The 55,075-nt window shown below is 70.8% G+C and carries 54 protein-coding genes, 1 pseudogene and 1 riboswitch (1 of these 56 only partly in view); of the genes and pseudogenes, 27 read left to right on the top strand and 28 right to left on the bottom strand.

Annotated features, from left to right (window positions below):
* Positions 1–379: the start of a hypothetical protein gene (locus ACFV2S_RS12525; protein WP_385556949.1), read on the bottom strand. 464 nt of this gene lie to the left of the window's left edge; 379 of the gene's 843 nt are visible here — the first part of the coding sequence; the start codon lies at positions 377–379; its stop codon lies off the left edge, out of view.
* Positions 376–921 carry an RNA polymerase sigma factor gene (locus ACFV2S_RS12520; RefSeq protein ID WP_385556946.1) on the bottom strand — a complete coding sequence of 182 codons (546 nt, stop codon included), beginning with the start codon at positions 919–921 and terminating at the stop codon, positions 376–378. Before ACFV2S_RS12520 ends, ACFV2S_RS12525 begins: the two co-directional genes overlap by 4 nt.
* 86 nt (positions 922–1,007) lie before the next feature.
* Here ACFV2S_RS12520 and ACFV2S_RS12515 point away from each other — a divergent pair, with 86 nt between their 5' ends.
* Together ACFV2S_RS12515 and ACFV2S_RS12510 are read left to right on the top strand one after the other, a co-directional pair.
* Positions 1,008–1,919, top strand: coding sequence for a serine/threonine-protein kinase (locus tag ACFV2S_RS12515; protein ID WP_385556943.1), 912 nt, complete (start codon positions 1,008–1,010; stop codon positions 1,917–1,919).
* Between the two features lie 46 nt (positions 1,920–1,965).
* Positions 1,966–2,208, top strand: a pseudogene (locus tag ACFV2S_RS12510) (LLM class flavin-dependent oxidoreductase); the annotation flags it as partial.
* A 50-nt stretch (positions 2,209–2,258) separates the two neighbouring features.
* On the opposite strand, the gene ACFV2S_RS12505 reads toward ACFV2S_RS12510, so the two are convergent.
* From ACFV2S_RS12505 to ACFV2S_RS12490, 4 genes are read right to left on the bottom strand one after another with little or no spacing between them, the layout of a single operon-like run.
* Entirely contained in the window at positions 2,259–2,660 is a 402-nt protein-coding gene (locus ACFV2S_RS12505) for a DNA-binding protein (protein WP_385556940.1), read from the bottom strand.
* Positions 2,657–2,905 carry a hypothetical protein gene (locus ACFV2S_RS12500; protein WP_385556937.1) on the bottom strand — a complete coding sequence of 83 codons (249 nt, stop codon included), beginning with the start codon at positions 2,903–2,905 and terminating at the stop codon, positions 2,657–2,659. The genes ACFV2S_RS12505 and ACFV2S_RS12500 overlap by 4 nt, the downstream gene beginning before the upstream one ends.
* Before the next feature lie 55 nt (positions 2,906–2,960).
* Positions 2,961–4,169, bottom strand: coding sequence for a hypothetical protein (locus ACFV2S_RS12495; protein ID WP_385556934.1), 1,209 nt, complete (start codon positions 4,167–4,169; stop codon positions 2,961–2,963).
* 52 nt (positions 4,170–4,221) lie between these two features.
* Positions 4,222–4,533, bottom strand: coding sequence for a hypothetical protein (locus tag ACFV2S_RS12490; protein WP_385556932.1), 312 nt, complete (start codon positions 4,531–4,533; stop codon positions 4,222–4,224).
* Positions 4,534–4,634: 101 nt separating this feature from the next.
* On the opposite strand from ACFV2S_RS12490, the gene ACFV2S_RS12485 reads away from it, so the two are divergent.
* Positions 4,635–5,528 (top strand): LLM class flavin-dependent oxidoreductase, encoded by an 894-nt coding sequence (locus ACFV2S_RS12485; RefSeq protein WP_385556930.1) that lies wholly within the window; start codon positions 4,635–4,637, stop codon positions 5,526–5,528.
* A gap of 45 nt (positions 5,529–5,573) precedes the next feature.
* Here ACFV2S_RS12485 and ACFV2S_RS12480 read toward each other — a convergent pair whose 3' ends face one another.
* Both ACFV2S_RS12480 and ACFV2S_RS12475 read right to left on the bottom strand, forming a co-directional pair.
* Positions 5,574–5,828: a hypothetical protein gene (locus ACFV2S_RS12480; RefSeq protein ID WP_385556928.1), complete on the bottom strand. Its 255-nt coding sequence runs from the start codon at positions 5,826–5,828 to the stop codon at positions 5,574–5,576.
* A 366-nt stretch (positions 5,829–6,194) separates the two neighbouring features.
* Complete coding sequence (locus tag ACFV2S_RS12475; RefSeq protein WP_385556925.1) at positions 6,195–6,710, bottom strand: MarR family winged helix-turn-helix transcriptional regulator; 516 nt, start codon at positions 6,708–6,710, stop codon at positions 6,195–6,197.
* Positions 6,711–6,779: 69 nt separating this feature from the next.
* Between ACFV2S_RS12475 and ACFV2S_RS12470 the strand changes: the two genes are divergently transcribed.
* The 4 genes from ACFV2S_RS12470 (at position 6,780) to ACFV2S_RS12455 (ending at position 9,966) form a co-directional block, all read left to right on the top strand.
* Complete coding sequence (locus ACFV2S_RS12470; protein ID WP_385556922.1) at positions 6,780–7,502, top strand: hypothetical protein; 723 nt, start codon at positions 6,780–6,782, stop codon at positions 7,500–7,502.
* Between the two features lies 1 nt (position 7,503).
* The gene (locus tag ACFV2S_RS12465) at positions 7,504–8,364 is read left to right on the top strand and encodes an SGNH/GDSL hydrolase family protein (protein WP_385556919.1); all 861 of its coding nucleotides are present in this window, start codon (positions 7,504–7,506) and stop codon (positions 8,362–8,364) included.
* On the top strand, positions 8,361–9,011 hold the full coding sequence (locus ACFV2S_RS12460; RefSeq protein ID WP_385556916.1) for an NAD(P)-dependent oxidoreductase: 651 nt from the start codon (positions 8,361–8,363) through the stop codon (positions 9,009–9,011). Before ACFV2S_RS12465 ends, ACFV2S_RS12460 begins: the two co-directional genes overlap by 4 nt.
* Before the next feature lie 91 nt (positions 9,012–9,102).
* Positions 9,103–9,966, top strand: coding sequence for a Cof-type HAD-IIB family hydrolase (locus ACFV2S_RS12455; RefSeq protein ID WP_385556913.1), 864 nt, complete (start codon positions 9,103–9,105; stop codon positions 9,964–9,966).
* A 143-nt stretch (positions 9,967–10,109) separates the two neighbouring features.
* On the opposite strand, the gene ACFV2S_RS12450 is transcribed toward ACFV2S_RS12455, so the two are convergent.
* The 4 genes from ACFV2S_RS12450 to ACFV2S_RS12435 are packed head-to-tail and all read right to left on the bottom strand — an operon-like array spanning position 10,110 to position 17,952.
* On the bottom strand, positions 10,110–11,822 hold the full coding sequence (locus ACFV2S_RS12450) for a GAF domain-containing sensor histidine kinase (RefSeq protein WP_385556910.1): 1,713 nt from the start codon (positions 11,820–11,822) through the stop codon (positions 10,110–10,112).
* 55 nt (positions 11,823–11,877) lie between these two features.
* Positions 11,878–15,381 carry a thiol reductant ABC exporter subunit CydD gene (gene cydD, locus ACFV2S_RS12445; protein WP_385556907.1) on the bottom strand — a complete coding sequence of 1,168 codons (3,504 nt, stop codon included), beginning with the start codon at positions 15,379–15,381 and terminating at the stop codon, positions 11,878–11,880.
* 42 nt (positions 15,382–15,423) lie between these two features.
* The gene (gene cydB / locus ACFV2S_RS12440; protein WP_385556904.1) at positions 15,424–16,425 is read right to left on the bottom strand and encodes a cytochrome d ubiquinol oxidase subunit II; all 1,002 of its coding nucleotides are present in this window, start codon (positions 16,423–16,425) and stop codon (positions 15,424–15,426) included.
* A gap of 18 nt (positions 16,426–16,443) precedes the next feature.
* On the bottom strand, positions 16,444–17,952 hold the full coding sequence (locus ACFV2S_RS12435; RefSeq protein ID WP_385556901.1) for a cytochrome ubiquinol oxidase subunit I: 1,509 nt from the start codon (positions 17,950–17,952) through the stop codon (positions 16,444–16,446).
* A gap of 206 nt (positions 17,953–18,158) precedes the next feature.
* On the opposite strand from ACFV2S_RS12435, the gene ACFV2S_RS12430 reads away from it, so the two are divergent.
* Positions 18,159–18,539 (top strand): cyclophilin-like fold protein, encoded by a 381-nt coding sequence (locus ACFV2S_RS12430; protein WP_385556900.1) that lies wholly within the window; start codon positions 18,159–18,161, stop codon positions 18,537–18,539.
* 152 nt (positions 18,540–18,691) lie between these two features.
* Here ACFV2S_RS12430 and hisC read toward each other — a convergent pair whose 3' ends face one another.
* Positions 18,692–19,786 (bottom strand): histidinol-phosphate transaminase, encoded by a 1,095-nt coding sequence (hisC, locus tag ACFV2S_RS12425; protein WP_383785661.1) that lies wholly within the window; start codon positions 19,784–19,786, stop codon positions 18,692–18,694.
* Positions 19,787–20,177: 391 nt separating this feature from the next.
* Here hisC and ACFV2S_RS12420 point away from each other — a divergent pair, with 391 nt between their 5' ends.
* The 3 genes from ACFV2S_RS12420 (at position 20,178) to ACFV2S_RS12410 (ending at position 23,835) form a co-directional block, all read left to right on the top strand.
* Complete coding sequence (locus ACFV2S_RS12420) at positions 20,178–21,284, top strand: LacI family DNA-binding transcriptional regulator (RefSeq protein ID WP_383785659.1); 1,107 nt, start codon at positions 20,178–20,180, stop codon at positions 21,282–21,284.
* A gap of 286 nt (positions 21,285–21,570) precedes the next feature.
* The gene (locus ACFV2S_RS12415; protein WP_385556896.1) at positions 21,571–23,037 is read left to right on the top strand and encodes a metallophosphoesterase; all 1,467 of its coding nucleotides are present in this window, start codon (positions 21,571–21,573) and stop codon (positions 23,035–23,037) included.
* Positions 23,038–23,196: 159 nt separating this feature from the next.
* The gene (locus ACFV2S_RS12410; RefSeq protein ID WP_385556893.1) at positions 23,197–23,835 is read left to right on the top strand and encodes a hypothetical protein; all 639 of its coding nucleotides are present in this window, start codon (positions 23,197–23,199) and stop codon (positions 23,833–23,835) included.
* A gap of 21 nt (positions 23,836–23,856) precedes the next feature.
* On the opposite strand, the gene thiC is transcribed toward ACFV2S_RS12410, so the two are convergent.
* Positions 23,857–25,641 (bottom strand): phosphomethylpyrimidine synthase ThiC, encoded by a 1,785-nt coding sequence (gene thiC, locus ACFV2S_RS12405; protein WP_385556890.1) that lies wholly within the window; start codon positions 25,639–25,641, stop codon positions 23,857–23,859.
* Positions 25,635–25,769: riboswitch (TPP riboswitch) on the bottom strand. Its footprint overlaps the gene before it by 7 nt.
* A gap of 71 nt (positions 25,770–25,840) precedes the next feature.
* Between thiC and ACFV2S_RS12400 the strand changes: the two genes are divergently transcribed.
* Positions 25,841–27,232 (top strand): YibE/F family protein, encoded by a 1,392-nt coding sequence (locus tag ACFV2S_RS12400; protein WP_385556887.1) that lies wholly within the window; start codon positions 25,841–25,843, stop codon positions 27,230–27,232.
* Between the two features lie 118 nt (positions 27,233–27,350).
* Here ACFV2S_RS12400 and ACFV2S_RS12395 read toward each other — a convergent pair whose 3' ends face one another.
* The 4 genes from ACFV2S_RS12395 to ACFV2S_RS12380 all read right to left on the bottom strand — a co-directional run bounded on the left by ACFV2S_RS12395 (position 27,351) and on the right by ACFV2S_RS12380 (position 29,669).
* Positions 27,351–27,791, bottom strand: a complete 441-nt coding sequence (locus ACFV2S_RS12395) for an SsgA family sporulation/cell division regulator (RefSeq protein ID WP_329856313.1) — start codon at positions 27,789–27,791, stop codon at positions 27,351–27,353.
* A gap of 138 nt (positions 27,792–27,929) precedes the next feature.
* Positions 27,930–28,700 carry an IclR family transcriptional regulator gene (locus ACFV2S_RS12390; protein ID WP_385556885.1) on the bottom strand — a complete coding sequence of 257 codons (771 nt, stop codon included), beginning with the start codon at positions 28,698–28,700 and terminating at the stop codon, positions 27,930–27,932.
* A gap of 234 nt (positions 28,701–28,934) precedes the next feature.
* Positions 28,935–29,153, bottom strand: coding sequence for a DUF5326 family protein (locus tag ACFV2S_RS12385; protein ID WP_382857987.1), 219 nt, complete (start codon positions 29,151–29,153; stop codon positions 28,935–28,937).
* A 198-nt stretch (positions 29,154–29,351) separates the two neighbouring features.
* Complete coding sequence (locus ACFV2S_RS12380) at positions 29,352–29,669, bottom strand: cupin domain-containing protein (RefSeq protein WP_366037105.1); 318 nt, start codon at positions 29,667–29,669, stop codon at positions 29,352–29,354.
* Positions 29,670–29,720: 51 nt separating this feature from the next.
* Here ACFV2S_RS12380 and ACFV2S_RS12375 point away from each other — a divergent pair, with 51 nt between their 5' ends.
* From ACFV2S_RS12375 to ACFV2S_RS12355, 5 genes are all read left to right on the top strand, one after another.
* The gene (locus ACFV2S_RS12375) at positions 29,721–30,098 is read left to right on the top strand and encodes a phage holin family protein (RefSeq protein ID WP_385556881.1); all 378 of its coding nucleotides are present in this window, start codon (positions 29,721–29,723) and stop codon (positions 30,096–30,098) included.
* A 9-nt stretch (positions 30,099–30,107) separates the two neighbouring features.
* Entirely contained in the window at positions 30,108–30,599 is a 492-nt protein-coding gene (locus ACFV2S_RS12370; RefSeq protein WP_385556878.1) for a low molecular weight protein-tyrosine-phosphatase, read from the top strand.
* Positions 30,596–31,735: a cystathionine gamma-lyase gene (locus tag ACFV2S_RS12365; RefSeq protein WP_385556875.1), complete on the top strand. Its 1,140-nt coding sequence runs from the start codon at positions 30,596–30,598 to the stop codon at positions 31,733–31,735. The genes ACFV2S_RS12370 and ACFV2S_RS12365 overlap by 4 nt, the downstream gene beginning before the upstream one ends.
* A 227-nt stretch (positions 31,736–31,962) precedes the next feature.
* On the top strand, positions 31,963–32,859 hold the full coding sequence (locus tag ACFV2S_RS12360) for a LysR family transcriptional regulator (RefSeq protein WP_385556872.1): 897 nt from the start codon (positions 31,963–31,965) through the stop codon (positions 32,857–32,859).
* Between the two features lie 35 nt (positions 32,860–32,894).
* Complete coding sequence (locus tag ACFV2S_RS12355) at positions 32,895–33,374, top strand: NUDIX domain-containing protein (protein WP_385556869.1); 480 nt, start codon at positions 32,895–32,897, stop codon at positions 33,372–33,374.
* A 58-nt stretch (positions 33,375–33,432) separates the two neighbouring features.
* On the opposite strand, the gene ACFV2S_RS12350 is transcribed toward ACFV2S_RS12355, so the two are convergent.
* The gene (locus ACFV2S_RS12350; protein ID WP_385556866.1) at positions 33,433–34,626 is read right to left on the bottom strand and encodes a globin domain-containing protein; all 1,194 of its coding nucleotides are present in this window, start codon (positions 34,624–34,626) and stop codon (positions 33,433–33,435) included.
* 105 nt (positions 34,627–34,731) lie between these two features.
* The gene (locus tag ACFV2S_RS12345; RefSeq protein ID WP_385556863.1) at positions 34,732–35,385 is read right to left on the bottom strand and encodes an HAD family hydrolase; all 654 of its coding nucleotides are present in this window, start codon (positions 35,383–35,385) and stop codon (positions 34,732–34,734) included.
* A 148-nt stretch (positions 35,386–35,533) separates the two neighbouring features.
* Here ACFV2S_RS12345 and ACFV2S_RS12340 point away from each other — a divergent pair, with 148 nt between their 5' ends.
* The 3 genes from ACFV2S_RS12340 to ACFV2S_RS12330 all read left to right on the top strand — a co-directional run bounded on the left by ACFV2S_RS12340 (position 35,534) and on the right by ACFV2S_RS12330 (position 37,421).
* The gene (locus tag ACFV2S_RS12340) at positions 35,534–36,397 is read left to right on the top strand and encodes a GNAT family N-acetyltransferase (protein WP_385556860.1); all 864 of its coding nucleotides are present in this window, start codon (positions 35,534–35,536) and stop codon (positions 36,395–36,397) included.
* Between the two features lie 87 nt (positions 36,398–36,484).
* On the top strand, positions 36,485–36,943 hold the full coding sequence (locus tag ACFV2S_RS12335; RefSeq protein WP_383785617.1) for a MarR family winged helix-turn-helix transcriptional regulator: 459 nt from the start codon (positions 36,485–36,487) through the stop codon (positions 36,941–36,943).
* A 25-nt stretch (positions 36,944–36,968) separates the two neighbouring features.
* Positions 36,969–37,421, top strand: coding sequence for a GNAT family N-acetyltransferase (locus ACFV2S_RS12330; RefSeq protein WP_385556857.1), 453 nt, complete (start codon positions 36,969–36,971; stop codon positions 37,419–37,421).
* A gap of 80 nt (positions 37,422–37,501) precedes the next feature.
* Here the strand turns inward: ACFV2S_RS12330 and ACFV2S_RS12325 are convergent, their stop codons facing one another.
* Both ACFV2S_RS12325 and dnaB read right to left on the bottom strand, forming a co-directional pair.
* Entirely contained in the window at positions 37,502–38,884 is a 1,383-nt protein-coding gene (locus tag ACFV2S_RS12325) for a serine hydrolase domain-containing protein (RefSeq protein ID WP_385556854.1), read from the bottom strand.
* Between the two features lie 48 nt (positions 38,885–38,932).
* Positions 38,933–40,414 carry a replicative DNA helicase gene (gene dnaB, locus ACFV2S_RS12320; RefSeq protein ID WP_385556851.1) on the bottom strand — a complete coding sequence of 494 codons (1,482 nt, stop codon included), beginning with the start codon at positions 40,412–40,414 and terminating at the stop codon, positions 38,933–38,935.
* Between the two features lie 424 nt (positions 40,415–40,838).
* Between dnaB and ACFV2S_RS12315 the strand changes: the two genes are divergently transcribed.
* Positions 40,839–42,176 carry an MATE family efflux transporter gene (locus tag ACFV2S_RS12315; RefSeq protein WP_385556848.1) on the top strand — a complete coding sequence of 446 codons (1,338 nt, stop codon included), beginning with the start codon at positions 40,839–40,841 and terminating at the stop codon, positions 42,174–42,176.
* Between the two features lie 93 nt (positions 42,177–42,269).
* Here ACFV2S_RS12315 and rplI read toward each other — a convergent pair whose 3' ends face one another.
* The 4 genes from rplI to rpsF all read right to left on the bottom strand — a co-directional run bounded on the left by rplI (position 42,270) and on the right by rpsF (position 43,996).
* Entirely contained in the window at positions 42,270–42,716 is a 447-nt protein-coding gene (gene rplI / locus ACFV2S_RS12310; protein ID WP_053640001.1) for a 50S ribosomal protein L9, read from the bottom strand.
* An 18-nt stretch (positions 42,717–42,734) separates the two neighbouring features.
* A complete protein-coding gene (gene rpsR / locus ACFV2S_RS12305) occupies positions 42,735–42,971 on the bottom strand; it encodes a 30S ribosomal protein S18 (RefSeq protein WP_005315025.1) in 237 nt (78 codons plus the stop codon).
* Positions 42,972–43,028: 57 nt separating this feature from the next.
* The gene (locus ACFV2S_RS12300) at positions 43,029–43,631 is read right to left on the bottom strand and encodes a single-stranded DNA-binding protein (RefSeq protein ID WP_385556844.1); all 603 of its coding nucleotides are present in this window, start codon (positions 43,629–43,631) and stop codon (positions 43,029–43,031) included.
* A gap of 74 nt (positions 43,632–43,705) precedes the next feature.
* Positions 43,706–43,996, bottom strand: coding sequence for a 30S ribosomal protein S6 (gene rpsF, locus ACFV2S_RS12295; protein ID WP_007383258.1), 291 nt, complete (start codon positions 43,994–43,996; stop codon positions 43,706–43,708).
* Positions 43,997–44,281: 285 nt separating this feature from the next.
* On the opposite strand from rpsF, the gene ACFV2S_RS12290 reads away from it, so the two are divergent.
* The 3 genes from ACFV2S_RS12290 (at position 44,282) to ACFV2S_RS12280 (ending at position 46,937) form a co-directional block, all read left to right on the top strand.
* Positions 44,282–44,596: a hypothetical protein gene (locus ACFV2S_RS12290; RefSeq protein WP_383785600.1), complete on the top strand. Its 315-nt coding sequence runs from the start codon at positions 44,282–44,284 to the stop codon at positions 44,594–44,596.
* Positions 44,597–44,715: 119 nt separating this feature from the next.
* The gene (locus tag ACFV2S_RS12285) at positions 44,716–45,834 is read left to right on the top strand and encodes a lipid II:glycine glycyltransferase FemX (RefSeq protein WP_383785597.1); all 1,119 of its coding nucleotides are present in this window, start codon (positions 44,716–44,718) and stop codon (positions 45,832–45,834) included.
* A 71-nt stretch (positions 45,835–45,905) separates the two neighbouring features.
* Positions 45,906–46,937, top strand: a complete 1,032-nt coding sequence (locus ACFV2S_RS12280) for an alanine racemase (RefSeq protein WP_189804940.1) — start codon at positions 45,906–45,908, stop codon at positions 46,935–46,937.
* 68 nt (positions 46,938–47,005) lie between these two features.
* On the opposite strand, the gene ACFV2S_RS12275 is transcribed toward ACFV2S_RS12280, so the two are convergent.
* Both ACFV2S_RS12275 and ACFV2S_RS12270 read right to left on the bottom strand, forming a co-directional pair.
* The gene (locus tag ACFV2S_RS12275) at positions 47,006–48,520 is read right to left on the bottom strand and encodes a glycosyltransferase family 87 protein (protein WP_385556838.1); all 1,515 of its coding nucleotides are present in this window, start codon (positions 48,518–48,520) and stop codon (positions 47,006–47,008) included.
* A 141-nt stretch (positions 48,521–48,661) separates the two neighbouring features.
* Positions 48,662–51,412, bottom strand: coding sequence for a transglycosylase domain-containing protein (locus ACFV2S_RS12270; RefSeq protein ID WP_385556835.1), 2,751 nt, complete (start codon positions 51,410–51,412; stop codon positions 48,662–48,664).
* A 371-nt stretch (positions 51,413–51,783) separates the two neighbouring features.
* On the opposite strand from ACFV2S_RS12270, the gene ACFV2S_RS12265 reads away from it, so the two are divergent.
* The 3 genes from ACFV2S_RS12265 to ACFV2S_RS12255 all read left to right on the top strand — a co-directional run bounded on the left by ACFV2S_RS12265 (position 51,784) and on the right by ACFV2S_RS12255 (position 54,929).
* Entirely contained in the window at positions 51,784–52,464 is a 681-nt protein-coding gene (locus ACFV2S_RS12265) for a PadR family transcriptional regulator (protein WP_189804943.1), read from the top strand.
* A 47-nt stretch (positions 52,465–52,511) separates the two neighbouring features.
* A complete protein-coding gene (locus ACFV2S_RS12260; protein ID WP_383800482.1) occupies positions 52,512–53,594 on the top strand; it encodes an inositol-3-phosphate synthase in 1,083 nt (360 codons plus the stop codon).
* A gap of 75 nt (positions 53,595–53,669) precedes the next feature.
* Complete coding sequence (locus ACFV2S_RS12255; protein ID WP_385556831.1) at positions 53,670–54,929, top strand: MFS transporter; 1,260 nt, start codon at positions 53,670–53,672, stop codon at positions 54,927–54,929.
* Positions 54,930–55,075: the final 146 nt, after the last annotated feature.

Raw genomic sequence — 55,075 nt, 5'->3', positions numbered from 1 at the left:
AGGCCGAGTTGGCGTAATGCCCGTCGCCGTACCGGTCGGTGACGTGGATCCGCCCGGTACCGGCGTCCGGGGCGAACGCCGCCGGCTGCAGGAGGTTCGCCGCCGTCACGGGCCCGGTCGCGCCGCGCGGCGAGGCGGAGCCGGAGGCCGAGGGCGTCGGGACGGACCCGCCGGGCTTCGCGGGAGCGGTCCCGCCCCGGGACGCCCCGCCGACCGCGGGACCCGACCGCGCTGCCGGGTGCGCCTCGGCGCCGGAGGGCGGCGGCAGGACGTACCGGCCGGTCACAAGACCGAGCGCGGCGGCTGCGGCCAGGGCCGCGACGGCGGACCGGAACCGGACGACGGCGCGGCCGCCGCCGGTCACGGTTCCGCCGTTCACAGACCGGTGACCAGGCGCTCGCGCATGAAGCGGCGGGCCTGGTGGATCCGGTCCTTGACCGTGCCCAGCGGGGCGGCCAGCTCCTCGGCCACCTGGGCGTAGGTCAGGTCGCCCAGGTCGCGCAGCACGAAGGACTCCACCAGGGCGGGGTGCTGCTGCTCCAGCGCGGCCAGCGCCTCCATCAGGTCGAGCCGGGTCCCGGCGATGACACTGGTGGTGCGCGGGTCGACGGACTCGGGGAGGTCGGCGTGGCTCTCCTCGGCGCGGCGGCGCATCGAGCGGTAGGTCGACCGGGCGGCGTTCGAGGCGATCACCGTCACCCAGCCGAGGAAGGAGCCGTGGCCGCCGTACTCGCCCAGGTGCTTGCTGATGGACAGGAGCGCGTCCTGCGCGGCCTCCTCGGCGTCCGCGTGGTGGGGGAGGAAGCGCGAGCAGCGGCGCAGCACCACCGGCCGCAGTTTCGCCAGCAGGTACTCCATCGACCCCGGGTCCCCCGCCTGAGCAGCCGTCACGAGCCGTTCCAGCTCGGCTTCCTCGAACATCCGGACCCCCCGTTTCGTACCGCCTGGCATCCCACCCGTCGAGTGGGCGTTCCATGCCCCCGCCGACTCCGGCAGAATGCTGCCACATGCGCAAGCTCGGCCGTTACCTCCTCCTGGACCGGCTCGGAGCCGGCTCCTTCGCGACGGTCTGGAAGGCCTACGATCCGGAGCTCGACACCGAGGTCGCGGTGAAGGTGCTGGCCGAGAACTGGGCCGCCAACGCCGATGTGCGCGAGCGGTTCCTGACGGAGGCGAGGCTGCTCCGCCGCATCGCCAGCCCGCGGGTGGTCCGAGTGCACGACGTCGGGGTGCAGGAGGACCAGCCCTACTTCGTCATGGACTACGTGCGCGGCGGCACCCTGGCGGACCGGGTCGGGCACTGCGACCCGCAGGAGGCGCTGCGGCTGGCCGCGGAGGCGGGCTACGCGGTCCAGGTCCTGCACGAGGCGGGTGTGGTCCACCGCGACGTCAAGCCGTCCAACCTGCTGCTCTCCACCGGCCCCGCGCCCGCCGCGGTGCTGGTGGCTGATCTGGGCAGCGCGAAGCAACTGGCCGACGCGTCCGGACTGACGGTGACCACGGGCACGCCGGCGTACATGGCACCGGAACAGGCCTTTCAGACCGGCGGGTTCGACGGGAGGGCCGACGTGTACGCGCTGGCCGTCGTGGCCTACGAGCTGCTGACCGGAAGGAAGCCGTTCGGCGCGGGCGGTCGCGCCACCGCTCTGATGACCGACCAGCCGACCGCCTCGACGCTGCCGGCGCTCCCGGCCGGGACGGAGCTCCCACCCCACGTCGACCTCCTGCTGCGGGCCGCGATGTCCGTCGAGCCGGCGGACCGGCCGCCGACCGCCCAGGCCTTCGCCGACGCTCTGCTGACTCCGGTCCCGCAGGCCCGGCCCCGGGAGGGCGCCGGGTGGCTGACTCCGCGCGCGGTCGGTCTGGCGTCGGGCGCGGTGTTCACGGCGACGACCCTGCTGAGCTGGCTGCAGCGCTGAATCCGACGGGGAACCGGCCGGCGACGGCTGCCGTAGGGTCGGTGGTATGCGTCTGAGCACCGTGATCCTCCCCATCCACCGATGGAGCGAGGGACAGAAGATCTGGCGGCGGGCCGAAGACCTCGGGTTCCACGCCGCGTACACCTACGACCACCTCTCCTGGCGGAGCTTCCGCGACGGCCCGTGGTTCGGCGCGCTGCCCACGCTCACCGCGGCGGCGACGGCCACCGAGCGGCTCCGGCTCGGCACCCTCGTGACCTCAGTCAAGCATTGTTCACCTATCACGGTCTGACCTGGGAAGACGTGCGTCAGGGGCGTCTTGGTCCCGCCCGGAGCAGATCAGATCGCGATGAGTCGGACGCGGTTACCGCACAGCTTGGCCATGTCGTCGACGTCCGACGTAAGCATGGCCACCGGGCCTGGCTGGCGGAGCGCGAGCTCGGCGACGGTGGCATCGATCGCGTACTTGTGGCCGTGCAGGCCGGCCTCTTTCAGCAGAACGGTGGCGGCTCTGGCCGCCTGCTCGGTCACCGCTTCCACCTTGACCTGGGAAAGGATCCAGTTCAGTCGGGGGGTGTTCACCCGGGCGTGCATGACCTCCACGATGGTGTTGGCGCAGACGACGAGATCGGCAGCCATCGAATGGAAGGACCGGATCATCGCGAGCACGGCCCGGTCCTGCGAGATCCAGGCGGACAACCCTTGGGAGTCCAGTACGACGGTCTCAATGCGATGGTTCACGCGGCGCTCGCCGACTCCTCGTACTCGGCCTTGCCCAAGATTCTGGTCTGGGCCGCAGCCAGCTCCTCGTCAGTGAACGCGCCGTGTTCCTCCTCATAGCGGCGCAGTTCCTCACCGAGCAGCTGGTGTCTGATCTGGCGGGCAACCGCCTCCGCAACATAGCCGGAGACGTTGTCCGTGAGCCTCTTCAGCTCCGCCACCTGCTCGGTGGGCAGTGTGACCGTGATGCGGGTCGTATCAGCCATGGAGTCAGCATACTGCGGTATGCGCGCTGCTCGCCGGGCTTCTCCGCGTACGAGCTCAGCGCCGTCCCGCGCCCAGCAGCTCACTCAGACGGTTGCCGATGACGGACACCCCGGGGCGCGGGTCGCTCTCGTGGTACCAGGGCTTGCGCCGGCGCAGCAGCGCATCGCCGTGCTCGCTCCAAGTGAATCCCGGCTTCCGCAGGAGCTTCCGGAACACCGCGTCTACGGTCTCCGGCTGAGCGGCGGCCAGACGACGGATCGGCAGTGGAGTGATCGACTCCTCGCGCAGGTACGTGCGCAGCAGGTCCTGGTGCCGCTTGCGGCCCGCGAGGGTCGGATCGGCGAAGAGGTCCCGCAGCATCCCGTAGTCGGCGTAGAAGTTGAGCCCTTCGACCTGGTCGTAGATGACGCCGATGGTGTCCGAGTCCGCCAGTTCTGACGGCAGCTCGAAGAGGGGCAGGTCCAGGCCGGGGAGCCGCCTCCGTCGGGCACGGCTGGGCTGTGCGGCGACGACGGCCTGTTGGTGGTGGCGGTAGTAGGCGTTGAGGAGGTCCTCGGCTTCGGCAGGCGGAAGGACCAGTTCGTCGCCACCGCAGAACTCGACGAACGCGGCACGATCCTCCCTCATCCGCTGCCACCCCTGCTCGATCTTCTCAGGGTTGCGGAAGACCAGCTCGGGGTCGTGCGTGGCCAGTTGCAGAGCTGCTTGGGCGATCTCGGTGGCGCTGGATCTGGGATAGCTCGTCATTGCCCCGGACACCAACCACGCACCGTCGGCCGAGTGGACGGGTACCAGGCAGGTGTGGAGGAATCCTCCCTTGGACACTCCGCGGAACGCCGCCCGTCCTACGTTCGAGTACGTGCGGTACTCCAGGTCGTCGACAAGGTTGAGCAGGACGACGGCATCCCCGTCCTTGCGCCGGATCTCGAAGACGCCCTCGACCGGGTCACGCCAGCCGAGGAGCATCTCCCGGTCGGCCGTGGTCAAATCCTTCCGGCCTGCGACAAACCGGTCCACAACGGTCGACCCGTCCGGCAGGCGGTATCGAAGGATGAAGTGATCGGTGATCCGGATCGCCTCACCCTCGTCCAACAGCCCTTCAGGCCCAGCGGCCTCCAGCAGGAGGTGCGTCAACCAGCGGTCGAAGCGGGCGCTCTGCGCGAAGGTGACCAGCCGCCCCTTCAATTCGGCGCTGCGCTCGATGAGATCAACCAATGAAAGTTCATGGGCACCCTGATGCGCGCCCTGTGCGGCCTCAGCCACGTTCAGCCCTTTCGTACGAGCCAGTTCCGCGTGAAGTGGGAGGGGTCCGGCCTCAACCGGCCCAGTGGCGGTACGCCTCGATCCACTCCGCCCCCTCGGGCGCCGGGCTGGGCAACGGCAGATCCAGGATCCCGATCGACTGCCGGACGCGACCGCGAGAGCACAAGGCGACGATCCTGCCGTCGGGCGTGCGGTCGATGCCGCACACCGTCACCTCGACGCCGAGAACCGTGGCGGTGAAGGGCAGAGCGAGGCATTCCTCAAGCATGGTGAACAGACTGGTCCGCTGCTCGTCCTCGCCGTAGGCGTCCACCGTCGCCTCGTCGATCATGGCCTCAAGCTCGGCCCTGTCCAGCGTGCTCATGACGCCACGGTAGCGGCCCTCATCGCGACGTCAGCGTGGCTTCCCGAATCTGCTCCGCCGGCATATCCGTGACGGCGGGAGGCCCGCGTATCGTCGAGGTCATGCGTCTGAGCACGGTGATCCTCCCCATCCACCGATGGGCCGAAGGGCAGAAGATCTGGCGGCGGGCCGAAGGCCTCGGCTTCCACGCCGCGTACACGTACGACCACCTGTCGTGGCGGTCGTTCCGGGACGGGCCGTGGTTCGGTGCCATCCCCACGCTCACAGCCGCAGCGGAGGTCACACAGAGTATGCGATTGGGTACCCTCGTGACCTCGCCGAACTTCCGGCACCCGGTCACGCTCGCCAAGGAGCTGATCACGCTGGACGACGTCTCCGGCGGGCGGATCACCCTCGGCATCGGCGCGGGCGGCAACGGCTTCGACGCCACCGCGCTCGGGCAGGAGGCGTGGACGCCGAAGGAGCGCGCCGACCGGTTCGGCGAGTTCGTGGCGCTGCTCGACCGCCTCCTCACCGAGGACGCGGTCACCGAGCGGGGCACGTTCTACTCCGCCGACGAGGCGCGGAACGTCCCCGGCTGCGTCCAGCGCCCGCGGCTGCCCTTCGCGGTGGCGGCGACCGGGCCGCGCGGGCTGAGGCTGGCCGCGCGGTACGGGCAGGCATGGGTGACGACCGGTGACCCGAAGCTGTACGAGGAGGGCACGCCGGAGCAGTCGGTGGCGGCCCTGCGCGGCCAGGTCGAGAAGCTCGGCAAGGCCTGCGCCGAGTCCGGCCGGGACGTCGCCGGGCTCGACAAGATCCTGCTGACCGGCTTCACGCCGGACCGGGCCCGGCCGCTGGAGTCCGTGGACGCGTTCGTCGACTTCGCCGGGCGCCACCGTGAGCTCGGCTTCACCGAGCTCGTGATCCACTGGCCGATCGCGGACTCGGACTTCGCCGCGGACCAGACCGTCTTCGAGAAGATCGCCACGGAGGCGGCGGCCCAGCTGGGCTGAGCCCCTCCCCCGACCCGGTCCCGTGCCCCGCGGGGCCGGGTCCGGTCAGGCCGTGCGATGCCAGTCGGCGTCGGCTCCGCACCGGTCGCAGACCGCGGGGGTCCCGCGGGCCGCGGTGGACGGCGTCCGCTGCTGCGGTACGGCGCTCACGGCGCGCTCCGTGTCCGGTACGGGGCCCCCGGGGCAGGCCCGCGGCAGGGGTACGACGGCGGCCAGGCCCGCGAGGACGTCGCCCACCAGCACCGGCTCCCGTACCGGGTGGGCCGCGCCGGCCCGCTCGCACTCCGCGCACAGGGACATGCGGAGGCTCGGTACCCACGTCCCGTACGGCGCACCGCAGGAGTCGCACTCCTCACTTCGCCGGCCCGCGACCATGCCCCGCCCTCCCTGGAGACGCCGTCAGCTCCCCAGGGGTCTTCCCCGCCACGCCGAAAACGAACGGGTGTTTACGGCCATGTCCTGACACGCCGGTCACACCCGCCACGCGGCTCCCGCGGCCCACGCCCGCGCGGTGACCGCACCCGCTGGAGCGACACCCGCACTCGGGGCCCGGGGCCCGGCGCCCACACCCGTCGCCCACACCCGCGCCCGGCGCCCGGCCCCCGACCCGCCCGGCGGCCGCGCCCGCGCTCGCCCCGGTCGCCTTGCCCGTGCGCGCGCCGCCGCTCAGCCGTGCTTGGGCATCCGGCGGTAGCCCGGGTGGACGCCCGGGGTGAGGCCCTGCTGTTCGGCGACCCGCCCGAGCAGCGCCGTCAGCAGGGCCCGGTCCTCCTCGTCGAGCGCCGCGAACAGGTCGTCCTCGTGCAGCGCGGCGACCTCCCGGACGCGGCCGAGCGCGCGCCGCCCGTCCTCGGAGACGTACAGCTCGTGATGGCGACGGTCGTCGGCGCTGCGCCGCCGTTCCACGAAGCCCTTCTTCTCCAGGTTGTCGATGAGCGCGACGACCCGGCTCGGGACGACGCCGAGGTCCGCGGCGAGGGCACGCTGACTCCGTCCCGGCTGCGTGGCGATCATCCGCAGCAGGCCGACGTCCGGCGGGGCGAGGCCGATCTCGCCGACGCGCTCGCCGAAGCGCCCCGCCGCGTGCGCCCCGAGCTGCGCGAGCAGGAACGCTCCGCCGCGCGGGGACGGCGGGGCCGCCGCCGCTCCGGGATCTTCCACTGGTTGCCGGTCGCTGCTCACGGGGTTATCGTACGCCACAAGAACAATTCTCACGTGTGAACTATTCTCCCCAGAGAACGGACAGGACCCGTGTCTGCAGAGAGCTGGACCGACCCCCGGCCGACCGAGACCCCGCGAGCCCCCCGGGAGGCCCAGGGAGGACCGCCACCCGGCGTGCTCGCCGTGGTGTTCACCGGGCTGTTCCTGGCCGGCCTCGTACTCAGTACCGTGCTGGCCGACGGCAGCCCCTTCCCCTCGCCGTTCGGCGAGACCGGCGAGATCGTGGCGTACTTCCGTGCCCACCCCGGCGCCGTCCAGGTCTCCGGCGCCCTCCAGTTCGCGGCCTCGATCCCGCTGGCCGTCTACGCCGCCACCGTCTCGGCCCGGCTGCACCGGCTCGGCGTCCGCGCCCCCGGCGCGACGATCGCCCTGGCCGGAGGCCTCCTCGCCGCCGGATTCCTGGCCTGCTGCGGCCTGGTGAGCTGGACCCTGTCCCGTACGGAGGTCCTCGACCTGCCGCCGCTCGTCCGGGCCCTCCAGTACCTGGCCTTCGCCACCGGCGGCCCGGGCCACGTGGTGACGCTCGGCCTGCTGGTGGCCGGGATCGCCGTACCCGGGCTCCTCGCCGGACTGCTGCCCCGCGCGCTCGCCGTCACCGGGCTCGTCCTCGCGACGGTCGCCGAACTCGCCACCCTCACCCTGCTCTTCGACGGCGCCGCCCTGCTGCTGCCGCTGGCCCGCTTCACCTGCCTCGGCTGGCTGATCGCCGCCGGCTTCCTCCTGCCCCGTCGCCGCACCCGCAAGGAGCACTGACATGCCCGAGACGACCGCCGCGAAGCCGGCCTCCGCCGAGAGCCCGACCGACAAGCTCGTGCGCTTCCAGCAGCCCGAGAAGACCCTCCGCTACCTGGGCGAGCTGCCCGACGACCGCCTCGCCGAGCTCTTCGGCCTCGCCCCCGAGACGTACCGGAAGCTCCTGCGCGACCTCGACGACCAAACCCGGGAGACCGCGGCCGAACTGCTCCGGGACCCCGTCTTCGCCGAGCGGGCCGACCGGCTGCCCTTCCGTCCGGGACAGCGGATCGTCGCCCTCGGCGAGAGCACCACCGCCGACCGCCTCTCCTGGTTCTCGATCCTGCGCCACCTCCTCCCGGACGGCGTCGAACTCGTCAACCTCGCCGTCTCCGGCTCCACCACCACACAGGCCCTCGCCCAGCTGCCCCAGCTCGCCTTCCTGCGCCCCGACTGGATCCTGTGCATGCTCGGCGCGAACGACGTGCAGCGGCTGGGCCGGAGCACGGAGGCGGCGGGGACCCGGCTGGTCAGCGAGGCGGAGACGGCACGCAACCTCCTCGCCCTGCGGGACCTCGCCGGACGCGGGCTCCCCGGCCGGGACCGCTGGATCTGGCTCACCCCGAGCTCCGTGGACCAGGAGCGCGCCGACGCCTACCCGCACTTCCGCCGCGCCGGGATCGGCTGGACCGGCGAGGACGTCGACACCGTCGCCGGATTCCTCCTCGACCGGCCGGAGGTCACGGTCGACACCCGTCCGGCCACCGTCGGTCTGCACCTCGACGACGGGATCCACCTCACCCTCGACGGCCAGCGGGCCGTCACCGTCGCCCTGGTCGACACGCTGGCACGACGGGCGGACGCGGAGGCGACGGCGTCATGAGGCTGATGCTCTTCGGCGTCACCGGCGGTACGGGCGCGCAGCTCCTGGCCCAGGCCCTCGCGGCCGGCCACCGGGTCACCGCAGTCGCCCGCGACCCCGCCCGCGTCCCGGTCACCGACCCGGGGGCGCGGCTGACCGTCCTGCCCGGCGACGCCCTCGCCCCCGAGGCCTGGCGGCACGCCGTCGCCGGTCACGACGCCGTGCTCTCCTGCCTCGGCAGCACCGACCGCAGGCACCCCACGACCGTCTACTCCCGGGGCACCCGGAACATCGTCGAGGCGATGCGCGACTCCGGCGTCTCCCGGCTGCTCTGCCTCTCCTCCGCCGGCCTGGACACCGCCCCGGACGTGCCGCTGCCGCAGCGGCTCGTCACCCGGTACGTGATCCGGCGGCTCTACCGGCACGGCTACGCCGACATGGCCCGGATGGAGGGCTTCGTACGGTCGCCCGCGGCGGACGGCACCGTGTGGACGGTGGTGCGGCCCCCGATGCTGACCGACGGCCCTCTGACCCGCACCTACCGGACCGCCGAGAACGGCAGGCTGGAGCGGCCGAAGTCCCTCTCCCGCGCCGATCTCGCGCACTGCCTGCTCACCCGTGTCGACGACCCGCGCACGCACCGGGCCGTGGTGGAGGTCGCGCACTGAGCGCTCGCGCGGCCGAGCCCCCGCCGGGAAACCCGCACTCATATGTGCGGCTCCTCGCACGCCCGTGCGTCCGGTGCGGAAGAATGGTGCGGTGACCTCTCCCCGTTCCCCGCGCCCTTCCGCCCCGACGGCCCGGCTGATCGCCACCGATCTCGACGGCACCCTGCTGCGCGACGACAAGTCCGTCTCCGAGCGCACGGTCGCCGCACTCGCCGCGGCCGAGCAGGCCGGGATCGAGGTCTTCTTCGTGACCGGCCGCCCGGCCCGTTGGATGGACGTCGTGAGCGACCACGTCCACGGGCACGGCCTGGCCATCTGCGCCAACGGCGCCGCCGTCGTCGACCTCCACGCGGGAGGCACCTTCCTGGAGGTCCGACCGCTGGAGCGGCCGGTCGCGCTCGACGTCGTCCGCGCCCTGCGCGCCGCCGCGCCGGGGACGTCCTTCGCCGTGGAGCTCACCACGGGCATCCACTACGAGCCGCTGTACCCGCCGTTCTTCCTCGACCCCGGCGCCACCGTCGCCACCGCCGAGAAGCTCCTGTTCGAGGAGACACCCGGCTCGGCCGCCCCGGTGCTCAAGCTGCTCGCCCAGCACCCCGAGCTGGACCCCGACGCCTTCCTCGCGATCGCGCGGGAGGCGGCGGGCGACCGGGCCGCCTTCACCCGGTCCAGCCCGACCGCCCTCATCGAGATCAGCGCCCTGGGCGTCTCCAAGGCCTCCACGCTGGCCCTGTGCTGTGCCGAGCGCGGCATCACGGCCGAGGAGGTCGTCGCCTTCGGCGACATGCCGAACGACATCGAGATGCTCACCTGGGCCGGCCGCTCGTACGCGATGGGCAACGCCCACCCCGACGTCATCGCCGCCGCCTCGGGCCGCACCGTCGGCAACAACGAGGACGGGGTGGCCGTCGTCATCGAGCGGCTCGTCGCCGAGGCCCTCGCCGCCCGCGCGTAGCCGGTCCGCCGTCGAAACGGCCCCGGCCGCCCGGGCGCAGACGGTCCACCCTCGGAGCGGCCCCGGCCGCCCGGCAGCGGCGGGCCGGCCGTCAGAACGGGCCGGCCGTAAGAGCGGGGCCGGCCGTCAGAACGCGCCGGCCGTCAGAGCGGCGCCTCCCACACCACCGTCGTCCCGCCGCCGCCCTCGGCCAGACCCGGGCCGCACCAGCTCGCGCCGCCCAGCGACTCGGCCCGCCGCGCCAGGTTGCGCAGACCGCTGCGCCGCCCGCCCGGCGGGATGCCGACGCCGTCGTCGGCGACGGAGAGGCGCACCCCGGCGGAGCCGTCGGGCAGGGTGACGCCGGCGTCGACGACCACCTCGATGCGGCTCGCCTCCGCGTGCCGGAACGCGTTGGAGAGCGCCTCGCGGAGCGCGGCGATCAGGTTCTTGCCGGTGAGTTCGCCGACCGTCGAGTCGATCGCGCCGAGGAAGCGGTGCGCCGGCTTGAAGCCGAGCGGCACGGCCGCCATGTTGATCTCCCGCAGGACGCGGGTGCGCAGCCCCGACGGGGCCTCGGCGGGCCCCTGCTGGAGCGCGAAGATCGCCGTACGGATCTCCTGGATGGTCACGTCCAGCTCGTCCACGGCCTTGCCCACGCCGTCGCGCACGGCCGGCACGATCGACTTCCGCTGGGCGCTCTCCAGCATCATGCCGGTGGCGAAGAGCCGCTGGATCACCAGGTCGTGCAGGTCGCGGGCGATCCGGTCGCGGTCCTCGTAGACCGCGAGGCGCTCCCGGTCGCGCTGCGCGTCGGCCATCATCAGCGCGAGGGCCGCCTGGGAGGCGAACTGGGTGGCGAGCGTCCGCTCCGCCTCCGTGAACTGACGGGCGCCCCGCAGCCGGGGGGTGGCGAGAGCACCGAGCACCCGGCCGCCGCTCTGCAGCGGAAGGATCATGCTCGGCCCGTACGAGGCCGTCAGCCGGGTGACCATGCGCGGGTCCGTCGAGGCGTCGGCGACGAAGACCGCGTCGCCGTCCAGGAGCTCCTTCACGACGGCGCTCTCCGGCGGGATCACCACACCCAGCGCCTTCGTGGGCCGGGGCGAGGAGACGGCGACGATCTCCAGACCGCCCTCCTCGGCGGGAAGCAGCACGATCCCGGCGTCCGCGTCGGCAAGCCGGCGGGCCTGCTCGGCGACGACCGTGAGGGCGTCGTCCGCGTCGCCGCCGGAGAGCAGGGCGGTGGTGACGGCGACCGAGCCGTCGATCCACCGCTCGCGCTGCCGGGCCGCCTCGTACAGCCGGGCGTTGCCGATGGCGATGCCGGCCTCGGTGGCGAGGACCCGGACCATGTGCACGTCGTAGTCGTTGAAGTCGCCTCCGCCGTGCTTCTCGGCGAGGTAGAGGTTGCCGAAGATCTCTCCCTGGACCCGGATGGGGACGCCGAGGAAGGTCCGCATCGGCGGGTGTCCGGGCGGGAAGCCCGCCGCGCGCGGGTCGGTGGACAGATCGGCGAGGTGGATGGTCTCCGGGTCGCGGATCAGCGCACCGAGCAGTCCCGCGTGGCCGTCGGGGCGACGGCCGATCCGGCGGGCCGTCTCCTCGTCGACGCCGAAGGTGACGAAGTCGGAGAGTCCCTCGCCCTCGTCGTCGACGACGCCGATCGCGGCGTAACGGGCGTCGGCGAGCTCGGCGGCGGTCTCACAGATCCGGTCGAGGGTGGAGTGGAGTTCGAGCCCGGTGCCGACCGAGCGCATCGCCTCCAGGAGTTGCGGCACTCGGGCGGTGAGCTCCGTGGACAGCCCCTGGAGGCTGCGGGTGGCCTGGGTGGCGGCTTCCAGGGGGTCCGAGGCGTCGGACGCGGCGGCGGTCATGGGCTTGAGCCTAGTAAGTCCTATTTGGCGAGAAAAGTCGGCCGCTCTCTCCCGGTCACCGCGCCGTGGCGAGCAGATCGGTCTCCCGCTCCTGCTCCAGCATCCTGCGCAGCGGGCCGTCCGCCGCCGCGAGCTCGGCGTACGGGCCGCGCTGCACGGTCCGGCCCTCGTCGAGGACCACCACCTCGTCGACGGCGTCGAGTCCGTGCAGCCGGTGGGTGATGAGGACGGTGGTGCGGCCCTCGGTGGCCCGGAGCAGATCGTCGGTGAGCGCGTCGGCGGTGGCGAGGTCCAGGTGCTCGGCGGGCTCGTCCAGGACGAGGACCGGGAAGTCGGCGAGCAGCGCCCGGGCGAGCGCGAGACGCTGCCGCTGGCCGCCGGAGAGCCGGGAGCCGTGCTCGCCGACCAGCGTGTCGAGTCCGGCGGGCAGGCCGTCGACCCAGTCGAGCAGCCGGGCCCGGCGCAGCGCCTCGCGCAGCTCCTCGTCGTCCGCCCCGACCTTGGCGAGCCGCAGGTTCTCGCGGACGGAGCTGTCGAAGAGGTGGGCGTCCTGGGCGCAGAGCCCGACGAACCGCCGGACCGCGTCGCCGTCGAGCTCCCACGCGGGCACGCCGCCGAGCACGTACGTGCCGTGCTCCACGTCCAGGAACCGGAGCAGCACCTGGGCGAGCGTGGTCTTGCCCGAGCCGGAGGCGCCGACGACCGCGACGCGCCGCCCGGCCTCCAGCGTGAGGGCGAAGCCGTCGAGCGCGAGCCGCTCCTGACCGGCGTGCCGGGCCGACAGTCCGGCCAGCTCCAGCGGGAACGGGCTCGCCGGGGGAGCGGCGGGCGTCTCCGGCTCCTGTACGGGGACGGGGGCGTCCAGCACCTCGAAGACCCGCTCGGCGCTGCGCCTGACGCGCTGCCGGTACTGGACGGCGAGCGGAAGTCCGGTGACGGCCTCGAAGGCGGCGAGCGGCGTGAGGACGACCACCGCGAGGGCCACCCCGTCGAGCCGTCCGTCCCGCACGCCCTGGACGCCGACGAACGCGGCGGCCACGACCGTCAGACCGCAGACCACGGCCGAGAGTCCGGCCCCGAGCGCGGCGGCGGCGGCCTGCCGGGAGGCGATGGAGGTGAGCGTCCGGTCGGCCTCCCGTGCCCGTTCGATCCTGCCCCGGAGCGCCCCGGCCACGGTCAGTTCGGCGCAGCCGCGCAGCAGATCGGCCACGGCGGTCGCCAGGGTGCCGCGCGCGGGGGCGAGCCGGCGCTCGGCCCGGCGGGCGAGGGCGCCGCCGGCCGCCGGGACGGCGATCCCCGCGACCAGCAGGCCCACGGCGAGGACGGCACCGGCCTCGGGCAGCAGCCAGGCGGTGAACCCGGCCGAGGCGACGCCCACGAGGAGCGCCGCTCCCACCGGGAGCAGCCAGCGCAGCCAGTAGTCCTGGAGCGCGTCGACGTCCTGGACGAGCCGCGCGAGGAGGTCGCCGCGCCGGGCGCGGCGCAGTCCGGCCGGAGCGATCCGCTCCAGGCGCCGGTAGACGGAGACCCGCAGGTCGGCGAGCATCCGCAGGACGGCGTCGTGGGAGACGAGCCGCTCGGCGTACCGGAAGACGGCCCGGCCGATGCCGAAGGCGCGCGTGGCGGTGACGGCCATCATCAGATAGAGGACGGGAGGCTGTTCGGAGGCACGGGAGATGAGCCAGCCGGACACGGCCATCAGCCCGACGGCGGACCCGAGGGCGAGGCTTCCGAGCAGCAGCGCGAGCGCCATCCGCCCCTTGAGCTCCCCGGCCATGCTCCGGACCCGTCCGAGCGGCGTCGCCGAGGCCGTGGGCGTCCGCTCGTCGCCCGCGGCGACGGGCACGGGCGGGGCCTGCGGCGCGAGGGCGGGGCCCGGCCCGCCGAGCGCCGTGCCGGCCTCCGCCGCGTCCCCGCCCGCCGCGGCGCCGCCCAGCGCCACCACCCGGTCCGCGACCGCGAGCAGCGCCGGCCGGTGCACGACGAGGAGCACCGTCCGCCCCGCCGCGAGGCGGCGGACCGCCTCGACGATCCCGGCCTCCGTCTCGCCGTCGAGCGCCGCCGTCGGCTCGTCGAGCAGCAGCAGCGGCCGGTCGGCCAGGAACGCCCGGGCGAGCGCGAGCCGTTGCCGCTGCCCCGCCGAGAGCCCCGTGCCGTCCTCGCCGAGGACGGTGTCGAGCCCCTGCGGCAGCTCCGCGACGAACCCGTCCGCCCCGGCGTCCCGCAGCGCGTTGCGTACCGCCCCGTCGGTGGCGTCCGGGCGCGCGAGCCGTACGTTCTCGGCGACCGTCCCCGCGAAGAGGTACGGGCGCTGCGGCACCCAGGCGATCCGGGACCGCCACTCCTCCAGGTCGAGCGTCGCCAGGTCGGCACCCCCGACCCGTACGGAACCGCCGGCGTCAGGGACCGCGAAGCCGAGGACGACGTCGAGCAGCGTCGACTTCCCGACCCCGCTCGGCCCGACCAGGGCCACCGTCTCGCCCGGCTCGACCGTCAGCGCCGCCGCGTCGAGCGAGGGCTCGGTGCGCCCCGCGTGCCGTACGGTCACGCCGTCGAGCTCCAGCCGTACGGACTCCGGGACGGCCGCGGTGCCACCGTCCCGCACCGGCTCCTGGAGGACCTCGAAGATCTCCTCCGCCGCCGCGAGGCCCTCCGCCGCCGCGTGGTACTGCGCCCCCACCTGCCGCAGCGGAAGGTAGGCCTCGGGCGCCAGGATCAGGATGACGAGACCGGTGTACAGGTCGAGTTCGCCGTGGACGAGCCGCATGCCGATGGTCACGGCGACGAGCGCGACCGACAGGGTCGCGAGGAGCTCCAGGGCGAAGGAGGAGATGAAGGCGATCCGCAGCGTGCGCATCGTCGCCTGGCGGTACTCCGAGGTGATCGCACGGATCGACTCGGCCTGGGCCTTGGCCCGGCCGAAGATCTTGAGCGTGGGAAGGCCGGCCACCACGTCCAGGAAGTGACCGGAGAGCCGCGAGAGCAGCTTCCACTGGCGGTCCATCCGGGCCTGGGTGTACCAGCCGATGAGGATCATGAAGACCGGGATGAGCGGCAGCGTGACGACGATGATCGCCGCCGAGACCCAGTCCTCGGTGACGATCCGGGCCAGGACCGCCACCGGCACCACCACCGCGAGGCCCAGCTGCGGCAGGTAGCGGGCGAAGTAGTCGTCGAGGGCGTCCACGCCCCGCGTGGCGAGGGCGATCAGCGAACCGGCCTTCTGGCCGCTCAGCCATCCCGGTCCGAGGGCGGCCGCGCGGCCGAGGAGCCGGCCGCGCAGCTCGGACTTGACCGCCGCGCTCGCCCGGTGGGCGGCGAGCTCGGTCAGCCACGAGACCAGCCCCCGCGCCACCGCGACTCCGGCGAGCAGCAGCAGGGGCGTGGTCAGGTCGGCGGCCGACTGGGCCTTCTGGAAGGCACCCACCACGATCTCGGCGATGAGCATCGCCTGAGCGATGACCAGCGCCGCACCGACGAGGCCGAGGGCGACCACCGCGGTCAGGAAGAGACGGGTGGCCCTCGCGTACCGGAGCAGACGCGGATCGATCGGTTTCACGTGAAACATGCCCCTCGGAGGAGAGTCGGCTGCCGCTGCCGGTCAGTGGGCGTCGGCGATGTGCTGCGTACCGATGCGCTTGCGGAACACCCAGTAGGTCCAGCTCTGGTAGAGCAGCACCAGCGGGGTCGCGATCGCCGCGCACCAGGTCATGATCTTGAGCGTGTACGGGCTCGACGACGCGTTCGTCACGGTGAGGCTCCACTCCGGGTTGAGCGAAGAGGGCATGACGTCCGGGAAGAGCGCGAGGAAGAGCATCGCGACGGCCGCCGCGATGGTGACGCCCGACAGCGCGAACGACCACCCCTCGCGCCCGGCGCTGATGGCCACGATGGCACCGACCAGCGCCACCACGGCGACCAGCATCGCCGCGAGGCTCCAGCTGTCACCCGTGTCGACCTGCGTCCAGATCAGGAAGCCCAGGGCGAGCACCGCCGTGACCAGACCGAGCTTGAGCGCGAGCGCCCGCGCCCGGGTCCGGATGTCCCCGACCGTCTTGAGCGAGGCGAAGACCGCGCCGTGGAAGGTGAAGAGGGTGAGCGTGACCAGGCCGCCGAGCAGCGCGTACGGGTTGAGCAGGTCCCAGAAGCTGCCGACGAACTCCATGTCCGCGTCGATCTTCACGCCCCGGACGATGTTGCCGAAGGCCACGCCCCAGAGGAACGCGGGGATCAGCGAGGTCCAGAAGATGGCCTGCTCCCAGTTGCGCTGCCAGTTCTCCTCGGGCCGCTTCACCCGGTACTCGAAGGCGACGCCCCGGATGATCAGACAGACCAGGATGATCAGCAGCGGCAGGTAGAAGCCGGAGAACAGCGTCGCGTACCACTCGGGGAACGCGGCGAAGGTCGCTCCGCCGGCGGTGAGCAGCCACACCTCGTTGCCGTCCCAGACGGGTCCGATGGTGTTGATGAGGACCCGCTTCTCGACCCGGTCGCGGGCGAGCAGCTTGGTCAGGACGCCGACCCCGAAGTCGAACCCTTCGAGGAAGAAGTAGCCGATCCAGAGGACGGCGATGAGTACGAACCAGACGTCGTGGAGTTCCATGCCTCGTTCTCCTGAGCCTCAGTACGAGAAGGCCATGGGGCGGTCGGGGTCACGAGAGTCCCCGCCGATCTTGGTGGGCGGGTTGAGGTCGTCCTCGGTGAGCTCCGGCGGGCCCGCCTTGACGTACTTGACGAGGAGCTTGACCTCGATCACGGCGAGGACGGCGTAGAGCGCGGTGAAGACGATCATCGAGGTGAGCACTTCGCCCGTGGTGGTGCCGGGGGAGACCGCGTCACGGGTGCGCAGCACGCCGTAGACGACCCAGGGCTGACGGCCCATCTCGGTGAAGATCCAGCCCCAGGAGTTGGCGATCAGCGGGAACGCCATCGTCCAGAGGGCGACGATCCAGTACCACCTGCCCCAGCGCGGGCTGAGCGCCTTGCGCTTGAACAGGACCAGATTCGGCACCTCGTCCTCACCGGTCCTGAGCCCCGGCGCCAGCATGAACTTCTTCCGGGTCAGCCAGAGACCCAGCATGCCGATGCCCAGCGAGGCCATGCCGAAGCCGATCATCCAGCGGAAGCCCCAGTAGGCGACGGGGATGTTGGGCCGGTAGTCGCCGGGCCCGAACTTCTCCTGCTCGGCCTTGTTCACGTCGTTGATGCCCGGGACGTAGGAGCTGAAGTCGTCGTTCGCGAGGAAGGACAGCAGGCCCGGGATCTCTATGGCGACCGTGTTGTGGCCCTTCTCGACGTCGCCGTAGGCGAAGACGGAGAAGGGTGCGGGCGCCTGGCCGTCCCAGAGCGCCTCGGCGGCGGCCATCTTCATCGGCTGCTGCTTGAACATGACCTTGCCGAGCAGGTCGCCGCTGATGGCGGTGCCGAGGCCGGCGATGATCAGGGTGACCAGGCCGAGCCGCAGCGAGGTCCGCATGATCGGGATGTGCTTCTTGCGCGCCAGGTGGAACGCGGAGATGCCCACCATGAACGCTCCGCCGACCAGGAACGCCGCCGTGATCGTGTGGAAGAACTGGGTCAGCGCGGTGTTCTGGGTGAGCACGAGCCAGAAGTCGGTGAGCTCGGCCCGGCCGCGCTCCTCGTTGATCCGGTAGCCCACGGGGTGCTGCATCCAGGAGTTGGCCGCCAGGATGAAGTACGCGGAGAGGATGGTGCCGATCGACACCATCCAGATGCAGGCGAGGTGGATCTTCTTCGGCAGCTTGTCCCAGCCGAAGATCCACAGACCGATGAAGGTCGACTCGAAGAAGAAGGCGATGAGCGCCTCGAAGGCGAGCGGAGCACCGAAGATGTCGCCGACGAACCGGGAGTAGTCGGACCAGTTCATACCGAACTGGAACTCCTGGACGATCCCGGTGACCACGCCCATGGCGATGTTGATCAGGAAGAGCTTGCCCCAGAACTTCGTCGCCCTGAGGTACTTCTCCTTCTCCGTCCGCACCCAGGCGGTCTGGAGACCCGCGGTGAGCGCGGCGAGGGAGATCGTCAGGGGGACGAACAGGAAGTGGTAGACGGTCGTGATGCCGAACTGCCAGCGCGCCAGAGTCTCTGGCGCCAGAGCGAGGTCCACTGCGTTTTCTCCTTACATCGCCGTGGTCACATCGGCAGTTTGCCCTGTTAATCCCACAAATTACGGGAGGAAACAGGACACGCTTGTGAACGCGTTCACATTCACAAGCATTATGGCTCATACGAAATCCGTACTGTCAGTCGGGGGGTACCCCTACCGAAGGCCACCTCTTCCCAGGGCCTTCAACATATTGTTGAATCCGGGGCATGACCCTTCGGATACGCATCATCTGGCCGGCCGGACACACCACGGCCACCCTTGAGGAGACCCCCACGAGCACGGCGCTCGCGGGAGCCCTCCCGATCTCCTCCACCGCCCGCACCTGGGGCGAGGAGGTCTACTTCGACACTCCGGTCTCCGTCCCCGTCGAGGACGGCGCGCGCCAGGTCGTGGAGCCCGGCACGGTGGCGTTCTGGACGGACGGCGACGCGCTCGCCCTCCCCTACGGCCCCACGCCGATCTCCCGGGGCGACGAGTGCCGGCTCGCGAGCCCCTGCAACCTGCTCGGCACGCTCGACGGAGACCCGCGGATCCTGGCGGGCGTCAGGGACGGCGACCCGATCCGCGTGGAACGGATCGCCGGCTGACCGGCCGCCGCCGATCAGGCACCGCCGCCCGAGCGGCCAGTCCGGCCCGAGGTGCCAGGCCGGCCCGAGCGGTCAGCCCGGCCCGAGCGGCCGGTCCGACCCGAGCGGTCTCCCGCCCGATCGACGGATCCAGCCTGATCCGCGGCTTCTGATCAGGCCTTGCGGAAGCCCTCCGCCGCCTTCAGGAACAGGTCGTTCGCCTCGGTCTCACCGATCGTGACGCGCACGCCCTCGCCCGCGAACGGCCGCACCATCACGCCGTGCCGCTCGCACTCCGCCGCGAAGTCCATGGTCCGCTCGCCGAGCCGCAGCCAGACGAAGTTCGCCTGGGTGTCCGGCACGGTCCAGCCCTGGGCCACGAGCCCCGCATGGACCCGGTCGCGCTCGGCCACCAACGAGCCGACCCGACCGAGCAGTTCGTCCTCGGCCCGCAGCGAGGCCACCGCCGCGTCCTGCGCCAGCTGGCTCACGCCGAACGGCACCGCCGTCTTGCGCAGCGCCGCGGCCACCGGCTCGTGGGCGACCGCGAAGCCGACCCGCAGGCCCGCCAGCCCGTACGCCTTGGAGAAGGTGCGGAGCACGGCCACGTTCGGCCGGTCGCGGTAGAGCTCGATGCCGTCCGGGATCTCGGTGTCGCGCACGAACTCCCGGTACGCCTCGTCGAGCACGACCAGGACGTCGGAGGGCACCCGGTCCAGGAAGCGCTCCAGCTCCGCCCGGCGCACCGCGGTGCCCGTGGGGTTGTTGGGGTTGCAGACGAAGATCAGCCGGGTACGGTCGGTGATCGCCTCGGCCATCGCGTCGAGGTCGTGCACCTCGCCCTCGGTCAGCGGCACCTGGACCGAGGTGGCCCCGCTGATCTGCGTGATGATCGGGTACGCCTCGAAGGAGCGCCAGGCGTAGATCACCTCGTCGCCCGGGCCGGAGGTGGCCTGGAGCAGCGACTGCGCGACACCGACCGAGCCGGTGCCGGTGGCCAGGTGGGAGACGGGCACGCCGAAGCGGTCCGCCAGCTCCTCGGTCAGGCCGGTGCAGGCCATGTCGGGGTAGCGGTTGAAGTTCGCGGCGGCGGCCAGCGTGGTCTCCATGACCCCGGGCAGCGGCGGGTAGGGGTTCTCGTTGGAGGACAGCTTGAAGGCCACGGGACCGCCCGCGGCGGCCGGCCTGCCCGGCTTGTAGGTGGGGACGCCGTCCAGCTCGGCGCGCAGCTTGGGGCTGCCGGTGCTCGTCCCGCTGGTCTCGCTCACAGTGTGGCCTCCTCGACCGTCCGTACCGCCAATACTCCTCACCTTAAGAGGATTCGCCTCCGCTGCGAATGGGCTGTGGACAACAGGAGGGACACGCTGTGGATACGGCCCCGCTCCCGCCCCAGGAGAGGGGGAGCGCGCGCTCGGGTGGCGCGCGCTGGTGGCGGGCGCCGTGGCGCGCATCCCCCGTAGAGGTGAGTTGAGACCTCTTCGAGACCTCGCCCCCTCGCCAGGCCTACACCGCCCGACAGGCACAGATCGCACGCGATGAGCCCTAACTACCTTTGAATACTTGGCTCTTGACCCGTTTCGATCATGCAGAAACGTGCCTGTCAACGCCTGCATATGCGACCGTCCCGACCGCCCTTCATCGCCCTACTATCGGCTCGCCATGACAGCAGCAGGGAAGCACCAGGTGAGCCGGGCACAGACCCGGGGAAGCCGGCAGGGCCGGGCAGGCATCCGGGACGTGGCCGCCGCCGCCGGGGTCTCCATCACGACTGTCTCCGACGCGCTCAACGGCAAGGGCCGACTCCCGGACGCCACCCGCCGCCACGTCCGCGAGGTCGCCGACAGGCTGGGCTACCGCCCATCCGCGGCGGCCCGCACGCTCCGCACCGGCAAGTCGGGACTCATCGGCCTGACCGTGACCACGTACGGGGATGAACCTTTCACCTTCACCGAATTCGCGTACTTCGCGGAGATGGCCAGAGCAGCCACATCGGCGGCACTCGCCCGGGGCTACGCCCTGGTCATCCTCCCCGCCACATCCCGCCATGACGTCTGGTCGAACGTCGCCCTCGACGGCACCGTCGTCATCGACCCCTCCGACCACGACCCCGTCGTGACCGAACTGGTCCGCCAGGGCCTGCCCGTCGTCTCGGACGGACGCCCCGCCGGCACCCTCCCGGTCACCGCCTGGGTCGACAACGACCACGAAGCCGCCGTCCTCGACCTGCTCGACCACCTCGCCGACGCCGGCGCCCGCCGCATCGGCCTCCTCACCGGAACCACCACCGACACCTACACCCGCCTGTCGACCACCGCGTACCTCAACTGGTGCGAACGCGTCGGCCAGGACCCCGTCTACGAGGCCTACCCGGCGCACGACCCGTGCGCGGGCGCCGTCGCGGCCGACCGGCTGCTCGCCCGCCCCGACCGCCCCGACGCCGTGTACGGCCTCTTCGACCCCAACGGAACCGACCTCCTCGCCGCCGCCCGCCGCTACGGACTGCGCGTCCCCGACGACCTGCTCCTGGTCTGCTGCAGCGAATCCACCGTCTACGCCACCACCGAACCCCCGATCACCACGCTCTCGCTCAAGCCGCGCCGGATCGGCACGGCCGTCGTCCAGCTCCTCATCGACGCCATCGAGGGAATCGACGCCGACGGCCCGGTCGAGCGGGTGATACCGACCGAACTGATCGTCCGCACCTCCTCGCAGCGGCGTTCACCGCGCACCACGGTCAGCCCGCCGCGCTCGCCCGCGAAGGACTGACCGCACGGGCTGCGGCGCCCGAACCCGCCGTCCTCCGGACCGCCGTCCCCGCCCCTGCCCGTGGGCGGGGACGGCGAAACCGGACACCACACCGGCCTCAACCCTGGACTGGACCTTCTCAATTCGGGCGAAACAACCGGTGAACCCGGAGTGGACCCGGATTCACCACCCCTGGTGCGTCACACAGGAGGACGCTCATTCCTATGATGGGCGGACGACATCGCGGACCACCCCGACCAGGCCGGTCCGCGATGTGCAGGGCATCGCGACGGTGGTGGAGGGGTCGATGACTCAGGGGGCCGGTCAGGAGCCCGTGGTGCGCACGGCGACATTGCGTGACTTCCGCGTACCGCCGTACGCCCGCGTGCCCGTGCAGGGCCATGCCGCCGAGCCGCCCTCCGCGGAGGAACCGCGGACGGCGCCGGCCGCCGAGCGCCTTCCCTCCGAGCACCCGCCGCACAGGACGCCCGCGCCCGCCGGAACGGTGCTCGCGCCCGCCGGACGCCAGGCCCCGGCCGAGCACCCGGCCGTCGCCGAGCACCCGGTGTCCGCCACGCGCCTGCCCCCGGTCGCCCCCTCGCCGGTCGAGGCCGTCCGGGTGCCGGCCCCGCCGGCCGAGCCCCTCCCGCCCGCGGCCGCACCGGCACCGCAGGCCCCCGCCTCCGCACCGGAGCCGCAGGCCCCCGCGCCCATGCCCGCCGATCCGACCCTCCACCTCGGTCACCGTCTCGCCCCGGCGTTCACCGCCCCGGCCGGCTCCTCCATCGTCTCCGTCGCCACCGGCCACCCCGGCAACGCCTTCCCCGAGGGCGGGGCGCCCGAGGGGTACACCCCGACGGAGCGCGACCTCCCGGTCATCAACCGCGGCGACACCGTCCAGGTCCCGGTCACCCCCGAGCCGGCCCCCGCGCCCGAGCCCGCGAACGGCGACGGACCCGGCCCCCTCTACGTCGTCGGCGACGTCCACGGGTACCTCGACGAGCTCATCGCCGCCCTGCGCGCGCAGGGCCTCATCGACGCGAACGGCGGCTGGGCCGCGGGCAACGCCCGGCTCTGGTTCCTGGGCGACTTCACCGACCGGGGCCCCGACGGCATCGGCGTCATCGACCTCGTCATGCGGCTCTCCGCCGAGGCCGCGGCCGCCGGCGGCTACTGCAAGGCCCTCATGGGCAACCACGAGCTGCTGCTCATCGGCGCCAAGCGCTTCGGCGACACGCCCGTCAACTCCGGCGCGGGCACCGCCACCTTCCAGGCCGCCTGGCTGCTCAACGGCGGCCAGAAGCACGACATGGACCGCCTCCAGGACGTCCACCTCCAGTGGATGTCCCGGCTGGACGCCGTGGTGCGCGAGGACGACCACCTCCTGGTGCACTCCGACACCACCGCCTACCTCGAATACGGCCAGACCATCGAGGACGTCAACGACACGGTCCACGAGATCCTCAACCGGAACGACGCCGACGAGGTCTGGGACGTCTTCCGGAAGTTCACCAAGCGCTTCGCGTTCCGCGACGACGGCGGCCCGCAGGCCGTCCAGGAGCTGCTCTCCACCTACGGCGGCAGCCGGATCGTGCACGGCCACAGCCCCATCCCCTACCTCCTCGGCCAGGTCGGCACGGAGGACGGCGAGGACAGCGCGGGCCCGGTCGTCGACGGACCGCACGTGTACGCCGACGGTCTGGCGATCGCCATGGACGGCGGAGTGACCATGGCCGGAAAGCTACTGGTCGTCCAACTCCCGCTGAACGGCTGACGCATAACCCTGCGCATCCGGGGAAGGCGATTTCCGGAAACACCCTGTCAGGCCGTGGTGTCACCGCAATACCATCGGGTCATCCGTAGCAGGCTCTCCTCCGTTTCCGCCCAACCCACCGTTTCCCACGGCTGATCAGGGCCTACGGAGCATCGGGGGATGCACATGAACGTGGCTCCGCACCTGCTGACCGAGGATCGCGCCGAGTACGAGCGGGTCCTCGACGAAGCACTGAGCACCGCCCACGCACGTCCTGATCTCGCCGGGGTCGGCACCCGGCTCACGGTCGCGCAGCTGCGCGCCATGACCCTGAACGCGACCGCGCTCGTCACCTCCGCCGCGGCGAGCGAGTACGACCACTTCGTGAAGGTCCGCGAGCAGAGCCGGGCCCCCGCCGCGCCCCGCACACCCCTGGCGGACCCCGGGGCGGGAGCCGGGGTCGTCGCCATCGTCACCGTGATGGTGCCCGTCCTCGCGGGCACCGCCGCGGCGATATTCCTGCTGGTCGGGGCGGTCCTGCACGCCGTCGCCCCCACGGTGGTGTTCGGCGGGACGCTGCTGACGGCGGGCCTCGTCTTCGCCGCGCTCGCCGCCGCCGGGCTGCTCAGCGCGGGCGCCGGACTGCTCCTGACCGCCCTGCGCAACAGCCCGGCCGCGGCGGACGGGACCGCCACGGCCGACGACGAACTCTCCCGCGCCCGCGAGGCCTGGCGCCGCGCCCTCCTGGAGCGCGGCATCCTCCCCTTCCTCCGTGACGCCCTCGCCGCGACCGAACGACCGGACACGACGAGCCCCTGAGGGACGAGGAGGGTGCGGGCGCTACTCGGCCAGCGGCAGGTAGACGCGGTTGCCGCTCGCCGCGAACTCCTTCGACTTCTCCGCCATGCCCGCCTCGATCTCCTGCTGCGTCCCGCCGTGCTCGCGCCGGATGTCCTGGGAGATCTTCATCGAGCAGAACTTCGGACCGCACATCGAGCAGAAGTGCGCGGTCTTCGCGGGCTCGGCGGGCAGGGTCTCGTCGTGGAACTCGCGCGCCGTGTCCGGGTCGAGGGCCAGGTTGAACTGGTCCTCCCAGCGGAACTCGAACCGCGCGTCCGAGAGCGCGTCGTCCCACTCCTGCGCGCCCGGGTGTCCCTTGGCGAGGTCCGCCGCGTGCGCCGCGATCTTGTACGTGATGACGCCCGTCTTCACGTCGTCCTTGTTCGGCAGGCCCAGGTGCTCCTTGGGCGTGACGTAGCAGAGCATCGCCGTGCCCCACCAGGCGATCATCGCCGCGCCGATGCCGGAGGTGATGTGGTCGTACGCGGGCGCGACGTCCGTGGTCAGCGGGCCGAGCGTGTAGAACGGCGCCTCCTCGCAGATCTCCTGCTGGAGGTCGATGTTCTCCTTGATCTTGTGCATCGGGACGTGCCCGGGGCCCTCGATCATCGTCTGCACGTTGTGCCGCTTGGCGATCGTGTTGAGCTCGCCGAGCGTGCGCAGCTCCGCGAACTGCGCCTCGTCGTTGGCGTCCGCGATCGAGCCGGGGCGCAGTCCGTCGCCGAGCGAGTAGGTGACGTCGTACGCCGCCAGGATCTCGCAGAGCTCCTCGAAGTTCGTGTAGAGGAAGTTCTCCTTGTGGTGCGCCAGACACCAGGCGGCCATGATCGAGCCGCCGCGCGAGACGATGCCGGTCTTGCGGCGCGCGGTGAGCGGCACGTACGGCAGGAGCACGCCGGCGTGCACCGTCATGTAGTCCACGCCCTGCTCGGCCTGCTCGATGACCGTGTCCTTGTAGATCTCCCAGGTCAGGTCCTCGGCCCTGCCGTCGACCTTCTCCAGCGCCTGGTAGAGCGGCACGGTGCCGATCGGGACGGGGGAGTTGCGCAGCACCCACTCGCGGGTGGTGTGGATGTTGCGACCGGTGGAGAGGTCCATGACCGTGTCGGCGCCCCACTTGGTCGCCCAGGTCATCTTCTCCACCTCCTCTTCGATGGAGGAGGTGACGGCGGAGTTGCCGATGTTGGCGTTGACCTTCACCAGGAACCGCTTGCCGATGATCATCGGCTCGATCTCCGGGTGGTTCACGTTCGCCGGCAGCACCGCGCGGCCCGCGGCGATCTCCTCCCGTACGACCTCGGGGGAGACGTTCTCGCGGATCGCCACGTACTCCATCTCCGGGGTGATCTCGCCCCGGCGGGCGTACGCGAGCTGGGTCACGGCCTGGCCGTCGCGGCCGCGGCGCGGCAGACGGGGGCGGCCGGGGAAGACGGCGTCGAGGTTCTTGAGCCCACCGCCGCGCGGGGAGGTGTGCTTGATCCCGTCGTCCTCGGGGCGGGACGGGCGGCCCGCGTACTCCTCGGTGTCGCCGCGCGCGATGATCCAGTTCTCGCGCAGCGGCGGAAGGCCCCGGCGGACATCGGTGTCGATGGCGGGGTCGGTGTACGGGCCGGACGTGTCGTACAGCGTGACGTCCTTGCCGTTGGTGAGGTGCACCTGACGGACGGGCACCCGGAGGTCGGGGCGCGAACCCTGGACGTACCCCTTGTGCCAGCCGGGCGTGCGCTCCTGCCCGTCGGTCTGGTTCTGGTCGGAGGCAGGCGTGCGTGCATCCTGAATGGTCATGAGACCGATCTCCCTACGCCGGCATTACCCGGTAACAGGTTCGGCGGTCGGCGCAGCCTCCTCCCGTACGTGCGTACGGTGATCAGCGCCCTCTCAGCCCGGTGCTCCGAGCTCCCGCGTGTGCAAAGGTGTCACCACGCTAGCGCCCTCCCTGGCGTGCTGAACAGTGGGCCCCCGCCGTTCTTGCGATGATCGGTCGGTGACTTCCCCCCAGCAGACCCCCGAGCCCCACGGCCACGCCCACGGACCCGGACACGATTCCGGGCCCTCCCACGGGCACGGAGGCGGGGGGCACGGCCACGGCCACGGCCACGGCCACAGCCACGGCCACGGGCCCGCCGCCCCGGTCTCGCGGCATCTGCGCAAGGTCATCGCCGCGGTGCTGATCCCGTTCGCCACCGCCGTCGTGGTCGGCCTCGTGGTCCTGTGGCCCGGCGGCACCTCCGCGCACCAGCGCACCGGCGTCGGCTTCGACCGGCAGACCCAGCAGGGCGAGGTCGTCTCCGTCGACCACGTCGACTGCAAGGACGTGAACGCCGCCCAGGTCCCGCCGACCGGCGACACCTCGACCCCGGAGGGGCGCGAGGCGGTCAACGCCCAGCAGGGGCAGTGCGGGAAGGCGACGGTGGAGGTCACCACCGGGCCGGACCAGGGCCGTAGGTTCGTCGAGATCGTGCAGCCGGACGCACCTCGCCAACTGCACGAGGGCCAGGGAGTGGTGGTGGCCTACGCCCCCGACGCCCCGCACGACCTGCAGTACTCGGTGACCGACGTGAACCGGAAGGTCCCGCTCGCGGTGCTCGCCGGGATCTTCGCCCTGGTCGTCGTGCTCGTCGGCCGGATGCGGGGCGTGATGGCGCTGATCGCGCTCGGCGCGAGCTTCCTGGTGCTGACGCTCTTCATCCTGCCGGCGATCCTGGAGGGATCGAATCCGCTGGTCGTCGCGGTGGTCGGGTCGAGCGCGATCATGCTGATCGCGCTCTACATGTGTCATGGACTCTCGGCCCGCACCTCGGTCGCGGTGCTCGGCACACTGATCTCGCTGATGCTGATCGGGTTGCTCGGCTCGGTGTTCATCGACTGGGCGTCGCTCAGCGGCAACACCGACGACAACACCGGTCTGATCCACGGGCTGTACCCGGAGATCGACATGTCCGGCCTGCTCCTGGCCGGGATCATCATCGGATCGCTCGGTGTGCTCGACGACGTCACCGTCACCCAGACCTCGGCCGTCTGGGAACTGCACCAGGCCGACCCGGGCATGGGGCCGCGCGGCCTGTACCGGGCCGCCATCCGGATCGGCCGTGACCACATCGCCTCGGTCGTGAACACCCTGGTCCTGGCCTACGCGGGTGCCGCCCTGCCGCTGCTGCTGCTGTTCTCCATCGCCCAGAGCAGCATGGGGACGGTGGCCAACAGTGAGCTGGTCGCCGAGGAGATCGTCCGGACGCTGGTCGGTTCGATCGGTCTGGTGGCGTCCGTGCCGGTCACCACGGCGCTCGCGGCCCTGGTCGTGTCCGCCGACCGGCAGGCGCCCGGGGGTGGGAAGCCCGCGGCGGTACGGGGAGGGCGGCGCCGCCGCGCCAAGTGAGGCGTGCGCGCTGAAGGCTCGGGCCGGCCCGGCTCGGGGAGGGTCCGGCCCGAACGTCCCGCACGGGCGGGGCGGCTCGGTGGAGACGGCTCGGTGGAGACGGCTCGGGCAGGGCGGGTCAGGCGGGGCCGGCGTTCTCTTCGGCGAGGATCCGGCCCAGTGCCGCCTCCAGGTTGTCCTCGAAGTCGCCGAGTGTCCGTTCCTGACCGAGCGGAACCAGCTTGTCCGTTCGGTCGAGGAAGGCCACCAGTGGAGGCGCGCTGGCCCGGAAGAGCGCGCGATCGCCGCCCACCTGGAGCCGGATGGACACGTCCGAGAGCCCTTCCGGCTCGGTCGGAGCGATGTGCACGTCCCCGTCCCCGCTCGGCCGGTTGATCCCGTCGAGCAGCAGTTCCCTTCCGAACGCCCAGGTCACCGGTGCGTCTCCGGGGAGGTGGAAGGTCATCCGCACCGCGTAGGGATCCCGCGTCTCATATCGGAGTTCGACCGGGATCTTGAAGGAGAGCTCCTCGGAGACGAGGAAGCTCATCAGGACCTCGGCCTGAACCGACTCTCGCATCATGTACCCCGCAGTAGATGAAGCAGTTGTGTAAACACAGCTGCTGAAAGCTGTGACCGAAACGGCCAGGAATGATCCCCCGTGGCCCTCTTGACGCAATCGTGCTGTACGCACTAGCAGATCACAAGGAGTGATTTTTCAGATACTGATAGAGAACGCGAGGGAACTGAAGAGCCTTCCGATCTCCGTGCGTAGCCGCTCGACTGCTGGGAGCAACCGTTCTTCCTGGTGAAGGGGGAGGGAAATGGCCATCGCGGCCGCCGTGGAGCCCGCGGTGATGGGGATGGCGGCACAGACCGTGCCGAGCGCATATTCCTGACGCTCTACCAGGGGCTCCATTCGCCCCAAACCGCCCAAACGATCCAAAAGCACACGGCGGTTACGCACCGTGTACGGAGTGATGGCTTCCACCGGGTGGCGGTCAAGGTGGTCTTGACGAGATTTCAGATCGAGTTGACTCAGCAGGCATTGGCCGATCGCGTGAGCGTGCGCGGTCTCGCGGAAGTCGGCCCATTCCTCCACCGCGGGGGCGGAAGGGGTGTCGGCGACGGCGACGAGCTCGATCTCCCCCTCGCGGTAGAGGGCGAAGTAGATGGGCACGCCGATCTCGTCCCGCCAGTGGGCGAGGGAGTCTTCGATCTTGATGCGACGATTCTGCACATCTCCGCCGCCGACCAGTCGGACGGCGGCGTCGCCAAGGACGAACACACCCTTGTCGCGGACCAGATATCCCTCGTGCGTCAGGGTGCGGAGCAGGTGGTACGTGGTGGGGAGCGGAAGGCCCGTCTCCCGGGCGAGCTGTTTGGCCGGGGCTCCGTCCGCGTGGGAGGCCACGGCCTCCAGAAGTCTCAGCGCGCGCTGCACCGAGCCGATCAAGGTAGGCGCAGCCGTCTGCGAAGCCGTGGCCAAAGGTCACCCCCAGGCGTGACGACGGATGCATCGCACCCGCCCGCGGGGGCCGCCCCCGCGCGCCGCCGGGCCTGGAAACCGCTGGTCAGTACGGAGGTCTACGCCTGTAGTCCCCAACACGGCGGAGAGATTCCACTCTAGTGGCAGCCCCAGGGCCCATACCCTGATTCGACCAGCGCGTTCCCCCGCCCGGGCTAATGCCCTCGATCGGCTCCTACCGATCAGTAGCTTGTGCTACCAGTCCTCACGGGACCTGCCGGAGGAGCTGAACTTGCGGACGACGTAGATCAGTCCGGCGACGAGGGCCGCGAAGAGCAGCACCTTGAAGAGCAGTCCGACCACGAAGGCCAGGACGCTGGTGATCAGCCCGCCGAAGACGAACAGGGCGAGGAGGGGTATGGCGACCCACTTCACCCACCAGGGCATCCCCGCGAGAATCTCTCGTACGGCCATCGTCCCTACCTCGCTCTCGAAGATCCGCTCGACGCACTCCGCGTCGAACACCCTCAAGGCTAGAGGCGGGAGGAAGCCCGTGGGGGCCCTGCGGCCCCCGCTCTCCCCTGATCCGACCCCTAGGGGCTCGGGGTGCTCCGCCCCCAGACCCTCCGGGGGCGGCTGGGCCCGGCTCCGGCTCGTCCCTCCGGATCCCGCTCAGCCCTCCGGCGGCGAGAAGACCACCATGACCCGCAGGTCCTCGCTGATGTGGTGGAAGCGGTGCTCCACGCCGGCCGGCACGTAGACCACGCTGCCGCGCGCCACCTGGGTCGTCTCCGTCCCGACGGTGATCGCCGCCCGGCCGCTGACCACGAAGTACACCTCGTCCTGGCCGTGCGGCTGCTGCGGATCGAGCTCCCCGGCGTCCAGGGCGTACAGGCCCACCGACATGTTCCGCTCACGCAGGAACTGGAGGTACGCGCCCTTGTTCGCGGCGCGCTCCGCCTCCAGTTCGTCCAGACGGAATGCCTTCATCGCCTGCTCGCCCCTGCCCTCGGCCCGATCACGTCTGCCACGATCAGACACATGATGAATTTCGTAGTCAAGACGCTCGCGAACGCGGGCGCCCTGGGAGTCGCCATCTGGCTCCTCCAGGACATCACCCTCACCGGTGAGAGCACCGGCAAGAAGGCCCTGACCCTCATTCTCGTCGCTCTTGTCTTCGGGCTGGTGAACGTCCTGGTCAAGCCGATCGTCCAGCTGCTGACGCTTCCGCTCTTCATCCTGACACTCGGCCTGATCACCCTGGTCGTCAACGCCCTGATGCTGCTGCTCACGTCGTGGCTGGCCGAGCAGTTCGACCTCAGCTTCCACGTCGAGGGCTTCTGGACCGCGGTCCTGGGCGGCCTGATCATCTCCGTCGTCTCGTGGGCACTGAACGTCGTGCTCCCCGACGGCGACTGAGTGGGGACCATGACCTACCGCGTCTGCTTCGTCTGCACGGGCAACATCTGCCGCTCGCCGATGGCCGAGCACGTCTTCCGCCGCCGGATCGAGGAGGCCGGCCTCGGCGGTCTGGTGGAGATCGACAGCGCGGGCACCGGGGGCTGGCACGAGGGCGACGCGGCCGACCCGCGCACGGTCGCCGTGCTCGACGAGAACGGATACACCTCCGCGCACACCGCCCGGCGGTTCCGTTCCTCGTGGTTCGCCTCCCTCGACCTGGTGATCGCCCTCGACGAAGGGCACCTCCGGGAGCTCCGGGAGCTCGCCCGCACCCCGGAGGAAGCGGCGAGAATACGCCTGCTGCGCTCCTACGACCCGGCCGCCGGGCCCGGCCTCGACGTCCCCGACCCCTACTGGGGAGGACACGAGGAGTTCGAGGAGTGCCTGGAGATGGTGGAGGCCGCGAGCGAGGGACTGCTCGAGGCCGTACGCACGGAACTGGAAGGACGGACACCGTGAAGGACGACGAACTCGGCGACGGCACACGGGCGGTACGGGCGGGACTGCCCGAGCCCGTGAAGTACGAGCCGACCCTGCCGGGGCCGGTCTTCGCGGCGCACTTCCATCTGCCGGGCGAGCCGACCGGCCCGTACACCTACGGCCGCGACGAGAACCCCACGTGGACCCATCTGGAGCGGGCGATCGGTGAGCTGGAGGCACCAGGGGAGGAGGACGTCGAGACGCTGGTCTTCGCCTCCGGGATGGCCGCGATCTCCGCCGTCCTGTTCTCCCAGCTCAAGGCCGGAGACGCGGTGGTGCTGCCGTCCGACGGCTACCAGGCCCTGCCCCTGCTGCACGAGCAGCTGCGGGCGTACGGCATCGAGGTCCGCACCGCCCCGACCGGCGGCGACGCCCAGCTGTCCGTACTGGACGGGGCCCGGCTGCTGTGGATCGAGAGCCCGTCCAACCCCGGTCTCGACGTCTGCGACATCCGCCGGCTGGTGCGGGAGGCGCACGCGGCCGGGGCGCTCGTCGCCGTCGACAACACCCTCGCCACCCCGCTCGGGCAGCGCCCGCTGGACCTGGGCGCGGACTTCTCGGTCGCCAGCGACACCAAGGGCATGACCGGGCACGGCGACATCCTGCTCGGCCATGTGAGCTGCCGGGATGCCCGGCTCGCGGCGGACGTGCGGCGCTGGCGCAAGATCGTCGGTGCCATCCCCGGCCCCATGGAGGCCTGGCTCGCCCACCGGTCGCTCGCCACGCTCCAGCTGCGGATCGACCGGCAGTGCTCCACCGCGATGACCCTGGCGCGGACGCTCGCCGGGCGCGCGGACGTGACCGGACTGCGCTACCCCGGACTGCCCGGCGACCCCTCGCACGCGGTGGCCGCCCGGCAGATGCGGCGCTTCGGTCCTGTGGTCTCCTTCGAGCTCGCGGACCGGAAGCGGGCCGAGCGGTTCCTCGAGGAGCTGCGGCTCGTCGACGACGCCACCAGCTTCGGTGGTGTGCGCTCCACGGCGGAGCGGCGCGGGCGCTGGGGCGGCGACGCGGTCGCGGAGGGCTTCATCCGTTTCTCGGTCGGGGCCGAGGACCCGGAGGATCTGATCGCCGACGTGCTGCGCGCCCTGGACGAGGCGGGGAGCACGGGCTGACGCGGTCGGCCGCACGGAACGAGGGTGCTCCGAGCCTCCCCCCTCGTGGCTCGGAACATCCCCGGCTCCACGCGCGGAGACCGCCTGAACAAGGCTAGTTGACTGTGCGTCAGTGTCCAATCACGGTAGCGACAGCGACCTATCGACTTATTTATAGTTGGACGGTCCTGAGGCGCAGTCAGCCGACCGCCTGAGTCGAACGGCCGCACGGCCGGGAGGGGGCGGACATGGATCTGGCCCTGCTGCGCACGTTCGTCACGGTGCACCGGGCCGGCTCCTTCACCCGAGCCGCCGCACTCCTGGGCCTCTCGCAGCCCGCCGTCACCAGCCAGATCAGGACACTGGAACGCCAGCTGGGACGGCCGCTCTTCCTCCGCCGGGCGCGCGGAGTCACCCCCACCACCATGGGCGACGAGCTCGCCCATCGCGCCGCGCCCCATCTGGACGCCCTCGTGGAGATCGCCGAGACCGGCCTCGACCAGGAGAGCGGGGTCCGCACCCTCCACCTCGCCGGGCCACCGGAGTTCACCGCGCTCCGCGCGCTGCCCGCCCTGACGCCGCTCGTCGGCGAGGGGCTCGCCGTGCGGGCCTCCTTCCTCACCCACACGGAGGAGATCCTCGACGGGCTCGCCGCGGGCCATCACGATCTGGCCATCACCACCGCCCGCCCTCGGGGCGGCCTGCTCGTCTCCACCCCGCTCTGCGACGAGGAGCACGTCCTGGTCGCGGCCCCGCGCTGGGCCGCCCGGCTCTCCCCCGAGGTGCTCCTGAGCAAGGGGGCGGTGGTGCTGGAGCAGCTGCCGGTGGTCGAGGTCCACGAGTCGCTGCCCTTCGTCTCCCGCTACTGGGCGAGCGTCTTCGAGAGCAAACCGGCGGACGCCGCGACCGTCATCGCCCCCGACCTGCGGGCCGTCCGGGACTCCGCCGCCTCCGGCGCGGGGCTCGCCGTCCTGCCGCGCTACCTGTGCGAGGACGCCCTGCGCCGAGGACGGCTCGTGGCGCTGCTCGACCCCCCTGTTCCTCCACTCCGCACCTACTTCCTGGTGGCGCGTACGGGGAGCCTCGCGCCGGCCCCCCTCGCGCGGGCCCACGAGGAGCTGCTGCGGGCCGCCGGGAGCTGGTGAGTTTCAGGACACCCCGAACGGGCCATTTTCTTCCCATGACCGAACGGCCCGTGATCAAGCGCACCGCACGCGCCATCCTGCTCGACGGGGACGACCTGATCCTCATCAAGCGGACCAAGCCCGGAGTGGATCCCTACTGGGTCACGCCCGGCGGCGGCGTGGAGCCCTCCGACGCCACCGTCGTCGAAGCCCTGCACCGGGAGGTGCTCGAAGAGCTCGGCGCCAAGATCACCGACGTCGTGCCCTGCTTCGTCGACACCGTCGAGCACATCGTCGACGGCGGAGTCTCCGGAGTGAAGGTCCAGCACTTCTTCGTGTGCCGGCTCGGCTCCATGGACCCCTCCCTGCGCCACGGCCCGGAGATCGAGGAACCGGTCGGCGAGTACGAGATCGTCCGGGTGCCCTTCAGCCGGGTCGGCATCGCCGCCGTGCACCTCGTCCCGCTCTCCCTGCGCCACTACCTCGACGGGAACATCGAGGGCGTCCGCGCGATGCACGCTCCCGACCTGGGCTAGGGGTGACGCGAGGGACCGGTCCTACGCCGCGAGCCCGGCGTGATCCGAAAGAGACGGCCTAGCTCGCCGTCGCGGGGGCGAGTTCCGCGAGGAAGTCGTGGCGGATGCGGTCCGAGGGGACCCCGGCCCCGCGCAGCGCGTCGACGCCCCGGCGGACCATGGCGAGCGGACCCGAGAGATAGGCGTCGCGTTCGTCCCAGGGCCCGTAGCGGCAGACGGCGTCCGGGAGCCTTCCCTGCTCCTCGGTGACCGGGTGGACGGAGAGCCACGGGAAGGTCTTCTGAAGCCGCAGCATCGTGTCGATGTCGTAGAGGTCGTGGCCGCTGCGCGCCCCGTAGAAGACGTCGACGGGCCGCCGGTCCCCGTGCTCGGCGACGTCCTCGACCAGTGCCTTGATCGGCGCGATCCCGGTGCCGCCGCCCATGCAGAGCAGGCCGGTGTCCGTGGAGTGGTCGACCGTCATGGAGCCGGCCGGCGGACCGAGCCGCAGCACGTCGCCGGGGCGCGCCCGGTGGACCAGCGCGTTGGACACCCAACCGGCCGGGACGGCCTTGATGTGGAGGGACAGCAGCCCGTCGGGCCGGGGTGCCGAGGCGAAGGAGTAGTGACGCCATATCCGGGGCCACCACGGGGTCTCCAGCGTCGTGTACTGCCCGGCGAGGAACGGGTACGGCTGGTCGGGGCGGAGCGTGACGACGGCGATGTCCGGGGTGCGCAGGTCATGGGAGACCACCTCCGCATGCCACCAGGCGGGCGCGGTCCTCTCGTCGTCCGCCGCCGCGTCGATCATGATCTGGGAGATCGTCGTGTAGGTGCGGACCCAGGCCGCCTCGGTCTCCTCGTCCCAGGTCTTCTCCGCGTACCGCACGAGGGCGCCGATGAGCGCCTCGCCGACGGCCGGGTAGTGCTCGGAGCGGGTGCCGTACTTTCGGTGCCCCCTGCCGAGGTTCTCCAGGTATGCGGTGAGCACCGGCGCGTCGTCCATGTGCTCGGCCGCCGTCAGGAGGGCCTTCAGGAGCCGGTCCCGCTGGGTGTCCATCGCCGCGGGGAACATCTCGCGCAGTTCGGGGTGCCCGACGAACAGCAGGGCGTAGAAGTACGAGGTCACACGGTCGGCGACCGGTGCGATCTCCGCGAGGGTGCGCCGTACGAGCACCGCGTCGGCGGAGGGTCCCTCGTCTATTCGGGGTTCCTTCCGGTCCGCCGCCGGGGGCTCCCGCTCATCCGTCGTGGTGCTCGGAGCATCCATCATGTGCCTCGCCTCGCGCTGGCCGGCTTGCGTGGTCGCAGCATGGCGCTTCCGACCGGCGCAGCGGACGGAAAGCGGTGTTCTCGGGCCAAAGGCCCGGGTTTCTGGCTAGGCTGCGCTGTTTCGGACCAGCGCGTAGGCCTCGCGCAGGTCCCCGCCGGAGTAGCTGTGGCGGGAGAGCCCTGCGAGATGGTGGTCCGCGTTCACGGCCACGGTCTCCGGCACGATCGCGAAGAGCTCGGCGTCCGACATCGAGTCCCCGTACGCCACGCAGTCGTCCGGGTCCACGCCGTACCCCGCGCAGAGCTCCCGCGCGATCCGCACCTTCGCGTGCGCGTCGAGAATGCCGGGCCGGTGGACCGGCTCGGAGAACGGGACCGCCGGCCAGAGCGAACCGTGCGTCGTGTCGACGCCCCAGTCGAGAAGCCGCTCGACGAAGAAGTCGGGCGAGAGGGAGATGACCGCGCAGCGGTCACCCCGGGCCCGGATGTCCGCCCAGACCTCGCGGATGCCCGCCAGCCAGGGCGCCCCCTCGAAGGCCGCCGCGACCTGCTCGGGAGTGAGCGCCGACCACAGTTCCCTGGCCCGGACCGCGAACTCGTCCGGCGTCATTCCCCGCAGGAATCCCTCCTCCAGGGCGGCGATCTCCTTCACCAGACCGAGTTGCCGGGAGATCTCCACCGCGGCGGCCGAGCCCCGGATGAGAGTGCCGTCGAGGTCGAAGAGATGCAGGCGTCGCGTTCGGGGTTTCACGTGAAACATCGTCCGTGCACCGGACGAAGGAATCAACGGCTCCTCGGGGACCGGCCGGTCGGGCCGACTGATCCCCGGGGAGTCCCGGCCGACGGGGGTCGGCCGGATCCCGTAAAGCGGTGGACGGGAGATCAGCGCGTCGGACAGCCTGGCAGGCATGCCGATCTCCCCCGCCCCGCTCACGCAGCTCCCGGTCCGATGCCTCACCTCGGGGGACCTCCTCGCCTGCGCCGACCTCTCCGAGAACCGGGGATGGCCTCGCGAGGAACACAAGTGGGGGCTGCTGCTCGCCGCCGGTACCGGCCATGGCATCGGCGATCCCGACGGTCCGGGACTCGCCGCCTGCTCCGTGGTCACCTCGTACGGGCCGGAGCTCGCCGCGATCGGCATGGTGCTCGTCGCCGAGCGGTACGCGCGCCAGGGCCTGGGACGCCGTCTCATGGAGCACGTCCTGGCAGAGGCCGGGGACACCCCGCTCACCCTGCACGCCACCCCGAACGGACAGCCCCTGTACGAGCAGCTCGGGTTCACCGAGACGAGTCGGGCGGACATGGTGCGCGGGCACTTCACCTTCAGCGTGCCCGCCCCCGACGTCCCGGTCCGCCCGGCGACGGCGGAGGACCTCCCGGCGATCCTGCGCCTGGACAACGAGGTCTTCGGCCTCGACCGCACGCACCTCATCACCCGGCTCCCCGCGTTCGCGGACCATCTCCGGGTCGCGGAGGAGGACGGTGAGATCACCGGCTTCGGGGCGGCCTGGCCCAACATGGAGACGCATGTCGTCGGCCCGCTGATCGCGCGGGACCCGGGCACCGCGCAGGCCCTGATCGCCTCCTTGGCGTCCGCCACCGACCGGCCCCTGCGCACCGACATCGACGTGCGCCACTCGTCCCTGCTCAGCTGGGTCGGGGAGAACGGCCTCGACACGGTCGCGACCAACTCGGTGATGATCCGCTCCCTGCCCGACCTGCCCGGCGACTGGCGCCGCCGCTTCGCTCCCCTGACGGTCGCCGCCGGGTAATTTTACTTGCAGACGCGCATTATTGCGCCGCTTCGTCTACCCTGGAGCAGAGCCTTTCCGGCGCCGAGGAGACACCGAGGAGAGACCATGACCGCCACGGACCCCGCACTCACCGCGCTCTCCCAGCGCTGGTGCGCCCTCTCCCTGCTGCACGGCAGGATCGAGGCCCACCTCGAGCGCGCCCTGGAGTCCGGGCACGGTCTGAGCGTGCGGGAGTACTCGCTGCTCGATGTCCTCAGCCGCCAGCACAGCGGCCCCGGCGGCCACCTCCAGATGAAGCAGGTCGCCGACGCCGTCGTGCTCAGCCAGAGCGCCACCACCCGGCTCGTCACCCGGCTGGAGGACCGCGGCCTGCTGACCCGGTACCTCTGCGCCACCGACCGGCGAGGCATCTACACCGACGTCACCGAGGAGGGCCTCACGCTCCTCGAAGAGGCCCGGCCCACCAACGACAGGGCACTGCGCGAGGCCCTCGACGACGCCGCGAAGAACCCGGAGCTCGCACCCCTGGTACAGGTCGTGGAGGGTGCGGGCGCCCCCGTGTGACACGGGCGCGCGTACGCTGCCGGGCATGAGCGATCTTGAGATACGTCCCGCCACGGCGGAGGACCTCCCGGCCATCGTCGCCATGCTCGCCGACGACCCCCTGGGCGCACAGCGCGAGTCCCCCGACGACCTCGGTCCGTACGCCGCCGCGTTCGAGCGCCTCGCGGCCGACCCGAACCAGCACGTCGTCGTGGCCGTCCGCGGGGACGAGGTCGTCGGCACGCTCCAGCTGACGGTCATCCCCGGACTCTCCCGCAAGGGCACCACCCGGTCGGTCATCGAGGGCGTCCGCATCCACTCCGACGAACGTGGCAGCGGTCTCGGGACTCAGCTCATCGAGTGGGCCGTCGCGGAGTCGGGCCGCCAGGACTGCCGGCTCGTCCAGCTGACCTCCGACGTCACCCGCACCGATGCCCACCGCTTCTACGAGCGCCTGGGCTTCGAGGCCTCCCACGTGGGGTTCAAGAAGAGCCTCTGAGGTCGTGTTTCACGTGAAACACGACGGTTTCACGTGAAACATCCCCACGGACGGCCACGTCCGCACCGATCACCGGTGGCTCAGAGGCCGCGCCAGCCCGCCTCGTCCACACCACCGGGAACCGCGTCCCCCGGCTCGTACGGCTCCCGCGTGAAGACGAACGACCCGAGGTCGAGATGGCTCACGCTGCCGTCGGCACGCCGCACCGCCCTGAGCGTCTCCCCCGCGTAGTAGCCGTTCAGCCCGACCCAGCCGCCCTCGGGCAGCGCCCGGAAGCGAGCCATGCGCCCGGCACCCCGCAGGGGTTCGAGCACCACGCTCCGCTCAGGACCGAGCCGAAGCCCGTAGGCGTACGTGCCCCAGTACCAGGGCCCCGTGAGGGAGAGCAGCTCGTGGTCGACCTCGGCCTCGGGAAGGGGGCGCCAGGGCTCCGGGAACCGCGGCTCCGCCTCCGCCACGATCCGCACGAGATCGGCGGCCACAGCCCCCGCCAGCGGGCCCGAGGTGGCATTGGAGAGGGCGATCCCCGCGAGGCCGTCCTCCACGCTCACCCACACGCAGGCGACGAAGCCCGGCAGGGAGCCGGAGTGGCCGATCAGAGTGCGGCCGTCCCTGCGCAGCAGCTGAAGGCCGAGCCCGTAGCTCCCCTCCCAGTCACCCTCGCCCGCCGGGGCCGCGGGCGCGCGCATCTCCTCCACGGACGCGGCGGCGAGCACCCGCTCGTCGCCCGACGCGAGGAAGCCGGCGAAGCGCGCGAGATCGGCGGCCGTCGACCAGAGCTGTCCGGCCGGCGCCATGAGGCCGAGGTCCTCGGACGGCTCGGGAAGCATGACGTCGGCCCAGGGATGCACCGCCCAGCCGCCCGCGTGCGGGGCGACCGGCTCGACCGTCGTCCGGCCCATCCCCAGCGGCTCCAGGATCTCCCGCCGCAGCGCCTCCTCCCAGGACACGCCCCGGACCGACTCGACCAGGGAGCCGAGCAGCGTGTAACCGGGGTTGGAGTAGTGGTGACGGCGTCCCGGCGACTGAAGGAAGGGCTCCTCCCCCAGGACGTCGGAGAGTTCGGGCCGCAGCGCGGCGGAGGACCGCTCCCACCACGCACCGGGCGTCTCGGCCGCGAGACCGCCGGTGTGGCCCAGGAGCTGGGCGATCGTCACCTCTCCGGCGCCCGATCCCCGCAGGTGCTTCTCCAGCGGATCGTCGAGCCCGAGCAGGCCCTCGTCCCGCAGCCGCATCACCAGCACGGCCGTGAAGACCTTGGTGATCGACCCGATCCTGAACTGGGTGTCGGCGTCCGGCGCGTGGCCGTCCACGCAGCTGCGCGAACCGCTCCAGACCAGCGCTCCGTCACGGACCACCGCCCCCACGAAGGAGGGGGTGCGCCCTTCGGACTGGGCGATCGCGACGCGGTGCAGCAGAGCCCGCTCGGTACCGGGAAGCAAGGCTTCGAAAGATGTCGTCATACGGACCATCCAACGCGACGCCCGGCTGCGGTGCTTCCCCTTTTCGGGTCAGGTCTGGGCCATGTCCACGAATCGGGAGTAATGACCCTGGAAGGCCACGGTGATGGTCGCCGTCGGGCCGTTACGGTGCTTGCCGACGATGATGTCCGCCTCGCCCGCGCGCGGCGACTCCTTCTCGTAGGCGTCCTCGCGGTGCAGCAGGATCACCATGTCGGCGTCCTGCTCGATCGAGCCGGACTCTCGCAGGTCGGAGACCATCGGCTTCTTGTCGGTGCGCTGCTCGGGACCACGGTTCAGCTGTGAGAGCGCGATGACCGGCAGCTCCAGCTCCTTGGCGAGGAGCTTGAGGTTTCGCGACATGTCGGAGACCTCTTGCTGACGGCTCTCCTGCCGCTTGGAGCCACCCGACTGCATCAGCTGCAGGTAGTCGATGATGACGAGCTTGAGGCCGTTGCGCTGCTTGAGGCGGCGGCACTTGGCGCGGATCTCCATCATCGACAGGTTCGGGGAGTCGTCGATGTACAGGGGGGCCTGGGAGACGTCCGGCATCCGGCGGGCCAGGCGCGTCCAGTCCTCGTCGGTCATCGTGCCGGAGCGCATGTGGTGGAGCGCGACACGGGCCTCGGCCGAGAGCAGGCGCATCGCGATCTCGTTGCGGCCCATTTCGAGGGAGAAGATCACGCTGGGCAGGTTGTTCTTGATCGAGGCCGCCCGGGCGAAGTCCAGCGCGAGGGTCGACTTACCCATGGCGGGACGGGCCGCGATGATGATCATCTGGCCGGGGTGGAGGCCGTTGGTGAGCGAGTCGAGGTCGGTGAAGCCGGTGGGCACACCCGTCATCTCGCCGCTGCGGGAGCCGATCGCCTCGATCTCGTCGAGCGCGCCCTCCATGATGTCGCCGAGCGGCAGGTAGTCCTCGGTGGTGCGCTGCTCGGTGACCGCGTAGATCTCGGCCTGGGCCGAGTTCACGATCTCGTCGACGTCCCCGTCGGCCGCGTAACCCATCTGCGTGATCTTGGTGCCGGCCTCCACGAGGCGCCGCAGGACGGCCCGCTCATGGACGATCTCGGCGTAGTACGAGGCGTTGGCGGCGGTCGGGACCGACTGGACCAGGGTGTGGAGGTACGAGGCGCCGCCGACGCGGGTGATCTCGCCGCGCTTGGTGAGCTCGGCGCCGACCGTGATCGGGTCGGCGGGCTCGCCCTTGGCGTAGAGGTCGAGGATCGCCGCGTAGACGGTCTCGTGGGCGGGCTTGTAGAAGTCGTTGCCCTTGATGATCTCCACGACGTCCGCGATGGCGTCCTTGGAGAGCAGCATGCCGCCGAGGACGGACTGCTCGGCGTCGAGGTCCTGCGGGGGAACCCGCTCGAAGCCGGAGAGTCCCCCGTCCCAGGAGCTTTCGCTTCCCCGCTCGTGCTGGTCGTCCCGGCCCCGGCCTCGGCCACGTCCTTCGCCGCGGGTACGGGTGGGCAGCCGGTCGCTCGGTCCGCTGTCGGCCCAAGGGTCGTCCATGGGCTCGGGAACGCTCACCAAGCCACCTCCTCCCGTCCGCTCCGCGGACCTCGCCGTGCCACTCTTTCTTACGCCACGGCCTTGATCAACGAGTGGCTTTGCGTCCGCTTCTGGCGCGTCGGGCGCCGGACCACGGTAGGCCCGCGGGGAGCGTCAGCCAATCTGGTTATCCACAGGCCCTGTGGGTGAAGGGCCAGATGCTGTGGAGAACTCCCCGGATCCTGTGCACGGAGCGGGGGACAGCCATGTGGACAAACTCATAACACCCTCGACCTCACGCACCTGACCTGCAGCTTTCCCATCCACGGGCTGTGGGGGAGAAAAAGTTCTGCCCGTGAACCAAGATCAGAACAAACGGCCCACACCCGAAGCCTCGCGCCAGGCAAAAGTAAGGATCACAAGGGCATTGCATCTCTTACCTGTGGAAGATTAGATTGAGCCCATGACTCAGGCCCCCGCGACCTCCAAGGCCGTCCGCCGGCAGCACGACCGCGAGATCGTCTCCCTCGCCCTGCCGGCCTTCGGCGCCCTCGTCGCCGAGCCGCTGTTCCTGATGGTCGACAGCGCCATCGTCGGCCATCTCGGCACGCCCCAGCTCGCGGGCCTCGCGATCGCCGCGGCACTGCTCTCCACCGCCGTCAGCGTCTTCGTCTTCCTCGCCTACGCCACCACGGCGGCCGTCGCCCGGCGCATGGGCGCGGGTGACCTCCAGGCCGCCCTCCGACAGGGCATGGACGGCATCTGGCTCGCGCTCCTCCTCGGTGCCGCCGTCGTCGCGCTGACCCTGCCCACGGCTCCGTGGCTCATCAGCCTCTTCGGAGCGTCGGACACCGCCGCCCCGTACGCCGTCACGTACCTCAGGATCTCCAGCCTGGGGATCCCCGCCATGCTGGTGGTCCTGGCCGCCACCGGTGTCCTGCGCGGCCTCCAGGACACCCGTACACCGCTCTACGTGGCCATCGGGGGCTTCGCGACCAACGCCGCGCTCAACGTCGGCCTGGTCTACGGCGCCGGCCTCGGCATCGCGGGGTCCGCCTGGGGCACAGTCATCGCCCAGTGCGGCATGGCCGTCGCCTACCTGGTCGTGGTCGTCCGCGGAGCCCGGCGGCACGGCGCCTCCCTCCGGCCCGATGCCGCCGGCATCCGTGCCTCCGCCCAGGCCGGCGCCCCGCTCCTGGTCCGTACGCTCTCGCTGCGAGCGGTCCTGTTGATCGCCACGGCCGTCGCCGCCCGGCTGGGGGACGCCGAGGTCGCCGCCCACCAGATCATCCTGTCCCTGTGGAGTCTGATGGCCTTCGCGCTCGACGCCATCGCCATCGCGGGCCAGGCCATCATCGGCCGCTACCTCGGCGCGGACGACGCCGACGGCGCACGGCAGGTCTGTCGCCGCATGGTCCAGTGGGGCGTGGTCTCCGGGGTGGTGCTGGGCGCGCTGCTGATCGTCGCCCGCCCCCTGTTCGTCCCGCTCTTCACCAGCGACACCACCGTGCAGGACACCCTGCTCCCCGCTCTCCTGGTCGTCGCGCTCTCCCAGCCGATCTCCGGCGTGGTCTTCGTCCTGGACGGCGTCCTGATGGGCGCGGGAGACGGCCCGTACCTGGCCTGGGCGATGCTGCTGACCCTGGCCGTCTTCGCCCCCGTCGCCCTCATGATCCCGGCGCTCGGCGGCGGGCTGACGGCGCTCTGGTGGGCGATGACCCTGATGATGACGGTGCGCATGGGAACGCTCTGGTTCCGCATGCGCTCCGGCCGCTGGATCGTGACCGGCGCCACCCGCTGAGCAGCAGGACGTTTCACGTGAAACAGCGGAAGGGCCGCACCCCGAGGGGTGCGGCCCTTCCTCACTGCTGAGCGCAGACTGCCGAGGGCAGCGTTACGCGGCGACGACCTCGACGCCGAGCTTCGCGGCAACCTCGGGGTGCAGACGCACGGACACCTGGTGCGAGCCCAGGGTCTTGATCGGCGAACCGAGCTCGACGCGACGCTTGTCGACGTCGGGGCCACCCGCGGTCTTGATCGCCGAGGCGATGTCGGCCGGGGTCACGGAGCCGAAGAGACGGCCGGCGTCGCCGGAGCGAACGGCCAGGCGCACCTTCGTGCCCTCGAGCTGGGCCTTGATCTCGTTGGCCTGCTCGATGGTCGCGATCTCGTGGATCTTGCGGGCGCGGCGGATCTGCGCCACGTCCTTCTCGCCACCCTTGGTCCAACGGATCGCGAAACCACGCGGGACCAGGTAGTTGCGAGCGTAACCGTCCTTGACGTCGACGACATCGCCGGCGGCACCGAGGCCAGAGACCTCGTGGGTCAGGATGATCTTCATTAGTCGGTCACCCTTTCCTTATCGCGCGGTGGACGTGTAGGGCAGCAGCGCCATCTCACGGCTGTTCTTGACGGCCGTGGCGACGTCACGCTGGTGCTGCGTGCAGTTGCCGGTCACGCGGCGGGCACGGATCTTGCCGCGGTCGGAAATGAACTTCCGCAGCATGTTCGTGTCCTTGTAGTCCACGTACGCGGTCTTGTCCTTGCAGAACGCGCAGACCTTCTTCTTAGGCTTGCGCACAGGCGGCTTCGCCATGGTGTTTCTCCTGTGTGATCAAGAAGTGGGGTTACGAGCTGCTTCCGGGGGAGTGCCCTAGAAGGGGGGCTCGTCCGAGTAGCCGCCGCCGGAGTTTCCACCCCAGCCGCCACCGCCGCCGCCCTGCTGGCCGCCCTGCTGGCCGCCGCCGGAGGAGGAGGGACCGCCGGTCGCCCACGGGTCGTCGGCGGGAGCACCGCCACCACCCTGCTGGGAACCGCCGGAGTTTCCACCCCAGCCGCCACCGCCGCCGCCCTGCTGGCCGCCGCCGCCGTATCCACCCTGGCCGCCGCGACCGGTGGTCTTGGTGACCTTGGCCGTGGCGTTCTTGAGGCTGGGGCCGACTTCCTCGACGTCCAGCTCGTAGACCGTGCGCTTGACGCCCTCACGGTCCTCGTAGGACCGCTGCTTCAGCCGGCCCTGCACGACGACGCGCATGCCTCGCTGGAGCGACTCGGCGACGTTCTCCGCCGCCTGACGCCAGACCGAGCAGGTGAGGAAGAGGCTCTCGCCGTCCTTCCACTCGTTGGTCTGACGGTCGAAGGTGCGGGGGGTGGACGCGATACGGAACTTCGCGACCGCCGCACCGGACGGGGTGAAGCGCAGCTCGGGGTCGTCGACAAGATTGCCGACGACCGTGATGACGGTCTCGCCTGCCATGGGGGAACCTCTCGGCGGGTTTGCTTCTGGCTGCTGTGTTGCTACTCGAACCCGATGACCTCTGAGCTAGAAGCTCAGTGGGTCTCGGGGCGGAGGACCTTGGTCCGGAGGACCGACTCGTTCAGGTTGAGCTGGCGGTCGAGCTCCTTGACGACCGCAGGCTCGGCCTGCAGGTCGATGACCGAGTAGATGCCCTCGGGCTTCTTCTTGATCTCGTACGAGAGACGACGACGGCCCCAGGTGTCGACCTTCTCGACCTTTCCGTTGCCCTCACGGACGACGGAGAGGAAGTTCTCGATCAGGGGGGCGACAGCGCGCTCCTCCAGATCGGGGTCGAGGATGACCATCACCTCGTAGTGACGCATGTGGAACCCACCTCCTTTGGACTCAGCGGCCACGGTCGTTCCGTGGCAGGAGGGTCGTGATGCGTAAGCAACGGTATCCACCACCACTGACAGTCCCCCTCGACGGACGAGGGGCGCTGTCGGGGATCCCGGAGGGACCTGGGCAGACACCGGCGCAGCTGTACAGAGTACCCGCACATCGGCTTGCGGTTGAAATTCTCCCGGGAGGGGACGCAATCTGTACACAACGGATGTCGGCGGCGCTACGATGCGCCGCCTTCCCGCAGGCACGCCAGGAGGTGCCCCATGGCACAGGCAATGCGACCCGACCCCGGCCACTCTCTCTTCGCGACCGACGGCAAGCCCCACCCGCTCCAGGACACCCTGATGGCTGTCACGCTGGTGCTGGGGATCATCTCGTTCACCACCGCGCAGTTCCACAACCTGCACCTGCTCAGTTCCTGGTCGGGCCTGATCGGCATCCTGACCGGCGCGTACGGACAGTTCATCTCCGTGACCACGCGCGAACGGTTCCTGCTGATCCTCGGGCTCGGCGCCTCGGCCTTCGGCTTCTACCTCGGAATGGCGCACGGCGGCCTCTTCGGCGGCCTCGTCAGCTGAGCCCGACGGCACGTCGGGGCACACACACATATTCGGGGCGCTCCAAGGTCACAGTAGGCTTCGGCGCGAGAGCCGGAGCCCCTGACCGATGGGGACACACCTGCCGAGGAGCGCCCCGCATGAGCCTGACCCTGAGGACCATCAGCCGTGAGCAGCATCTGGCATTCATCCAGAGCCAGCCCGCCGCGAGCCACTGCCAGGTCCCGGCGTGGGCTGATGTGAAGACCGAGTGGCGCTCGGAGAACCTCGGCTGGTTCGACAAGTCCGGTGAGCTCGTCGGCGCCGGCCTGGTGCTCTACCGCCAGCTCCCGAAGATCAAGCGCTACCTGGCGTACCTGCCCGAGGGCCCGGTCATCAACTGGTACGCGCCGAACCTGGACGACTGGCTCCAGCCGATGCTGGCCCACCTCAAGCAGCAGGGCGCCTTCTCCGTGAAGATGGGCCCGCCGGTGGTCATCCGCCGCTGGGACTCGACCGCCATCAAGGCCGGCATCCAGGACCCGGACGTCAAGCGCCTCAAGGACGTCGAGGCCACCCACATCGAGCCGCGCGCCTTCGAGGTCGCGGACCGGCTGCGGAAGATGGGCTGGCAGCAGGGCGAGGACGGCGGCGCCGGCTTCGGCGACGTGCAGCCCCGCTACGTCTTCCAGGTCCCGCTCGCCAACCGCTCGCTGGACGACGTCCTCAAGGGCTTCAACCAGCTGTGGCGCCGCAACATCAAGAAGGCCGAGAAGGCCGGTGTCGAGGTCGTCCAGGGCGGCTTCGAGGACCTGGCCGAGTGGCAGCGGCTGTACGAGATCACGGCCGTCCGCGACCACTTCCGGCCGCGCCCGCTCTCGTACTTCCAGCGCATGTGGACCGTCCTCAACAACGAGGACCCCAACCGCATGCGGCTCTACTTCGCGCGCCACAACGGTGTGAACCTGTCGGCCGCGACCATGCTCGTCGTGGGCGGGCACGTCTGGTACTCCTACGGTGCCTCCGACAACATCGGCCGTGAGGTCCGGCCCTCGAACGCGATGCAGTGGCGGATGCTGCGCGACGCGTACGCCATGGGCGCGACCGTCTACGACCTCCGGGGCATCTCGGACTCGCTCGACGAGACCGACCACCTCTTCGGACTCATCCAGTTCAAGGTGGGCACCGGCGGCGAGGCCGTCGAGTACGTCGGCGAGTGGGACTTCCCGCTGAACAAGCTCCTGCACAAGGCGCTCGACATCTACATGTCGCGTCGCTGACCGTTCCGTAGGCTTCCTAGTCGTACACACCTTTGATCCACCGCTGCCGTCAGAAAGGTTCCGGGCCGGGCATGGCGCTCTCCCTCTACGTCGACACCGCTCGCTGGCGGGCGCACCAGAAGACCGTCATCGACCAGTTCCCCGGGATCATCCCGGTGTGCAAGGGCAACGGATACGGCTTCGGGCACGAGCGCCTCGCGGACGAGGCGGCCCGGTTCGGCGCCGACATGCTGGCCGTCGGCACCACGTACGAAGCCGCGAAGATCAAGGACTGGTTCGGTGGCGACCTGCTGGTCCTCACCCCCTTCCGGCGCGGTGAGGAACCGGTTCCGCTGCCCGACCGGGTGATCCGGTCCGTCTCGTCCGTGGACGGCGTCCACGCCCTGGTGGGCGCCCGGGTCGTCATCGAGTGCATGAGCTCGATGAAGCGGCACGGCGTGCGCGAGGAGGAGCTCCAGCAGCTCCACGCAGCCATCGAGGACGTCCGCCTGGAGGGCTTCGCCCTCCACCTGCCCCTGGACCGCCCGGACGGCACCGACGCCGTCGAGGAGGTCATCGCCTGGATGGACCGGCTGCGCAACGCCCGGCTGCCGCTGCACACCATGTTCGTGAGCCACCTGCGGGCCGAGGAGCAGGCCCGGCTCCAGCAGCAGTTCCCGCAGACCCGCTTCCGCGCCCGGATCGGCACCCGGCTGTGGCTGGGCGACCACGAGGCCACGGAGTACCGGGGCGCCGTCCTCGACGTGACCCGGGTCGCCAAGGGCGACCGCTTCGGCTACCGCCAGCAGAAGGCCGCTTCGGACGGCTGGCTCGTCGTCGTCGCCGGCGGGACGTCCCACGGCGTGGGCCTGGAGGCCCCGAAGGCGATGCACGGCGTCATGCCGCGTGCGAAGGGCGTCGCGCGGGCGGGCCTCGCCACCGTGAACCGGAACCTCTCGCCATTCGTCTGGGCCGGGAAGCAGCGCTGGTTCGCCGAGCCGCCGCACATGCAGGTGTCGATCCTCTTCGTGCCGGCCGACGCCCAGGAGCCCCGGGTGGGCGACGAGCTGGTGGCGCACCTGCGCCACACCACGACGCAGTTCGACCGCCTCGTCGAGCGCTGAGCCGCCGCGAGGCACGAAAAAAACCTCACCCCCGGGAGTCCGTCTCCCGGGGGTGAGGTGTCTTCCGCTCAGTCGGGGGTGCCCCACGGGTAGGCGGGGTCGTCCGCGGTGCCCCAGCGCACCCGCTGCCCCTCCTCCACGGCCGCGGCGGCGTGCCGGGCCGGGTGGGCCGCCCTGCCCGCCACGAAGACGTCCTCCGCGCCGTCCAGGACGCCTCCCGAGGGGTCGTCCGCGCCGTCCTGCCGGACCGGGTCCTTCTCGGGCGCCAGGATGTCGCGTACGACCATCACGCACAGGTACAGCGTGCCGAGCAGGTGCAGGACGATCGCGAACTGGTAGCCCTCCGCCGGAAGGCCCTGCTTCTCACCGCTGGTCGTGAACGCCAGGTACATCCAGACCCCGACGAAGTACATGACCTCGCAGCCCTGCCAGATCAGGAAGTCGCGCCAGCGGGGCCGGGCGAGCGCCGCCAGCGGCACCAGCCACAGGACGTACTGCGGCGAGTACACCTTGTTGGTCAGCACGAAGGCGGCGACGACCAGGAAGGCCAGCTGGGCGAAACGCGGCCTGCGGGGCGCCGTGAACGCCAGGTACGCGAGACCGGCCACCGCCGCCGCCATCAGCAGCAGCGCGTACAGGTTGGCCCGGCCCGGCGTGATGACCTCGCCCGTGCGCTGGCTGATCAGCAGCCAGATCGAGCCGAAGTCGACGTTCCGGTCGCGGCTGAAGAGGTAGAACTGCTTCCATCCGTCGGGGGCGAGCAGCATCACGGGCAGGTTCACGACCAGCCACGCGCCGCACGCGCCGAGCACCGCGGCCCCGTACTCCCGCCACTTCCCGGCGCGCCAGCAGAGCAGGAGCAGTGGGCAGAGGAGCAGTATCGGGTAGAACTTGGCGGCCGTGGCCAGGCCCAGCAGGATCCCGAAGGCCAGCGGCCGGCCCCGTGACCACATGAGGACGGCGGCGGCGGTCAGCGCGACGGCCAGTATGTCCCAGTTGATCGTCGCGGTGAGGGCGACCGAGGGCGCGAGCGCGACCAGGAGCCCGTCCCAGGGGCGCAGGCGGTGCGTCCGGGCCACACAGACCGCCAGGACGGCCGCGCAGACCATCAGGAGGCCCGCGTTGACCAGCCAGTACCACTGTTCCCGCTGCGTCATGTCGGCGCCGCCCGGCGTCAGCCAGGCCGCGACCTCCATGAAGAGGCCCGTCAGGACCGGGTACTCCAGGAACGGTATGTCGCCGCCCAGCCGGTCGAAGTACGGGACCAGGCCGTCGGCGAAGCCGCGCCCGGCGAAGAGGTGCGGGATGTCCGAGTAGCACGCGTGCGTGTACTGGGAGGTCGAGCCCCGGAACCAGGCCCAGTTGTAGCAGGGCAGCTTCTGCACCATGCCGAGGGCGTACATGCCGAGGGCCACGAGCACGATCACCCGCACCGGCGTCAGCTGCCCGGAGCCGGCCGCCGCCCGGCGGCCGTAGGGGCCGCCGATCAGTTCGCTGCCCGCGGCGGCCACCTTGTCCCGGTGGGTGGGGATGACCGTCTGCGAGCGGTCCCGCGGCGCGCTCGACTTCTGGAGGCTCGGCATGGGGGACATCCTGCCGTACGTCCCCGGGAAAACGGCGAGGGCCGCCGCGGCCGCTCCGTACGGAAGATACGGAGCGGACGCGACGGCCCTCGGGACGTGCCCGGAACGGCCCTCAGGACGTGCCCGGCAGAGACGTCAGGATCACGGGAAGGTCCCGGCACCGCCAGGCCTGCCGCCCCCGTTGCCGCCGGAACTGTCGTCCGTCGGCGGGGGACTCGTCGTCGGTGTGTCCGTGGTGGGCGGTGTGGTGGTGGGCTCCCCGGTGTTCCCGCCCGGATTGCCCGGGTCGCAGTTCCAGTCCAGGATGTCGCAGGTCGTCTTGCCCGGCTTCGGCGTCCTGGTGTGCTTCGGCGGCTCGGTCGTCTGCGTCGGCGTGGCCGGGGGAGTCGTCGTCGGCGTCGTCGTCTCGGTGGGCGTCGGGGTCGGCGTCGGGGTCGGCGTCGGGCTCTTGGCACCGCCGCCGTAGACGGGCTCGGCGCCCTCCAGCTTCTCCGGCTTGGGGAAGTCCACGAGCGGCATGCCCTCCACGGCGTCCGTCATGTACTCCCGCCAGATCCGCGAGGGGAACGACGAACCGTGGATGGTCGGCTGGTCACCCGTGCCGTACATCGGGAGGAACTTGCGGTCCTTCTTCGACTCGTCGTCGTCGAACCGGTACATGTCGATCGCGGTCGCCAGCTGCGCCGTGTAGCCCACGAACCAGGCCGACATGTTGTCGTCGGTCGTACCGGTCTTGCCGGCCACCGCGCGGCCCGGGATGCGGGCCTTGGTGCCGGTACCGCGGGGGTCGTCCACGACGGACCGCAGCACGTCGGTGACGTTGCTCGCGATCGCCGGGCTGAACGCCTCCTTGGGCTTGGCCTCGTGCTTGTGGATGACGACGCCGCTCCGCTTCACCCGCTCGACGGAGTACGGGTCGTTCTGCACGCCCTTGTTCGCGAAGGTGGAGTACGCGCCGGCCATGCGGATGGCGCTCGGGCTGGAGACACCGAGGGAGAACGACGGGACGTCGCCCTTGACCAGGGACTCGTCGCGGAGACCGGCGGCCATGGCTGCCTCGCGCACCTTGTCGATGCCGACGTCCATGCCGAGCTGCACGTACGGGGAGTTGGCCGACTTGATCATGGCGTAGCGCAGGGAGATGGGGCCGTAGCTGGCGTCCTCGTCATTGCTCTGACGCCACTCGTTGCCCTTGTCGTCGAGCCAGATGTCCCCGTTGTACTTCCGGATCGTCAGGTCGTCCTTGCCGTTGTAGAGGCTCTTGTCCGGGTCGAGGATCTTGCGCTCGGAGGCGTCCTGGTCCGAACCCAGCTCGGGGTTCCTGACGCCGTCCTTCATCGCCGCGGCGAGCACGAAGGGCTTGAACGTCGACCCGACCTGGGCGCCGGTGGCGTCGGCGTTGCTCTGGTAGTGCTTGGTGGCGTCGACGCCGCCGTAGAGGGCGACGATCTTCCCGGTCGCCGTGTCGACCGAAGCGCCGCCGAACTGGACGTGCTTGTCCGTCTTCGGCCGCTTCTTCGGGTCGATGTTCTCCTTGATGACGTTCTTGATCGTCTTTTCCATCTTGTCCACCTTCGACTTGTCGAAGGTGGTGAAGATCTCGTAGCCGCCGCGCTCCAGTTCCTGCTGGGAGATGCCGAACTGGTTCTTCATGTTCTGGTTGGCGGTGCTGACGAGGTAGCCGATCTGGCCGCTCAGGTTGGCGCTCTTGCGGAGCTTCTCCACCTTCGGGAAGGTGGTGTACTTCGCCCGCTCGGCGGCCGTGATGTACCCGTCCTTCTGCATCTCGTCGAGGATCCACTTCCAGCGCTTGGTGGCGCGCGCGGTGTTCTTCTCGGACGAGGCCTCGGGATCGATGTCGGGGTAGCCGGCGGGGTCGTAGTACGTCGCGCCCTTCAGCACCGCGGCGAGCAGTGCCGACTGGCTGGGGTCGAGCTTGTTGGCGTCCTTGTTGAAGTAGGCGCGGGCCGCCGCCTGGATGCCGTAGGCACCCCGTCCGTAGTACGAGGTGTTCAGGTAGCCGGCCATGACCTCGTCCTTGCCGAGCTCGTTGCCGACCTTCATCGAGATGAAGAGTTCCTTGACCTTTCGCGTGACGGTCTGCGACTGGTCGTCCAGGCGGTTGTTCTTCACGTACTGCTGGGTGATCGTCGAACCACCCTGGGTCTCACCGCCCTTGGCCATGTTCCACACGGCGCGGGCGATACCCATCGGGTCGATTCCGGAGTCGTCACGGAACGTCTTGTTCTCCGCCGAGATCACCGCGTTCTGCATCGACAGCGGGATCTCACCGATCTGGACGATCTGGCGGTTGGCGCCGCTGCCCGTCGCGACCATGCGCGACCCGTCGGCCCAGTAGTAGATGTTGTTCTGCGAGGTCGCGGTCTCGGCGGTGTTGGGGATATCCACCTTCGAGTACGCGATGGCGGCGGCGCCCATGATGCTCGCCACGAAGAACAGGAACGTGCCCGACACGAGCTTCCACGACGGCATCCAGCGACGCCAGCCGTACTTGTTGTGGCGCGGATAGTCGATCAGCCGCTTCTTGCCCGGCTGACCACCGCCGGAGCCCCGCCCCGGACCACTGCCGCGACCACCACCGCCGCCGCGCCGGCCCCCTCCGGGGCCGCCGGGACCACCGGGACCGGAGTCGGCTCCCTTGCGGCGGCTGCCGCGCTGGGCGGCCCGCCGGGCCTCCGCGCGACCGCCGTAGGGGCGCTGTTCCTCTCCGTGAGAGGAGGGAGGTCCGTACGAGGCCGAAGGGGCCCCTGTACCGACGTCATGGGCCGGGGCCGAACCGCGGCCCATCGGCTGCTGGGCAGCGCGCCGTGCCGCCGCGCGACCGCCCGTCGGCGGCTGCTGCGGCGGCATTTTGCGACGATGCTCGCTCATCGAACGACTACTCCTCGGGCAGGCACGTACGCCTGGAAGCGGCAGTTGAGTTCCGGTCCCCCCGAAATGGGCACGTCCGAACCCCATCGGAGGTCCCTCCGTACCGCAGCCGGTCACCCGCAGCACTGACGCCCCAGGGCATCGCTCGGTTCCCGGTGGTCTGCATGCCGCACAGACTACGCACGGCCAAAACCCACCTACAGCCGGACTTCACCCCAAATCAGGCAAGTCGATCGCTGTGAATTGACGATGTGACGCCGGTCACGGCCGTCCCGCTTGTCGAGACAGATCGGCCGTTCTATCGTGCTGATGTATCGAGTCGATACATCAGCACGGCATAAGGGCCCCGATAGCGGAGGAGGAGGCGAAGGATGAGCAGACGCTCCGGCATCCTCGAGTTCGCCGTTCTCGGCCTGCTGCGCGAGGCCCCCATGCACGGGTACGAGCTGCGGAAGCGCCTGAACACCTCGCTGGGCGTCTTCCGGGCCTTCAGCTACGGGACGCTGTATCCCTGCCTCAAGACGCTGGTCGCCAACGGCTGGTTGATCGAGGAGCCGGGCAGCGCCCCGGAGGAGGCCCTCGCCGCCTCACTCGCGGGACGCCGGGCCAAGATCGTCTACCGGTTGACCCCGGCAGGTAAGGAGCACTTCGAGGAGCTCCTCTCCCACACCGGCCCGGACGCCTGGGAGGACGAGCACTTCGCGGCACGCTTCGCCTTCTTCGGGCAGACCGAGCGCGAGGTGCGGATGCGCGTGCTCGAGGGTCGCCGGAGCCGGCTGGAGGAGCGTCTGGAGAAGATGCGCGCCTCCCTGGCCCGGACCCGCGAGCGCCTCGACGACTACACGCTTGAGCTGCAGCGCCACGGTATGGAGTCCGTGGAGCGCGAAGTGCGCTGGCTGAACGAGCTCATCGAGAGCGAGCGGGCGGGACGGGATCAGCGATCCGGCCCCGACGCCCCCGCTCTGCACGACAACGATTCTGGAGAGACGGGCGGCCTGCCCCGGCACGGGGGCAGTACCCGGCCGGATCCGTCCGACGACACCGCCAAGTGAAACCCTGCGCCAGCAGGGCTTCCACGATCACACAGGGAGCAACCGGAATGGGTTCGGTTCGCGTAGCCATCGTCGGCGTGGGCAACTGCGCCGCCTCGCTGGTGCAGGGCGTCGAGTACTACAAGGACGCCGACCCGGCGGCCAAGGTGCCCGGCCTGATGCACGTCCAGTTCGGCGACTACCACGTCCGTGACATCGAGTTCGTGGCCGCCTTCGACGTCGACGCGAAGAAGGTCGGCCTCGACCTCTCCGACGCCATCGGCGCCAGCGAGAACAACACCATCAAGATCTGCGACGTCCCGAACAAGGACGTCACGGTCCAGCGCGGTCACACGCTCGACGGTCTCGGCAAGTACTACCGCCTGACCATCGAGGAGTCCGCCGAGGAGCCCGTCGACGTCGTCCAGATCCTCAAGGACCGCCAGGTCGACGTCCTCATCTGCTACCTGCCCGTCGGTTCCGAGGACGCTGCGAAGTTCTACGCGCAGTGCGCCATCGACGCCAAGGTCGCGTTCGTCAACGCTCTCCCGGTCTTCATCGCCGGCACCAAGGAGTGGGCGGACAAGTTCACCGAGGCGGGCGTCCCGATCGTCGGCGACGACATCAAGTCGCAGGTCGGCGCGACCATCACGCACCGCGTGATGGCGAAGCTGTTCGAGGACCGCGGTGTCCGCCTTGAGCGCACGATGCAGCTCAACGTCGGCGGCAACATGGACTTCAAGAACATGCTGGAGCGCGACCGCCTGGAGTCCAAGAAGATCTCCAAGACTCAGGCCGTCACCTCGCAGATCCCGGACCGCGAGCTGGGCGAGAAGAACGTCCACATCGGCCCGTCGGACTACGTGGCCTGGCTGGACGACCGCAAGTGGGCGTACGTGCGCCTCGAGGGCCGCGCCTTCGGCGACGTTCCGCTGAACCTCGAGTACAAGCTCGAGGTGTGGGACTCCCCGAACTCGGCGGGTGTCATCATCGACGCCCTGCGCGCCGCGAAGATCGCCAAGGACCGCGGCATCGGCGGCCCGATCCTCTCCGCGTCCTCGTACTTCATGAAGTCCCCGCCGGTCCAGTACTTCGACGACGAGGCCCTGGCCAACGTCGAGAAGTTCATCAAGGGTGAGGTCGAGCGCTAAAGCGCCGCACGCTTGTCGATCGAGGGTCCCCGAGCCACTGCCCGGGGACCCTCTTCGTATGTGAGTCTTGCTGCCATGTCCGTCGTACGTGATCTGCGCGTACTCCTGCGCCTGACGAACTTCCGCCGTCTGCTCGCCGTCCGGCTGCTCTCCCAGTGCGCCGACGGCGTCTACCAGGTGGCCCTGGCCACGTACGTCGTCTTCTCCCCCGAGAAGCAGACCTCCCCCACCGCGATCGCCTCCGCCATGGCGGTGCTCCTGCTCCCGTACTCGCTCGTCGGGCCCTTCGCCGGAGTGCTCCTCGACCGCTGGCAGCGCAGACAGGTCTTCCTGTACGGAAACCTCCTGCGCGCCCTCCTCGCCTGCGGAACCGCCGTCCTCGTCCTCGCCTCCGTACCGGACTGGCTCTTCTACGCCTCCGCGCTCTCCGTCACCGCCGTCAACCGGTTCGTCCTGGCAGGGCTCTCGGCCTCCCTCCCGCGTGTCGTCGACGAGGAGCGACTCGTCATCGCGAACTCGCTCTCCCCCACCGCGGGCACCCTCGCGGCCACCGTGGGCGGCGGCCTCGCCTTCGGTGTCCGGCTCCTCGCAGACAACTCCGACGCCGCGGTCGTGGCATTCGGCGCGGTCCTCTATCTCTGCGCCGCCCTTGCCTCCCTGCGCATGCCCAGACAGCTCCTCGGCCCCGACCTCGACCTCACCCCACAGCCCCTGACCTCGGCCGTGAAGGCCACGGCCCTCGGTCTGGCCGCGGGGCTGCGGCACCTCGCCGAGCGGCGCCCCGCCGCCCGGGCGCTCATCGCGGTGGGTCTCATGCGCTTCTGTTACGGCGCGCTGCTCGTCACCGTGCTCATGCTCGCCCGCTACGCGTGGAGCTCCACGGACTCCGAGGGCCTCGGACTCCTCGGACTCGCCGTCGCCGCCTCGGGCGCCGGCTTCTTCGCGGCCGCCGTCCTCTCCCCCTGGGCGGTGGGACGGTTCGGGCCCTTCGGCTGGATGACCGTGTGCACGGCGGCGGCAGCCGTCCTCGTCCCGGCCCTCTGCCTGGCCTTCGCCCCGACCCCGTTCCTGGTCGCCGCCTTCGTCCTCGGGCTCATCACCCAGGGGGCCAAGATCGCGACGGACACCGTGGTCCAGACGACCGTGGACGACTCCTACCGGGGGCGGGTCTTCTCGCTCTACGACGTGCTCTTCAACGTCGCCTTCGTGGGCGCGGCGGGAGTCGCCGCGCTGATGCTGCCGCCCGACGGCCGGTCGCCCCTGCTGATCGTCCTGGTCGCCGTGATCTACGCGGCACTCGCCGTGGCACTGCGGCGGGAACGCCGGGAGGGGTGATGTTTCACGTGAAACACCACCCCTCCAGAGCGTCGGGGGGGGGGGGGGGGGGGTGTGAGTATAGAAACATCCACCACACGCCCGCCGCCCCAAGCACCCACACCCCCCCCCACCCACACACAGAGAAACGCGCCAGGCGGGAGATG

The organism is Streptomyces sp. NPDC059695 (assembly GCF_042733785.1).
GTDB lineage: Bacteria > Actinomycetota > Actinomycetes > Streptomycetales > Streptomycetaceae > Streptomyces.
This window is presented reverse-complemented; position numbering and strand designations above follow the sequence as displayed.

Bases quoted from the DNA above. Each gene is read 5' to 3' on its own strand.
- ACFV2S_RS12330 (WP_385556857.1), top strand. From the start codon at position 36,969: ATGAGCGATCTTGAGATACGTCCCGCCACGGCGGAGGACCTCCCGGCC.
- cydB (WP_385556904.1), bottom strand. From the start codon at position 16,425: ATGGAACTCCACGACGTCTGGTTCGTACTCATCGCCGTCCTCTGGATC.
- ACFV2S_RS12460 (WP_385556916.1), top strand. From the start codon at position 8,361: ATGAGGCTGATGCTCTTCGGCGTCACCGGCGGTACGGGCGCGCAGCTC.
- ACFV2S_RS12260 (WP_383800482.1), top strand. From the start codon at position 52,512: ATGGGTTCGGTTCGCGTAGCCATCGTCGGCGTGGGCAACTGCGCCGCC.
- ACFV2S_RS12290 (WP_383785600.1), top strand. From the start codon at position 44,282: ATGGCACAGGCAATGCGACCCGACCCCGGCCACTCTCTCTTCGCGACC.
- ACFV2S_RS12300 (WP_385556844.1), bottom strand. From the start codon at position 43,631: ATGGCAGGCGAGACCGTCATCACGGTCGTCGGCAATCTTGTCGACGAC.
- ACFV2S_RS12385 (WP_382857987.1), bottom strand. From the start codon at position 29,153: ATGGCCGTACGAGAGATTCTCGCGGGGATGCCCTGGTGGGTGAAGTGG.
- ACFV2S_RS12480 (WP_385556928.1), bottom strand. From the start codon at position 5,828: ATGTCCCTGTGCGCGGAGTGCGAGCGGGCCGGCGCGGCCCACCCGGTA.
- ACFV2S_RS12490 (WP_385556932.1), bottom strand. From the start codon at position 4,533: ATGAGCACGCTGGACAGGGCCGAGCTTGAGGCCATGATCGACGAGGCG.
- ACFV2S_RS12285 (WP_383785597.1), top strand. From the start codon at position 44,716: ATGAGCCTGACCCTGAGGACCATCAGCCGTGAGCAGCATCTGGCATTC.
- ACFV2S_RS12340 (WP_385556860.1), top strand. From the start codon at position 35,534: ATGCCGATCTCCCCCGCCCCGCTCACGCAGCTCCCGGTCCGATGCCTC.
- ACFV2S_RS12465 (WP_385556919.1), top strand. From the start codon at position 7,504: ATGCCCGAGACGACCGCCGCGAAGCCGGCCTCCGCCGAGAGCCCGACC.
- ACFV2S_RS12420 (WP_383785659.1), top strand. From the start codon at position 20,178: ATGACAGCAGCAGGGAAGCACCAGGTGAGCCGGGCACAGACCCGGGGA.
- ACFV2S_RS12355 (WP_385556869.1), top strand. From the start codon at position 32,895: ATGACCGAACGGCCCGTGATCAAGCGCACCGCACGCGCCATCCTGCTC.
- ACFV2S_RS12375 (WP_385556881.1), top strand. From the start codon at position 29,721: ATGATGAATTTCGTAGTCAAGACGCTCGCGAACGCGGGCGCCCTGGGA.
- ACFV2S_RS12350 (WP_385556866.1), bottom strand. From the start codon at position 34,626: ATGATGGATGCTCCGAGCACCACGACGGATGAGCGGGAGCCCCCGGCG.
- ACFV2S_RS12275 (WP_385556838.1), bottom strand. From the start codon at position 48,520: ATGCCGAGCCTCCAGAAGTCGAGCGCGCCGCGGGACCGCTCGCAGACG.
- ACFV2S_RS12325 (WP_385556854.1), bottom strand. From the start codon at position 38,884: ATGACGACATCTTTCGAAGCCTTGCTTCCCGGTACCGAGCGGGCTCTG.
- ACFV2S_RS12380 (WP_366037105.1), bottom strand. From the start codon at position 29,669: ATGAAGGCATTCCGTCTGGACGAACTGGAGGCGGAGCGCGCCGCGAAC.
- ACFV2S_RS12430 (WP_385556900.1), top strand. From the start codon at position 18,159: ATGACCCTTCGGATACGCATCATCTGGCCGGCCGGACACACCACGGCC.
- rpsF (WP_007383258.1), bottom strand. From the start codon at position 43,996: ATGCGTCACTACGAGGTGATGGTCATCCTCGACCCCGATCTGGAGGAG.
- thiC (WP_385556890.1), bottom strand. From the start codon at position 25,641: ATGACCATTCAGGATGCACGCACGCCTGCCTCCGACCAGAACCAGACC.
- ACFV2S_RS12485 (WP_385556930.1), top strand. From the start codon at position 4,635: ATGCGTCTGAGCACGGTGATCCTCCCCATCCACCGATGGGCCGAAGGG.
- ACFV2S_RS12395 (WP_329856313.1), bottom strand. From the start codon at position 27,791: ATGCGAGAGTCGGTTCAGGCCGAGGTCCTGATGAGCTTCCTCGTCTCC.
- ACFV2S_RS12500 (WP_385556937.1), bottom strand. From the start codon at position 2,905: ATGGCTGATACGACCCGCATCACGGTCACACTGCCCACCGAGCAGGTG.
- ACFV2S_RS12265 (WP_189804943.1), top strand. From the start codon at position 51,784: ATGAGCAGACGCTCCGGCATCCTCGAGTTCGCCGTTCTCGGCCTGCTG.
- ACFV2S_RS12345 (WP_385556863.1), bottom strand. From the start codon at position 35,385: ATGTTTCACGTGAAACCCCGAACGCGACGCCTGCATCTCTTCGACCTC.
- ACFV2S_RS12255 (WP_385556831.1), top strand. From the start codon at position 53,670: ATGTCCGTCGTACGTGATCTGCGCGTACTCCTGCGCCTGACGAACTTC.
- ACFV2S_RS12315 (WP_385556848.1), top strand. From the start codon at position 40,839: ATGACTCAGGCCCCCGCGACCTCCAAGGCCGTCCGCCGGCAGCACGAC.
- ACFV2S_RS12335 (WP_383785617.1), top strand. From the start codon at position 36,485: ATGACCGCCACGGACCCCGCACTCACCGCGCTCTCCCAGCGCTGGTGC.
- ACFV2S_RS12370 (WP_385556878.1), top strand. From the start codon at position 30,108: ATGACCTACCGCGTCTGCTTCGTCTGCACGGGCAACATCTGCCGCTCG.
- ACFV2S_RS12415 (WP_385556896.1), top strand. From the start codon at position 21,571: ATGACTCAGGGGGCCGGTCAGGAGCCCGTGGTGCGCACGGCGACATTG.
- ACFV2S_RS12270 (WP_385556835.1), bottom strand. From the start codon at position 51,412: ATGAGCGAGCATCGTCGCAAAATGCCGCCGCAGCAGCCGCCGACGGGC.
- rplI (WP_053640001.1), bottom strand. From the start codon at position 42,716: ATGAAGATCATCCTGACCCACGAGGTCTCTGGCCTCGGTGCCGCCGGC.
- ACFV2S_RS12450 (WP_385556910.1), bottom strand. From the start codon at position 11,822: ATGACCGCCGCCGCGTCCGACGCCTCGGACCCCCTGGAAGCCGCCACC.
- ACFV2S_RS12360 (WP_385556872.1), top strand. From the start codon at position 31,963: ATGGATCTGGCCCTGCTGCGCACGTTCGTCACGGTGCACCGGGCCGGC.
- ACFV2S_RS12520 (WP_385556946.1), bottom strand. From the start codon at position 921: ATGTTCGAGGAAGCCGAGCTGGAACGGCTCGTGACGGCTGCTCAGGCG.
- rpsR (WP_005315025.1), bottom strand. From the start codon at position 42,971: ATGGCGAAGCCGCCTGTGCGCAAGCCTAAGAAGAAGGTCTGCGCGTTC.
- ACFV2S_RS12410 (WP_385556893.1), top strand. From the start codon at position 23,197: ATGCACATGAACGTGGCTCCGCACCTGCTGACCGAGGATCGCGCCGAG.
- ACFV2S_RS12515 (WP_385556943.1), top strand. From the start codon at position 1,008: ATGCGCAAGCTCGGCCGTTACCTCCTCCTGGACCGGCTCGGAGCCGGC.
- ACFV2S_RS12280 (WP_189804940.1), top strand. From the start codon at position 45,906: ATGGCGCTCTCCCTCTACGTCGACACCGCTCGCTGGCGGGCGCACCAG.